We start from the raw sequence: 57671 nt of genomic DNA on the forward strand, positions 1-57671 counted from the left end.
CATCACCGGCGGGGCGATCCTCATCGACGGCCAGGACGTCAGCAGCACCAGCCCCAAGGATCGTGACATCGCCATGGTGTTCCAGTCCTACGCGCTGTACCCGACCATGAGCGTGCGCGAGAACATCGAGTTCGGCCTGAAGATCCGCAAGCTGCCCAAGGCCGAGATCGACGAGGAAGTGGCGCGGGTGGCGCGGCTGCTGCAGATCGAGCACCTGCTCGAACGCAAGCCGGCGCAGCTGTCCGGTGGCCAGCAACAGCGTGTGGCGATGGGCCGGGCGCTGGCGCGGCGGCCGAAGATCTACCTGTTCGACGAACCGCTGTCGAACCTCGACGCCAAGCTGCGCGTCGAGATGCGCACCGAAATGAAACTGATGCACCAGCGCCTGAAGACCACCACGGTGTACGTCACCCACGACCAGATCGAGGCCATGACCCTGGGCGACAAGGTGGCGGTGATGAAGGACGGCATCGTCCAGCAGTTCGGTACGCCGCGGGAGATCTACAACGACCCGGCCAACCAGTTCGTCGCCAGCTTCATCGGTTCGCCGCCGATGAACTTCATTCCCCTGCGCCTGCAACGTCGCGATGGCCGCCTGCTGGCGCTGCTCGACAGCGGCCAGGCGCGCTGCGAGCTGCCGTTGGGGATGAACGATGCGGGGCTGGAAGACCGTGACGTGATCCTGGGCATTCGCCCCGAGCAGATCGGCCTGGCCAGCGGTGAGAGCCAGAGCCAGGGCCTGCCCAGTGTGCGCGCCGAGGTGCAGGTGGTGGAGCCCACCGGGCCGGACACCCTGGTGTTCGTCAACCTCAACCAGACCAAGGTCTGCTGCCGCCTGGCGCCGGACCAGGCACCGCAGGTGGGCGAAAGCCTAACCCTGCAGTTCGATCCGGCCCGGGTGCTGCTGTTCGATGCGGCCACCGGTGAGCGCCTCGGCGTGCTGGGCCGTGCCGCCGGGGCCGAGCGCGGCGGCAACGTCACACAGTTGAGCCGCAAGTGATCCTCCGCGGCTGGCCGGGCTGCCAGCAGCCAGCCGTGGTTGCAACCAAAGGAAGTCGCAAGACCCAAAGCAATAACAATAAATCGAGGACCAGAACAATGAGCAACAGCAAAGCGCAATCGCGTCCACGCCTGAACTGGGCGCACAAGCTGTCGATGGTCGGGGCCATGGCCCTGGCCGGCAGCGCCCAGGCGGCCGACGCCTTCAGTGCCGATTCGCCCTGGATGACCGGTGACTGGGGTGGGACGCGCACCGAGCTGCTGGACAAAGGCTATGACTTCTCCCTGGAGTACGTTGGCGAAGCGGCGAGCAACCTCGATGGCGGCTACAACGACAACACCACGGCACGCTACAGCGACCAGTTCGCCTTCGGCCTGAAGGTCGACCTGCAGAAAGCCTTCGGCTGGCACGACGCCGAGTTCAAGCTGGCGATCACCGAGCGCAGCGGGCGCAACATTTCCAACGACCGCATCGGCGACCCGCGTGCCGGTACGCTCAGCTCCTCGCAGGAAGTCTGGGGCCGTGGCCAGACCTGGCGCCTGACCCAGATGTGGATCAAGCAGAAGTATTTCGACGGTGCCCTGGACCTCAAATTCGGTCGCTACGGACCGGGTGAAGACTTTGCCTCCTTCCCTTGCGACTTCCAGAACCTGACCCTGTGCGGCGCACAGACCGCCAACTACGTGAACACCTGGTACAACTGGCCAGTAAGCCAGTGGGGCGGTCGGGTCAAATACAACCTGACCCCTGAGGTCTATGCACAGGTCGGCGTGTTCGAGCAGAACCCCTCCAACCTGGAAATCGGCAACGGCTTCAAGCTCAGCGGCAGCGGCACCAAGGGTGCACTGATTCCGGTCGAGCTGGTGTGGACGCCCAAGGTCAATGCGCTGCCCGGTGAATACCGTGTCGGTTACTACTACAGCACGCCGAAGGCTGACGATGTCTACGAGGGCGCCGATGGCCGTCCGCAGCCGGTGTCGGGCGGCGACTTCAAGACCCATGGCAGCAAGCACGGCTTCTGGGTCGCAGGCCAGCAACAGCTGACCACCCACAACGGCGATGCGTCGCGGGGCCTGAGCGTGTTCGCCACGGTCACCATCCACGACAAGGACACCAACTACATCGACAACTTCCAGAACCTCGGCCTAGTCTACAAAGGCCCGTTCGACTCGCGGCCCAAGGATGACATCGGCATCGGCGTGGCGCGCATCCACGTCAACGATGACGCCCAGGATCGCCGCCGTCTGGTCAACCAGCTCAGCGGCATCAGCGACTACGACAACCCTGGCTTCCTGCCGGTGCAGGACACCGAGTACAACTCCGAGATCTACTACGGCTTCCATGTCACCAACTGGCTGACCGTGCGTCCCAACCTGCAGTACATCCGCCATCCTGGCGGTGTGGACAAGGTGGACGATGCGCTGGTCGCGGGCCTGAAGATCCAGTCCAAGTTCTAAACGCGTTCGTGTGTGCTTGCGGGCAGCCTGGCTGCCCGCTTTTTTTGTGCGGGTGACGGCCCATGGCCGGCGCTCGCGGTGAACCGATCGGGACAGGGCGATGGACGAACATCCTTTGCAGCGATTCTTCAGCGCACGCCGGCCGCGTGCGACGTTCGAGTGGGAGCGCTACCAGGCCCATGAGGTGCTGCTGATCGATCACCCGCGTTGCCAGGCGGCGTTCAGCCGCCAGGGCGCGCAATTGGTGCATTTCCAGCCCCGCGATCAGAAGCCCTGGTTGTGGTGCGCCACGCACTGGCCGGCGGTGGGGGCGATTCGTGGTGGCGTGCCAGTGTGCTGGCCGTGGCATGGGCGGCACCCGGAGGAGAGCGGCTGGCCGGCGCATGGCTGGGCCCGGCTGCTGAACTGGAAGCTGCTCGACAGCCAGACCGAGGAGCACGGCGTACGCCTGCACTGGCGCCTGCAACTGTGGGACTGGCAGGCGGATCTGCACGCCGAGCTGGGCGATACCCTGCGTCTGGACCTGAGCACCCGGCACCAGGACAGCGAGCCGTGTCATTTCAGCCAGGCCTTGCATGCCTATTGGCGCATCAGCGATGTCAACGAAGTGGCCCTGCAGGGCCTGGATGGCGCGCCCGGTTATGACCAGTTGCGTCGCCAGACCTGCCGGCAGAGCGGCGAACTGCGCGTTCAGGGTGCCTGCGAGCAGGTCTTCGAGCACGAAGGTCGCGTGCGCCTGCAGGACCCGGGCTGGCAGCGCGGGCTGAACATCGATGTCGACGACAGCCCCAAAACGGCCGTGTGGCACCCTGGCAAGCGGCCGTTGCTGGGCCTGGGCGGCAACGAGGTGCAAGGCTTCGTACGCGTCGAAGCGGCCGGCAGCCACGGTCTGCGGCAAGGTCTGCAACCGGGCGAACAGGCTCGCTTGAGCCTGCAGGCCAGCCTGGCCTGAGCCCGTTATAAGCGGACCGTACTTTGTCCGGCAGAAGCGGCTTCCGCCGCGAAAAGCTTTCCGGCTGAAGCCGGTCCCACCGGCCACTGCCCGGCACCGCGTGCCTCTGCGAAATTGTGTTCACCCGGCAGAAGCGGCTTCAGCCGCGAAAAGCTTCCCGGCTGAAGCCGGTCCCACCGGCCACTGCCCGGCACCGCGTGCCTCTACTAAATCGCGTTCAACCGGTAGGCGCGGCTTCAGCCGCGCACAGGTTTCCATCGGGTCAGGCCAGGGCGGCTGTTGCACCGCATTCAGGCGTGCTGCGCGAAAAGCGTGCGCCATCGAGGCCGCGACAAGGGGGCGAAAAGCCCGCGAAAATTCGCTAAATATATGAATTTATTAGGTAAATGAATTCTGGCATTGCCCTTGCTCTGACGATTCCAAACTTGGATACAAGATGGAATCTCAGTGTATGTCCCCAGCACCCGTCGCCTGCACCCTTGCTGACTGGCAAGGTTTCTACCGTAACGCTCAACAGCCCCGCGAGCTGCTCCATGCCCTGCTGGGCAGCCTGAGCCAGGACGATGCCGCCTGGATCACCCTGGCCAGCCCGGCGCTGCTGGAGGCCCAGCTCGATGCCTTGCAGGCACGCCTGGACGCGGCGGGTGGCAACCTGGACAGCCTGCCGCTGTACGGCGTGCCGTTCGCCATCAAGGACAACATCGACGCCGCCGGCTGGCCGACCACTGCGGCCTGCGAGGCCTTCGCCTACGTGGCCGAAGCCGATGCCACCGTGGTGCAGCGCCTGCGCGCCGCCGGTGCGGTGCTGATCGGCAAGACCAACCTCGACCAGTTCGCCACTGGCCTGGTCGGCACCCGTTCGCCGTTCGGTGCCGTGCCCAACAGCTTCAATCCCGACTACGTCAGCGGCGGCTCCAGCTCGGGTTCGGCCAGCGTCGTAGCGCGCGGCCTGGTGCCGTTTTCACTGGGCACCGACACCGCCGGCTCCGGGCGCGTGCCGGCCGGCTTCAACAACATCGTCGGCCTCAAGCCGACCAAGGGCTGGCTGCCCAACACCGGCCTGGTGCCGGCCTGCCGCTCGGTGGACTGCATCTCGGTGTTCGCCCTGAGCGTCGACGACGCCGAAGTGGTGGCCAAGCTCGCCGGCGGCTATGACGCCGCCGACCCCTACAGCCGCCAGAACCCGTACCGCGCGCCAGTGGCCATTGGCGCCGCACCGCGCCTGGCGGTGCCCGACCGCCTGGAGTTCTGCGCCGATGAGCAGACCCAGGCGGTCTTCGAACAGGCCCTCAAGGACCTGCAGGCCCTGGGTGCGCAGCTGGAAACCATCGACTTCAGCCCGTTCCGCACCCTGGCCGAGCAGCTTTACCAAGGCCCCTGGGTGGCCGAGCGTACCGTGGCGGTCGAGGGCGTCGACCCCGAGACCATGGACCCGGTGGTGCGTGGCATCGTCGAGGGCGGCAAGCGCTACAGCGCCTGCGATGCCTACAAGGCCGAATACCTGCGCGCCGAGCTGTCGCGCCAGATCAACGACAGCCTGGCCGGCTTCGATGCCCTGGTGGTGCCGACCTCGCCGACCATCCGGCGCATCAGTGAAATGGCCCAGGAACCGGTGCTGTTCAACAGCCAGTTCGGCACCTACACCAACTTCACCAACCTGGCCGACCTCTCGGCCCTGGCCGTACCGGCCGGCCTGCGTGGCGACGGCCTGCCGGCCGGCATCACCTTCCTCGCGCCGGCCTGGCACGACCTGGCCCTGGCCAGCCTGGGCAAGCGCTGGCAGCAATCCCTGGACCTGACCCTGGGCGCCACCGGGCGCCGCCTGCCGACTCCGGCACCTGTGGTGCAGGCGCCGGGCAGCGTGCGGGTGGCGGTGGTTGGTGCGCACCTGACCGGCATGCCGCTGAACTTCCAGCTCACCAGCCGCGATGCGGTGCTGGTGGAGCAGACCCTCACCGCCAGCGACTACCGCCTCTACGCACTGCCCGGCACCGTGCCGCCCAAGCCGGGCCTGGCGCGCAGCCAGGAGGGCAGCGCGATCATCGTCGAACTGTGGGACATCCCGCTGGCGCGCTTCGGCGAATTCGTCGCGGAAATCCCGCCACCGCTGGGCATCGGCAACCTGCAGCTGGCCGACGGCCGCTGGGTCAAGGGCTTCATCTGCGAGCCGCTGGCGATCCAGGGTGCCCGTGACATCACCGCTTTCGGCGGCTGGCGCGCGTTCATCGCCAGCCAATCGGCCAACGCCCCGCAACGCGCCTAAGGAGCCTGTCATGTTCGATACCGTTCTGATCGCCAACCGCGGTGAAATCGCCGTACGCGCCATTCGCACGCTCAAGCGCCTGGGCGTACGCAGCGTCGCGGTGTACTCCGACGCCGACCGCAATGCCCAGCATGTGCGCGATGCCGATGTGGCCATCGCCCTGGGCGGTGACAAGCCGGCCGACAGCTACCTGCGCACCGACAAGATCCTGGCTGCCGCTCGGGAAACCGGTGCCCTGGCGATCTATCCGGGCTATGGCTTCCTGTCCGAGAGCGCCGAGTTCGCGGAGGCCTGCGAACAGGCCGGTATCGCCTTCGTCGGCCCGACCCCAGGACAGATCCGTGAGTTCGGCCTCAAGCACCGTGCTCGTGAGCTGGCCGCCGAGGCGGGGGTGCCCATGGCCCCCGGCACTGGCCTGTTGCAGAGCCTGGAAGAAGCCGTCGAGGCGGCGGCCGCCATCGGCTACCCGGTCATGCTCAAGACCACCGCCGGTGGTGGCGGTATCGGCCTGACCCGCTGCGCCGACGAGCCATCGCTGCGCAGCGCCTATGAAAGCGTCAAGCGCATGGGCGAGCAGTTCTTCAGCGACGCCGGGGTGTTTCTCGAACGTTTCGTCGACCAGGCGCGCCATGTCGAAGTGCAGATCTTCGGCGACGGCCAGGGCCGTGTCGTGGCACTGGGCGAGCGCGACTGCTCGTTGCAGCGGCGCAACCAGAAAGTGGTCGAGGAAACTCCGGCGCCGAACCTGCCGCAGGCCACCCGCGAACGCCTGCATGCCGCAGCGGTGCAACTGGGCCAGTCGGTGAGCTACCGCAGCGCCGGCACCGTGGAGTTCATCTACGACGCCGCGCGTGACGATTTCTACTTCCTCGAAGTGAATACCCGCCTGCAGGTCGAGCACCCGGTCACCGAGATGGTCACCGGCCTGGACCTGATCGAATGCATGCTGCAGGTGGCAGCCGGTGTGACGCCGGACTGGCTGGCCCTGGAGCGCGCGCCGCGGGGCGCGGCCATCGAAGTACGCCTGTACGCCGAAGACCCGCTGAAGAACTTCCTGCCCAGCCCCGGTGTACTCACCGATGTGTATTTCCCTGACGACGTACGCGTGGATGGTTGGGTCAGCACCGGCAGCGAAGTGTCGGCCTTCTACGACCCGATGATCGCCAAGCTGATCGTGCATGGCCGCGACCGCGCCGAGGCCATCGAGCGTATGCGCGCTGCCCTGGCCGCCACGCGCCTGCACGGCATCACCAGCAACCTCGACTACCTGCGCCAGGTGGTGGCCGACGAGCGCTTCGCCCGTGGCCAGGTGTGGACCCGGCTGCTCGATGACTTCGCCTTCCAGGCCAGCGTCATCGAGGTGCTGGAGCCGGGCACCTATTCCAGCGTGCAGGACGCACCGGGCCGCCTCGGCTACTGGGACATCGGTGTGCCGCCGTCCGGGCCGATGGACGAATATGCTTTCCGCCTGGCCAACCGCATCGTCGGTAACCATGCCAGTGCCGCCGGCCTGGAGTTCACCCTGCAGGGCCCGAGCCTGCGCTTTCACTGTGATGCACTGATCGCCCTGACCGGTGCCGATTGCCCGGCCGAGCTGGATGGCCAGGCCATCGACTACTGGCAGCCGGTGGCGGTACGCGCCGGCCAGGTGCTGCGCCTGGGCCGTGCGCGCAGTGGCTGCCGTACCTACCTGGCGGTGCGCAATGGCCTGGACGTGCCGCTGTATCTGGGCAGCCGTTCGACCTTTGCCCTCGGCCAGTTCGGCGGGCATGCCGGGCGCATCCTGCGTACCTCCGACATGCTCGCGGTGTCGCAACCGGCGTTGCCGGCCTGCACCACACCCGCGCCAGTCAGCGTGCCGCAGGCGGTGCACCCAGAGCTGATCCCCCGCTACGGCACCACCTGGGACATCGGCGTGCTCTACGGCCCGCACGGAGCTCCGGATTTCTTCACCAGCGAAGCCATCGAGCAGTTCTTCGCTGCCGAATGGGAGGTGCATTACAACTCCAACCGCCTGGGTGTGCGGCTGTCCGGCCCCAAGCCGAGCTGGACCCGTGCCGACGGTGGTGAGGCCGGTCTGCATCCGTCCAACGTGCACGACTGCGAATACGCCATCGGTGCGATCAACTTCACCGGCGACTTTCCGGTCATCCTCACCAAGGACGGCCCGAGCCTGGGCGGTTTCGTCTGCCCGGTGACCATCGCCAAGGCCGAGCTGTGGAAGGTCGGCCAGGTCAAGCCGGGCGACCGCCTGCGCTTTCACCCGATCAGCTTCCAGCAGGCGCAGAGTCTGGAGCAGGCGCAGCTGGGCTGCATCGAAAGCCTGGCGCCGATCAGCGCGCTGCCGCTGCCGGCCCCGGCTCTGGCGCCTGCCGGCACCGCGTCGGCAACCATCCTGGCCGAGCTGCCGGCCGCAGGCAGCCGCCCACGGGTGGTCTATCGCCAGGCCGGCGATGCCTACATCCTTCTCGAATACGGCGACAACGTGCTCGACCTGGCCCTGCGCCTGCGCGTGCACCTGCTGATGGAGGCGCTGAAGGCCGAGCCGCTTCGCGGCCTCGAAGAATTGGCGCCGGGCGTGCGTTCCCTGCAACTGCGCTACGACAGCCGCGTGCTGCATCAGCAGGCGCTGGTCGAGCACCTGCTGGCGTTGGAGTCGCGCCTGGGCGATGTCGCCGGGCTGAAGATTCCCACGCGCATCATTCATCTGCCGATGGCCTTCGAAGACAGCGCCACCCTCGGCGCGGTGCAGCGTTACCGCGAGACGGTGCGCAGCGAAGCGCCATGGCTGCCGAACAACGTGGACTTCCTGCAGCGCATCAACGGCCTCGACGACCGCGAACAGGTACGCCAGATCCTCTTCGATGCCAGCTACCTGATCCTCGGCCTGGGTGACGTCTACCTCGATGCACCCTGCGCGGTGCCGGTGGACCCGCGTCATCGCCTGCTCAGCTCCAAGTACAACCCGGCGCGCACCTACACCGCCGAAGGTACGGTGGGCATCGGCGGCATGTACATGTGTATCTACGGCATGGACTCGCCCGGTGGTTACCAGCTGGTCGGTCGCACCCTGCCGATCTGGAACAAGTACGTGAAGAACCCGCAGTTCGCCAATGGCCAGCCCTGGCTGCTGCACTTCTTCGACCAGGTGCGCTTCTACCCGGTCAGCGAGGCCGAGCTGGACGCGTTCCGCGAGGCGTTCCGCGAAGGGCGTGCCGAAGTGCGCATCGAGCACTCCGAGTTCGATTTCGCCGCCTACCAGGCGTTTCTGGCTGACAACGCCGAAAGCATCGCGGCCTTTCAGGCGCGCCAGAAGGCGGCGTTCGACAGCGAAGTGCAGCTGTGGCAGGACGACGAGCCCGAGGCACCCAAGGCCGCTGCTGCGCAGGAAGACGCCGCCGACCTGGAAGGCCACCTGGTCAGCGCCGAGATGTGCGGCAGCGTGTGGAAGGTGCTGGTCGAGCCTGGCCAGCGCGTCGAGGCCGGGACGCCGCTGCTGGTGGTCGAGGCGATGAAGATGGAACTGTCGGTCGTCGCCCCGGTGGCCGGGGTGGTCAAGTCGGTGCGTTGCCAGCCCGGCAAGGCGGTGACGCCGGGCGATGCCCTGTTGCTGCTCGACCCGGAAGAGGCCGCCTGAGATGCAACTGCTCGGCCCGGCGCCGCGTGGCAAGGAGCGCCCTGAAAGCCTTGCCGAGCGCATCTATGCGCAGCTCAAGGATGACATCTTCGAGTTTCGCCTGTTGCCGGGCGACCGCTTCTCCGAAAGCGAGATCGCCGTGCGCATGTCGGCCAGCCGCACCCCGGTGCGTCTGGCGCTGTATCGCTTGGAGCGCGAAGGCTACCTGGAGGTGTATTTCCGCAGTGGCTGGCAGGTACGGCCGTTCGATTTCCAGCACTTCGAAGAGCTGTACGACGTGCGTGTGGTGCTGGAGATGGAAGCGGTCAAGCGCCTCTGCGAATGGCCCGACACCTGTTGGCCCGAGGCCCTGCAGCAACTGGTGCAGACCTGGCAGGTGGCGCCCGCGGCGCGCCTGCAGGACGGTGCCGAGGTGTCGCGGCTGGACGAACGCTTCCATTGCCAGCTGCTGGAGGCGGCGGGTAATCGCGAGATGGCCCGCCTGCACGCCGAGGTCAGTGAAAAGATCCGCATCATCCGGCGCCTGGATTTCACCCGCCAGCCGCGCATCGAACTCACCTACGAGGAGCATGCGCGAATTCTGGAGGCGATCCTGCGTCGGCGCTGTGAGCAAGCCCAGTCGTTATTGAAGGCCCACATAGAGGTCAGCAAGGCCGAAGTCCGCAAGGTCACCCTGCACATGCTGCACAACGCCCGGCAACGGGCGCTGGCCGGGCAGGGCTGAAGGGGAGGACTGTTTCGATGCTGCCGCCCAACCGTCACGCGTTAACAATCGAATCTGTCAATGGAGAGTTCCTATGCGCCGTCGTAGCCTGATCAAGGCCTTCACCCTGTCCGCTTCCATCGCCGCCATGGGCATGAGCTGGACCATCCAGGCCGCCGACACCATCAAGGTCGGTATCCTGCACTCGCTGTCCGGCACCATGGCCATCTCCGAGACCTCGCTCAAGGACATGGCGCTGATGACCATCGACGAAATCAACGCCAAGGGTGGCGTCAACGGCAAGCAGCTGGAGCCGGTGGTGGTCGACCCGGCTTCCAACTGGCCGCTGTTCGCGGAAAAGGGCCGGCAGCTGCTGACCCAGGACAAGGTCGCCGTGGTGTTCGGCTGCTGGACCTCGGTGTCGCGCAAGTCGGTGCTGCCGGTGTTCGAGGAACTCAATGGCCTGCTGTTCTACCCGGTGCAGTACGAAGGTGAAGAGATGTCGCCGAACGTGTTCTACACCGGCGCGGCGCCGAACCAGCAGGCGATTCCGGCGGTGGAATACCTGATGAGCGAGGACGGCGGCGCGGCCAAGCGCTTCTTCCTGCTGGGTACCGATTACGTGTACCCGCGCACCACCAACAAGATTCTGCGCGCCTTCCTGCACAGCAAAGGCGTGAAGGACAGCGACATCGAAGAGGTCTACACGCCGTTCGGCCACAGCGACTACCAGACCATCGTTGCCAACATCAAGAAGTTCTCCGCCGGCGGCAAGACCGCTGTGATCTCCACCGTCAACGGCGATTCCAACGTGCCGTTCTACAAGGAACTGGCCAACCAGGGCCTGAAAGCCACCGACGTACCGGTGGTGGCCTTCTCGGTGGGTGAGGAAGAACTGCGCGGCATCGACACCAAGCCGCTGGTCGGTCACCTGGCCGCCTGGAACTACTTCCAGTCGGTGGATAACCCGGTCAACAAGAAATTCGTGGCCGACTGGAAAGCCTACGCCAAGAAGAAAAACCTGCCGGGCGCCGACAAGGCAGTGACCAACGACCCGATGGAAGCCACCTACGTGGGCATCCACATGTGGGCCCAGGCGGTGGAGAAGGCCAAGTCCACCGATGTCGACAAGGTCCGCGAGGCCATGGCCGGGCAGACCTTCGCTGCGCCGTCGGGCTTCACCCTGACCATGGACAAGACCAACCACCACCTGCACAAGCCGGTGATGATCGGCGAGGTCGAGGACAACGGCCAGTTCAACGTGGTCTGGCAGACCAAGGAACCGATCCGCGCCCAGCCGTGGAGCCCGTACATCCCGGGTAACGACAAGAAGCCGGACCATCCGGTGAAGAGCAACTGAGGCCGTTTCCTTTTTTACCCTTATGGCTGTGGGAGCGAGCGTGCTCGCTTTCACGGCTCAGGTCATTGCCATGCCCAATTCCCTATTGCGTCTGCTCCTGATCCTGGCCTTGCTGCTGCCTGCGCTGGCGCGGGCCAGCGATGCCGGTGATTTCGTCGCCGGCAATTCCACGCAGCAGGCCGACCTGCTGGAAAACTGGGCCGCCAACCCGGTGGCCGAGCGCCTGCCCCTGCTCGAGGCCTTGCGCGATGGCCGTGTCGCGGTCGACGACAGCAAGCGGGCCTATATCGAAAGTGGCGAACGCTACGTCGCCGTGGAGGCCGATGCGTCGGCCGCTGCCACGGATGAGCCGCGCAAATTGCGCTTGAACAACCGCCTGCGCGGCCTGGTGGACACCGCGCTGGCCACTCATCAGCTTACTGCCGCCGATGCCAGCCTACGCCTGGCCGCCGCGCAGCTGCTGCAACGCACTGCGCGCCCGGCGCTGCTGGGCGTGATCAGCCATCAGGTCGCCAGCGAACAGGACAGCCAGGTGCGCGACGCTCTGCGGCTGGCGCAGGCCAACCTGCAGTTGACCGACGGCAGCCCGAGCGTGCGCCTGGCCGCCGTGCGCCTGCTCGGTGAAACCGGTGACCCGCTGGCCCGCACACGCCTGGAGACGCTGCTGGAGCCGGGCGTGGAGCCCGATGCCACGGTGCGCATCGCCGCGCAGACCAGCCTGGCGCAGGTCAAGCGCAAGCTGCTGATCGGCGACCTGCTCGGCCAGGCGTTCTCTGGCCTGTCGCTGGGTTCGATCCTGCTGCTCGCCGCCCTGGGCCTGGCCATCACCTTCGGTCTGCTGGGGGTCATCAACATGGCCCACGGCGAGATGCTCATGCTCGGCGCCTACACCACTTACGTGGTGCAGTTGATGTTCCAGCGCTATGCACCGGGTGCCCTGGAGTTCTACCCGCTGGCCGCGCTGCCGCTGGCTTTCCTGACCACCGCGCTGATAGGCATGGCCCTGGAGCGCACGGTGATCCGCCACCTGTATGGCCGGCCACTGGAAACCCTGCTGGCCACCTGGGGCATCAGCCTGATGCTGATCCAGGCGGTGCGCCTGATCTTCGGTGCGCAGAACGTCGAGGTCGCCAACCCCGGCTGGCTGTCCGGGGGCGTGCAGGTGCTGCCGAACCTGGTGCTGCCGTACAACCGCATCGTGATCATCGGCTTCGCGCTGTTCGTGGTGGCACTGACCTGGCTGCTGCTCAACCGCACGCGCTTGGGCCTGAACGTGCGCGCCGTGACCCAGAACCGCAACATGGCCGCCTGCTGCGGCGTGCCCACCGGGCGTGTCGACATGCTCGCCTTCGGCCTGGGCTCGGGCATCGCCGGCCTGGGCGGTGTGGCCCTCAGCCAGATCGGCAACGTCGGCCCGGACCTGGGCCAGGGCTACATCATCGACTCGTTCCTGGTGGTGGTGCTCGGCGGTGTCGGGCAACTGGCCGGCAGCGTCCTGGCGGCGTTCGGCCTGGGCGTGGCCAACAAGGTACTCGAACCACAGATCGGCGCGGTGCTGGGCAAGATCCTGATCCTGGCGCTGATCATTCTGTTTATCCAGAAACGCCCCCAAGGGCTCTTCGCACTCAAGGGTAGGGTGATCGACTGATGAACCAGCCATTGATGATGACCGCCGTACAAAAGGCCGGCCCGCGCCTGTCCGTGGCCGTGGGCGCGATGGTGCTGGCCGTGCTGCTGGCCATGCCGCTGCTCTCGCTGCTGCCTGCCGACAGCCCCTTGCAGGTGTCGGCCTACACCCTGACCCTGGTGGGCAAGATTCTCTGCTACGCCATCGTCGCCCTGGCGCTGGACCTGGTGTGGGGCTACGCCGGCCTGCTGTCGCTGGGCCATGGCCTGTTCTTCGCGCTGGGCGGCTACGCCATGGGCATGTACCTGATGCGCGAAGCCGCCGGTGACGGCCTGCCGGCGTTCATGACCTTCCTGTCGTGGACCGAGCTGCCGTGGTACTGGGCCGGCACCGAGCATTTCCTCTGGGCGCTGTGCCTGGTGGTGCTGGCGCCGGGACTGCTGGCCCTGGTGTTCGGTTTCTTCGCCTTCCGCTCGCGAATCAAGGGCGTGTATTTCTCGATCATGACCCAGGCCCTGACCTTCGCCGGCATGTTGCTGTTCTTCCGTAACGAGACCGGCTTCGGCGGTAACAACGGCTTCACCAACTTCCGCAGCATTCTGGGCTTCTCGATCAGCGCGCCAGGCACCCGGGCGGTGCTGTTCCTGGCCACGGTACTGCTGTTGGTGGCCAGCCTGTACCTGGGCTGGCGCCTGGCGCGCAGCAAGTTCGGCCGGGTGCTGACCGCGCTGCGTGATGCCGAGAACCGCCTGATGTTCTGCGGCTACGACCCGCGCGGCTTCAAGCTGTTCGTCTGGGTGCTCAGTGCGGTGCTGTGCGGCCTGGCCGGTGCGCTGTACGTGCCGCAGGTGGGCATCATCAACCCCAGCGAGATGTCGCCGACCAACTCCATCGAGGCCGCCGTGTGGGTCGCCCTGGGTGGTCGCGGCACGCTGATCGGCCCGTTGCTCGGCGCCGGGGTGGTCAACGGCATGAAGAGCTGGTTCACCGTGGCCTTTCCCGAGTACTGGCTGTTCTTCCTCGGCGCGCTGTTCATCGTCGTGACTCTGTACCTGCCCAAAGGCGTGATCGGTCTGCTGCACAGAAGGAGTGAACCATGAGAACCCAGCCCAGCCCGGCCTACATGCCCAACCCGGTGCTGCCGCCGAACGCCGACGCCGGCACCAGCCGTGAATCCCTGGGGCTTGGCGGGCGCGCCGGCAAGGGGCTGGACACCCGCCACGGGACCATCCTGACCCTGGAAGACATCAGCGTCAGCTTCGATGGCTTCAAGGCGCTCAACGACCTGAACCTGTACATCGGCGTCGGAGAGCTGCGCTGCATCATCGGCCCCAACGGTGCCGGCAAGACCACCCTGATGGACGTGATCACCGGCAAGACCCGGCCCACCGAAGGCGCGGCCTGGTTCGGTGAGACCCTGGACCTGACGCGCATGAGCGAGGTGCAGATCGCCCAGGCCGGCATCGGTCGCAAGTTCCAGAAGCCCACGGTGTTCGAAGCACTGAGCGTGTTCGAAAACCTCGAACTGGCGCTCAAGACCGACAAGTCGGTGTGGGCCAGCCTGCGCGCGCGGCTTGGCGGCGACCAGCAGGCGCGTATCGACGAGGTGCTGCAGACCATTCGCCTGGAGCCCTCGCGGAATCGGCCGGCCGGGCTGCTGTCGCACGGCCAGAAGCAGTTTCTGGAGATCGGCATGCTGCTGGTCCAGGAACCGCAACTGTTGCTGCTCGACGAGCCGGTGGCGGGCATGACCGATGCGGAAACCGAATTCACCGCCGAGCTGTTCAAGGGCCTGGCCGGCAAGCATTCGCTGATGGTGGTGGAGCACGACATGGGCTTCGTCGGCGCGATCGCCGACCACGTCACCGTGCTGCACCAGGGCAGCGTCCTGGCCGAGGGCTCGCTGGCCGACGTGCAGGCCGATGAGCGGGTGATCGAGGTTTATCTGGGGCGCTAGCGCCCGCTGCAAGCGACACGTTACAAGCTGCAAGCTCAGAGCGCGTGCGGGTCGGGCCGCTCGAGGCTTGAGGCTTCACTTCCGAGGGGTTCACATGCTTCACGTAAGCGATTTGCACCAGTACTACGGCGGCAGCCACATCCTGCGCGGGCTGTCGTTCCAGGCCCGGGTCGGCGAAGTGACCTGCCTGCTGGGCCGCAACGGCGTCGGCAAGACCACCCTGCTCAAGGTGCTCATGGGGCTGCTGCCGGCCCGCGAGGGCTCGGTGCAATGGGAAGGGCAGGGCATCAATGGCTTCAAGCCGCACCAGCGGGTCCAGGCAGGCATTGCCTACGTGCCCCAGGGCCGGGAGATCTTCGCTCGCCTGACCGTCGAAGAGAACCTGCTGATGGGCCTGTCGCGTTTTCCGGCGGCCGAGGCCCGCGAGGTGCCCGCATTCATCTACGAACTCTTCCCGGTGCTGCTGCAGATGAAGCACCGTCGTGGCGGCGACCTGTCTGGCGGCCAGCAACAGCAACTGGCGATCGGCCGTGCCCTGGCCAGCCGCCCGCGCCTGCTGATCCTCGACGAGCCCACCGAGGGCATCCAGCCGTCGGTGATCAAGGAAATTGGCGCGGTGATCAAGCGCCTGGCGGCGCAGGGCGACATGGCGATTCTGCTGGTCGAGCAGTTCTACGACTTCGCCGCCGAACTGGCCGACCAGTACCTGGTCATGTCGCGCGGCGAGATCGTCCAGCAGGGGCGTGGCAGCGACATGGAGGCCGACGGCGTGCGCGGCCTGGTGACCATCTGAAGCCGGGAAGCCTCTCTTGCTCAGTTAGACCGGGTAGGAGCGGCTTCAGCCGCGAAGCGAGCGCATGTTCACGCCAGATGCAGTGAATTTCCTCGCGCTTTCGCGGCTAAAGCCAATACTGATCAGTTAGACCGTTGGAGCTTGCTCGCGAATGGCAGGCTATCTGGACCGGGTACACCCGCCGCAGCATTAGTGCCCTTTAGTCACCTTTCCGCCTTTACGACGGGTTACTTTTGGTTTCCAGGTGCCCTGCGCGCCAAAAGTAACCAAAAGCCATTGCTCCTGGCTTGGGTCTGCCCTGCGGGCAGACTTCCCTCCTTCCGGCGCCATTCCAGGGGGCCGGCGCAATGGGCCGTCCCTGGCCCAGTGCGCCTAAGCCGGCTTCCCTGCCGGCTTACCCCCTTCCATGACACCTGCACTCGGCCTGCACCGAAGTCGCGTTTTGCGGCGTCTGAGAGGGCGATGCTTGAAAAGCAAAAGCGACGCCAGATCGGATTGCTTTGGTCTAAAAGATCAGTATTGCGGCTAAAGCCAATACTGTTCGCTTAAGCGCTGTGCGGCTTTGAACTGCCCCCCAAAAGTTGGAGAGTTTTAGCTCGCAGCCTGAACCCTGTATTCCACAGGGCTCAGGCCATTGAGCTTCAGCTTGATACGGTCATGGTTGTAGTAACGGATGTACTCATCCAGACCGGCTCTCAGGTCATCAATATTCTCGAACCGCTCCAAGTAGAAAAACTCTGACTTGAGCGTGCCAAAAAAGCTCTCCATCGCCGCGTTGTCCAGGCAGTTGCCCTTGCGCGACATGCTCTGTTTCACCCCGCACTGCTGCAAGGCGTGACGGTAGTGGGCCTGTTGGTATTGCCAGCCCTGATCCGAATGGATCAACAACCTGGGCTTGTCGCCCAAGCCGCTCAGCGCCTTCTCCAACATCTTGCCCACCAGGCTGTAGCTGGGGCGAGTGGCCATTTCGTAAGCCACGATCTCGCCGTTGTACAGGTCCATCACTGGCGACAGGTAGAGCTTTTGCTGAGCCACCTTGAACTCGGTCACGTCGGTGACCCACTTCTGATTCGGTCGTTGCGCCTGGAAGTTACGTTGCAGCGTGTTCGCGGCAATCTTGCCTTCCGTGCCCCGATAAGACCGGTATTTCTTGGTTCGTACCCGCGAACGTAATCCTTGTGCAGCCATCAACCGCTCCACGACTTTCTTGTTCACTGTCACACCCTGCTTCTTGATTGCCAACGTTATACGGCGGTAGCCGTAACGTCCTTTGTGCTGGTGATAGACCTCATTCACCAAGGCCTTGAGTTCGGCATCGCGATCCGGCTTTTTCTGGCAACCGAGTTGGTAGTAGTAAGTGCTGGACGCCAGGCCCAGCCACTGCAGCAGAGCGGCGAGCGGGAAGCGGATCTTAAGCCGCATCACGATCAGGGCTCGTTGACGCGCCTTCGTTTCTCCTCCTCTCGCAAGGCTTTCAACTCCTTTAGGATCGCGTTCTCCATACGCATGTACTCGAGCTCACGCAGCAACTGCTCGCGCGATTTCTGGCTGTCATCGGAGGTCGTGGGCTTGAGGGGCTTGATTCGCTTGGACACGGCTGTAGGCCTTCTGGATGGGACTGCACTCGGGGTAGAAAGACCCTCACTGTAGTACCGTCGCTCCCAGATGCCTATCTGGGAAGACTGCCCGAGGTTGAAATGTGCAGCGGTTTGGCGCAGGGAAAGCTGGTGCTCGCGCCGGTACTCCACGACCTGGCGCTTGAAGGCGGCGCTGTAGCGTCGGCCACACGAGCGAGGTCCCAGGCTGGAACGGGCTTGATAATGGGCCACCCAACGTCGAAGCAGGCTGACATCGATATCAAAGCGTCGAGCGACCGTGCGTAAACCGTCTGTGCCTTGCAGGTAGGCTTTGGCGGCGGTGAGCCTGAATGGCTCTGTGTACTTACTCATAACACCCCCAAGGGTTGGATTAATCTCCAACTTCTTGGGGGCAGTTCACTTTGTGGGAGCGAGCTTGCTCGCGAAAAGCGGGCAAAGTCGCTGAATTTGCTGTGAACGTGACGCCGCCTTCGCGAGCAAGCTCGCCCACGGTCTAACTGACCAGTATTACGGCTAAAGCCGCTCCCACCGGGCCACATGCCGCTTAATCGAAGAGTCTTGTGCCTAGCCCTGGTCGTCCAGCGGGTAGCGGCTGTCGTTGAGGCTTTCCTTGATCTTGCGCAGATGGGGCTGGAAGTCCACGCCGCGACGCAAGGTCATGCCGGTGGCCAGCACGTCCAGCACGGTGAGCTGGATGATCCGTGAGGTCATCGGCATGTAGATATCGGTGTCTTCGGGCAGTGGGATGTGCAGGCTGACCGAGGCGACCTTGGCCAGTGGCGAGTCGGCGGCGGTCAGGGCCAGCACCGAGGCGCCGTTCTCCCGCGCGATGCGCGCCACTTCCACCAGGTCGCGGGTACGCCCGGTGTAGGAAATGATCACGAACAATTCCCCGGTGTGCGCCACCGAGGCCAGCATGCGCTGCATCAGCACGTCGGCATGGGCGCTGACCGCCAGGTTGAAACGGAAGAACTTGTGCTGGGCGTCGAGGGCCACCGGTGCCGAGGCGCCCAGCCCGAAGAAGTGGATCTGCCGGGCCTGGATCAGCATGTCTACGGCGCGGCTGATCTGCCCTGGGTCGAGCTGCTGGCAGGCGCTGTCCAGCGAGGCGATGGCGCTGCCGAAGATCTTCTGGGTGTAGGCTTCCGGGTTGTCGTCCGGCTCTACCGCACGGCTGACATAGGCCGCACCGCTGGCCAGGCTCTGCGCCAGTTGCAGCTTGAGTTCCGGGTAACCACTGACACTGAACGACCGGCAGAAACGGTTGACGGTCGGCTCGCTGACCTTGGCCGCCTGGGCCAGGGCGGCGATGCTCAGGCGCGTGGCCATCTGCGGATTGAGCAGGATGACTTCCGCCACCTTGCGTTCGGCCTTGTTCAACTCCGGAAGACGGCTCTGGATCTGCTCCAGGAGGTTGCGTGTGCGGTCCATTACGGAATCCTTGTCGGGGGCTGATCACCCGTGGTTCGAGCGGCTCTTTAGCCTGTAGCAAAGGTGGCCTATCGTACTGAGAGGCCGGGTGAATCACCACTGATATAAGGCTAACGATAAGATGTTGTGGTTATTACTACATTTGGCCTTGAGGTATACCTTGAAAAAAGGTATTTGTAGTCAATCTTGATAAAAGAACCAACATTATGCCCCTGATTACGGTTGAACCGTGCACGCTGGCCCTGTTCGGCGCCCTTGGCGACCTGGCAGTGCGCAAGCTGTTCCCGGCGCTTTATCAGCTCGACCGAGCCGGCTTGCTGCACCAGGACACGCGCATCATCGCCCTGGCTCGCGAGCCGGGTGACGAGGCCAAGCACCTGGCCTACATCCAGCAATCCATGCGCCGTTTCATTCCCGACGCGGAGCTGGAAGCCGGTCATGTGTCGCGCTTTCTGGCGCGGCTGAGCTACCTGCACCTGGACTTCGTGCAGCCTGAAGGCTACCCGGCCCTGGCGGAAAAGGTCGGCGACGCGCAAACCCTGATCGCCTATTTCGCCACCCCGGCTGCGGTGTACGGCGCGATCTGCGAGAACCTCGCGGCGGTCGGCCTGGCCGAGCGTACCCGCGCCGTGCTGGAAAAGCCCATCGGCCACGACCTGGCCTCGTCGCGGCGGGTCAACGACGCGGTGGCGCAGTTCTTCCCCGAGAACCGCGTGTATCGTATCGACCACTACCTGGGCAAGGACACGGTACAGAACCTCATTGCCCTGCGCTTCGCCAACAGCCTGTTCGAAACCCAGTGGAACCAGAACCACATCTCCCACGTGGAAATCACCGTGGCCGAGAAGGTCGGTATCGAGGGCCGCTGGGGCTATTTCGATCAGGCCGGGCAGTTGCGCGACATGATCCAGAATCACCTGTTGCAGCTGCTCTGCCTGATCGCCATGGACCCACCCAGCGACCTGTCCGCCGACAGCATCCGCGACGAGAAGGTCAAGGTGCTCAAGGCCCTGGCGCCCTTTACCCCGGAGCGCCTGGCCACCCAGGTGGTGCGCGGCCAGTACACCGCCGGCTTCAGCGAAGGCAAGCCGGTGCCCGGCTACCTGGAGGAAGACAACTCCAACACCGAGAGCGATACCGAGACCTTCGTGGCGCTGCGCGCCGACATCCGCAACTGGCGCTGGTCCGGCACACCGTTCTACCTGCGCACCGGCAAGCGCATGCCACAGAAACTGTCGCAGATCGTCATTCATTTCAAAGAGCCGCCGCATTACATCTTCGCCCCGGAGCAGCGCCTGCAGATCAGCAACCGCCTGATCATCCGTCTGCAACCCGACGAAGGCATCTCGCTGCAAGTGATGACCAAGGATCAGGGCCTGGACAAGGGCATGCAACTGCGCAGCGGTCCCTTGCAACTGAACTTCTCCGACACCTACCGCAGCGCCCGGGTCCCGGATGCCTACGAGCGCTTGCTGCTGGAAGTGATGCGCGGCAACCAGAATCTGTTCGTGCGCAAGGATGAAATCGAATACGCCTGGCAGTGGTGCGACCAGTTGATCGCCGGCTGGAAGAAGGCCGGTGACGCGCCCAAGCCCTATGCGGCTGGGTCCTGGGGGCCGATGAGTTCCATCGCCCTGATCACTCGCGACGGGAGGGCCTGGTATGGCGACATGTAATCTGCAACTGCCCGAGGGCATCATCGCCCACGACTTCGACGACGCCGTACAACTGGCCGAGGCGCTGGCCGCCCACGTGGCCGAGCGCTTGCGCCAGGCCATTGCCAGCCAGGGCCGCGCGACGCTGGTGGTCTCCGGCGGGCGTAGCCCGGTGGCGTTCTTCGAGCGCCTGGCCAACCAGCCGCTGGACTGGGCCCAGGTGGTGGTGACCCTGGCCGACGAGCGTTGGGTGCCAAGTGAGCACCCGGACAGCAACGCCGCGCTGGTCAAGCGCCACCTTCTGCAAGGACCGGCTGCGGCGGCGCGTTTCGTCGACCTGTACAACCCTGCAGCGAGCCTGGAAGAGGCGGCCGAACAGACCGACCGGGTGCTCGCCGAGCTGCCACCGATCGATGTGCTGGTGCTGGGCATGGGCGACGACGGGCATACCGCGTCGTTGTTTCCGGCCAGCCCCAACCTGCGTGAAGCCCTGAACCTGGGCGACGCACGCCGCTGCCTGCCGATGCTGGCGCCCAGCGCGCCGCACCAGCGCCTGACCATGACCCGCTCGCTGCTGGCTTCGGCCAACCATACCATTGTGTCGATCGCCGGCCCGTCCAAGCTCGACACCCTGCGCACGGCGCTGAAGGGCGATGATGTCGCCGCTCTGCCGATTCGTGCCTTTCTCAACCCGACACTGGAAATCTACTGGTGCCCCTGAGCCAAGGAAATCTCGCCATGACCCAGAACGAAACTCTTCAGCCGCTCAACAGCATGGCGAACAAGACTGCCCGCATCGACGCGCTTTGCGCCCAGGCGAAGATCCTGCCGGTAATCACCATCGCCCGTCAGCAGGACGTCCTGCCGCTGGCCGACGCGCTGGCCGCTGGCGGCCTGACCGTGCTGGAGGTCACCCTGCGCTCGGCTTTCGGTCTGGATGCCATTCGCCTGCTGCGCGAGGCGCGCCCGGAACTGTGCACCGGCGCCGGCACCGTGCTGGACCGCCATACCCTGGCGCAGGCCGAAGCGGCGGGTGCGCAGTTCATCGTTACCCCCGGCAGCACCCACGAACTGCTGCAGGCTTCGGCTGAAAGCGACGTGCCGCTGTTGCCGGGTGTCGGCAGCGCTTCGGACATCATGATCGGCTATGCCTTGGGCTACCGACGCTTCAAGCTGTTCCCGGCCGAGGTCGCCGGTGGCGTGGCGGCGCTCAAGGCGCTGGGCGGGCCGTTCAACGAAGTGCGCTTCTGCCCCACCGGCGGGGTGAATGCGCAGAACCTGAAGAACTACATCGCCCAGCCCAACGTCATGTGCGTGGGCGGCAGCTGGATGATCGACAGCACCTGGGTCAAGAACGGTGACTGGGGGCGCATTCAGGAGGCTACGGCCGAGGCGCTGGCGTTGTTCGACTGACCGCATTTTGGGTGCAAAACGATCCGGTGCCCGCGAGGGCGCCGGATTTTTTTTGCCTGGTGTCCCGGTTGGTTTTTTTCAGTTTTGCTTGTAGGTTGCAACGCTGAGTCGGCGTGACCCGGGTCATCCCTCAGCATCACCCCAAAGCATTTAGCGCCCACGGCGGAGCCCTGGCAGCGCGTTCACCACGGAGCCGCAACATGCCCATGCACATCCACACCCCGCTGATCGAATCCCGTCCGCTGGGTGCCCTGTCCGGGGCGGCGGTGTGGCTCAAGCTCGATGCCTTGCAGCCCTGCGGCTCGTTCAAGTTGCGTGGCGTCGGCCATGCCTGCGAGGTGCGGTACGCCCAGGGGGCGCGGCATTTCGTCTCGTCGTCGGGCGGTAACGCCGGGCTGGCGGTGGCCTATGCCGGGCGCCAGCTGGGCGTACCGGTGACGGTGGTGGTGCCGCAGACCACCACCGAACGCGCCAAGGAGCTGTTGGCCCTGGAAGGCGCCGAGGTGATCGTCCACGGCAGCGCCTGGCACGAGGCCAATCAACTGGCTCTGACGCTGTTGCGCGACGACAGCGCCTTCATCCATCCCTTCGACGACCCGCTGCTCTGGGAGGGCCATGCCACGCTGGTCGACGAAGTGGCGCAGGCCGGGCTCAAGCCCGATGCCGTGGTGCTGGCGGTCGGCGGTGGCGGGCTGTTGTGTGGCGTGGTCCAGGGTTTGCAACGCAACGGCTGGCACGACGTACCGGTGCTCGCGGTGGAAACCGAAGGCGCCGCCTCGCTGCACGCCGCCAGCCTGGCCGGGCAGGCCGTGGAGATCGAGCGCATCACCTCGGTGGCCACGTCATTGGGGGCGAAGAAAGTCTGCGAGCAGGCCGCACGGCTGCTGCAGGAACATCCCGTACACAGCCTGGTGGTTTCCGATGGTGCGGCCCTGGACGCTTGTGAGCGTTTCCTGCTCGACCATCGCGTGCTGGTCGAACCCGCCTGCGGCGCGGCCTTGGCGGTGGCCTATGAAGGACCGGCGCTGGCGGCCTACGAGAACGTACTGATGGTGGTCTGCGGCGGGGCCACCGCGACCCTGGAGCAGATTCGCCAGTGGCGCGCCCAGCAGGGTTGAATGCGCCGCCTGGTGGTGCCGGGGGCTTTTGCAGGTTTCCCAGCTGTTTCGGCCCAGTGGCAATACCCTTCGATCAAGCGCCATGTGGCTCGGTAGGAGCGGCTTTAGCCGCGAAAGCGCGAGGAAATTCACTGCATCTGCTGTGAACATGCGGTCGATTCGCGGCTGAAGCCGCTCCTACCCGGCCTAACTGACCCTTATTGGCTTTAGCCGCGACAGCGCCAGGAAATTCACTGCATCTGTTGTTAACAGGCGGTCACTTCGCGGCTGAAACCGCTCCTACTCGGTCTAATCGAACCGGCGACGCGGTGCGCGCTCGCGCAAGGGATCAAGCAACGCGCCAAGGCCGTTGTGGTCGATCTCGTGCATCAGCGCCAGCAGGGCGCCCAGCTCGCCTTTGGGAAAGCCCTCGCGGGCGAACCAGTTGAGGTAATGGCCGGGCAGGTCGGCCAGCAGACGGCCTTTGTACTTGCCAAAGGGCATCTCACGGGTGACCAGCAGTTTCAGGGCTTCGGGATTCATGGCTCGTGGGTCGACAGAGGGAAAAGGGGCCGGGGGCATGGATCAGCGGGTGACGCGCTGGCGATGGCAGTCCTGCGGGGCCAGCAGCTTGCCGTGGCGCGAGCGTACCTGGAGACTGACAACGGGCTCGTGATGTTCGTTGTCCAGCAGCACCGAATGGGTTTCACCGGGTTCGAACAGGTGCTGCTCGCCCCATTGCCGCAAGCTGACCACGATGGGGAATACCGAGCGGCCCCGTTCAGTGAGCACGTATTCCTGGTAGGCGCTGCCATCCGAGGCCGGGCGAAGATCGAAGATGCCCAATTCAACCAGTGCTTTCAAGCGTGAGGCGAGGATGTTCCTGGCCAGGCCAAGGCTTTTCTGAAAATCGCTGAAGCGCCGAATGTCATCGAATGCGTCACGAATGATCAGCATGGACCAGCGGTCACCAATCGCTTCGAGCGCTCTCGCTACGGGACATTCGCTGGTTGCCAGCGCCAGTTGTCTTGCCATTTGCATCACCTTCCCACGGGCGGTGTCATTCAGGGCGCAAGGATATGCCAAAAATCTGGTTGCAGTTTGAAACTTGAATGGCTACAAGATGTTTGTTCGGTTTCAAAATGCAACCAGATTACTCGCCAAGGATGACTCATGACCGCCTGTACCGACACAGATGCTCAGCCACGATCCAGCCCCTGCGCTGCGCATGTCGATGCCCGTACGGCGCCGGTACTCTCGCGCCCGCTGATCCTGCTGCTGTCCATGACTTGCGCACTGGCGGTGGCGAATGTCTATTTCGCCCAGCCACTGCTCGAAAGCATGGCCAGTAGCCTGGCCGTACGTCCCGGCCTGATCGGCGTGGTGGTCACTGCCACCCAGTTCGGCTATGCACTGGGGTTGCTGTTCATCGTTCCGCTGGGTGATCTGCTCAACCGTAAGCGGCTGATCGTCAGCCTGATGCTGTTATCCGCTGCTGCCTTGCTGGTGGTGGCATCCGCACGGCAGTGGTCGGTGTTGCTGGCAGCGATGATTCTGGTCGGACTCATGGCGGTGGTGGTGCAGGTGGTGGTGGCCTATGCCGCTTCGCTGGCAAACGCCGCGCAGCGTGGGCAAGTCGTCGGCAGTGTGACCGGCGCGGTGGTCCTGGGCATTCTGCTGGCGCGCCTCGTTTCCGGGCTGGTGGCGGATCTGGCCGGCTGGCGAGCGGTGTATTACCTCTCGGCCGGGTTGATGCTGGGCATGGCCTTGCTGTTGTACAGAGCGCTCGCAGCGGTCGAGCCAGTGCGGCTTGATGCTTCTTACCCGGGCCTGCTGCTTTCGGTGTGGACGCTGTTGGTCACCGAGCCCGTGCTGCGTGTGCGGGGTGTTCTGGCTTTGCTGGGTTTTGCCGCATTCAGTGTGCTGTGGACCGCCATGGTGCTGCCCCTGAGTGCTCCGCCGTTGTCGCTTTCGCATACCCAGATCGGTTTGTTCGGCCTGGCCGGGCTGGCCGGTGCGCTGGCGGCTCGCCGCGCCGGACGCTGGGCTGACTGCGGCCATGCGCAGCGCACCACCGGCATTTCCCTGGCACTGCTGGTGCTTTCCTGGCTGCCGATGGCCTGGGCCGAAAGCTCTCTGCTGGCGTTGATCGTGGGGGTGGTGCTGCTCGATTTCGCCGTGCAGGCCCTGCACGTCACCAATCAGAGCCTGATCTTCGCCGCGCGTCCCGACGCGCAGAGCCGTCTGGTTGGCGCCTACATGTGCTTCTACTCCATCGGCAGCGCGCTCGGTGCTGCGGCGGCAACCCAGGTCTATGCGCTGTGGGGCTGGCCAGCGGTGTGCGCGCTGGGCGCTGCGATCAGCCTGCTGGCCGGGTTGTTGTGGATGGCAAACCGATTCACACCTGCTCATGACCTGACCGAAGGAAACCCACGTTGATGAAACTGCAGCATCTGCTTCTGGCGATTTTGATCACCGCGATCTGGGGGCTCAATTTTTCGGTCATCAAGTTGGGCCTGGTGTCCGTCGACCCGCTGATTCTGGCGGGTATCCGCTTCGCACTCTGTGCGCTGCCGGCCATCCTGTTCATTCCCCGGCCGAACGTGCCGTGGCGCTACATCATCGGCTATGGCCTGGTGTTCGGCATCGGCCTGTGGGGTGTGGTCAACCTCGGTATCAAGTCCGGGCTGTCGGCCGGCATCGCCTCGCTGGTGCTGCAGTTCAGCGCCTTTTTCACCCTTGTGCTGGGCGGCTGGGTATTCAAGGAGAAGCTCACGCGCTACCAACTGGGCGGTATCGCCATTGCCCTGTGCGGGCTGCTGAGCATCATCTTCATCGTGGATGGTTCGGTCACTCTGGCCGGTCTGGGCCTGGTGCTGGCGGGCGCCGTTGCCTGGAGTGTGGCCAACATCATCAACAAGAAGGCCCGGACCACCCAGGTTTTCGCCTTTCTGGTCTGGTCCAGCGCCTTTGCACCTGTGCCGCTGTTTCTGCTCGGCTATGCGGTCAATGGCGCCCAGGGCTACACGGCACTGGTCACCCAGCTCGACTGGCGTGCCGTGTCGTCGATTCTGTTCCAGGTCTACCCCAATACCTTGTTCGCCTACTGGGTCTGGAATTCGTTGCTCAAGCGGTATCCGGTTTCCACGGTCGCGCCGTTGTCGCTGTTGGTACCGATCTTCGGCATGCTCGGTTCGGTCCTGATCTTCAACGAAGCGCTGTCATTGACCAAGATCATGGCGGTGGTGCTGATCGTGGCCGGCCTGGTCGTGGGGTTGTATGGCGAGCGTATCGGCCATGCATGGCGGGCACAGGCTGCACGCTCGTCGCTGTAAGTCTTGCTGCGTGAAAGGGCCTGCCGCTTTCAAGGCAGGTTGATGATGATTGTTCTTCAATCAGGGAGGTGGCCGATGGCCAAGGCTTGCACTCTGCATGCTGGCAAAGTGTCCTTTCATGCAGAACGCAACTTCCTGGGAAGTTCAAAGTAATTTAAGTTGTTGAAATATAAGAATTTAATGTGATTTTTAAAGCTGGCATGAGCGCTGCAATATTCCAGGCAGTAACACTCGATTGGTATTAACTGCCTAGGAAGGATAGTGAAATGACTGACATCAACAAAGAGTCGATCAACCTGCTCAACGATCTTATCGAAGTCAGCAAGGACGGCCAGAAAGGTTTCGAGACCAGCGCTGAAGACCTCAAGAACCCCGAGATCAAGCGCTTCTTCCAGGCCCATGCCGCCGACTGCGCTATCGCCGTGCGTGAGCTGCAAGCCGAGGTTCGCGACCTGGGCGGCGACCCGGAAACCTCCTCCAGCCTCAGCGGTACCCTGCACCGTGCCTGGGTTGACCTGAAGTCGCTGGTGACCGGCAAGAGCGACGAGGCCATTCTCAACGAAGTAGAGCGCGGCGAAGACAATGCGCTGAAGAATTATCGCGAAGCCCTGGCCAAGGCTCAGGAAAAGGCACTGCCTGCCAATGTGGTCAGCCTGATCCAGAAGCAGCTGGAAGGCACCCAGCGCAATCACGATCAAGTGAAGGCACTGCGTGATCAGGTACGTCGCCAGGCCTGATCCCCTGCGGCTGTACCACTGCCTGGCGTGAGCCGCCAGGCGCTCGACGAACCGCCCACCCTCAGGTGTCGGCGGTTCGTTGCGTATTGAAGGCCATGAATTCCACCCGGTTGCGCCCCTTGTGCTTGGCCTCATAGAGCGCCTTGTCGGCGGTGTCGATCAGGCTGGCGGAATTGTCCAGGGGGCGAACCTGGGCGCTGCTCACGCCGATGCTCACGGTCAGCGCCTGCTGGCCGGGCTCGAAGGGCGGCAGGGCCATCACGGCACGACGAATGTTTTCCGCCAGGTTCAGGGCGCCCTGGCGGTCAGTCGCCGGCAGCAGCACCAGGAATTCCTCCCCGCCGTATCGGGCCGCGAAATCGGTGTGCCGATGAATGCTGTCGGCAATGCATTTCGCCACCAGGCGTAGCGCCTGATCGCCGCCCAGGTGTCCGTGGCGTTCGTTGAAACGCCGGAAATGATCGACATCCACCATCAATACGGCCAGCAGGTCACCCGAGCGCTGCGCGCGTGCCCACTCCGAGGCCAGCACCTTTTCCAGCTGGCGACGGTTGGGCAGCCCGGTCAGGCCGTCGGTGGCGGCTTGACCGGCCAGTTCGTTTTCCGCTCGCTGGCGAAGGCGCAGCTCGCGGATCAGTTGCAAGGTCAGCCAGAGCCACCCCAGGCACAGGATGCCGGTGGCGCCGCCGACCAACAGCGCATTGCGTCGCCAGGTGGCATAGACCCCGGATTCCGGTTGGGTGATGACCACGATCAATGGCAGCCCCTTGACCCGGCAGAAGCTGTACACATGGTTGTGGCCGTGTTCCGCCGCGTAACCGATGAAACTGCCTTCGGGGTGTTCCAGGATGCGCCGGTAGTTGGCGTCGCTGGAGAGGTCGGTGCCGGTCTGGTCGCGCTCGTCTTTGTCGGGTTCGCGGACCAGCAGGGTGGCATCGGTATTGATCAGGCTGATGCTGCTGTCGGCGCCCAGTGACTGGCTGCGGAACAATGGCCGGAAATAGGCCAGGCGCATGGCGGCACTGGCCACGCCGAGGAACTCGCCGTCCGCTGCGCTGAGGCGGCGGCTGAAGCTGATGCTCCAGTCCTTGAAGCCCCAGCGCGCCTTGAACGGTCGGCTGACGTACAGTTCCTGGGTGTTGCTGTCCTGGTGATAACGAAAGAAATTGCGGTCGGCGAAATTGTCCTGGCGCGGGGCGCCCGGCAGGGCCTCGGCCAGCACGGCCCCGTGTTTGTCGAGCAGGACCAGGTCACCCATGTAAGGAGCCGTGCTGGCGCGGTCGAACATCACCAGGCGACGCAGGTCGGTTGGCAAGGCCATGATGTCCGGGCGTCGCCAGGCTCTGATCATGCCCAGGAGCGAGGCGTCATACAGTTGCGCGGTACGCTGCACGTCGGCTTCGATCAGGCTGATGATATTGAACGCCGAACGCGAGGCGCTGAGCATGGCATCGGCGCGCTCGCGGGCCAGAAGCGAAGCGACGATCGTCAGGATGGCCAGCATCGACAGCAGGCTGCCGCCGATCAGTAGAACTTCGGAGCGCGTCCATCCGGCACTGGAGCGATGCTGGAGTGCGGGTGCGTTCATGACCACCACTCGATTGGATAGGTAACGGCGATTCCTGAGACCGCTAAGGTGGGTGCCGTCGGGCCTGGTATATCAGGTTTTCGGCAGCCTGCTGAAGATCAAGAGGGGCGGCCGGACCTTTGTTCGAGTGAGTTCGCGCCTTGTACTCGAAGGCCTCAGCGGCTCGGCAGGCTGATGCCGAAACGATTGACGCCGGCGTTGCTGCTGGCGAATACCGAGCCGCCGTGCATCAGCGCGATGGCCTTGACGATGGCCAGGCCCAAGCCGTGGTTGGCGCCGCTGTTGCTGCGCGAAGCGTCCACCCGGTAGAAGCGCTCGAAGAGCATGGGCAGATGCGTTTCGCCAATGGCGGGCCCAGGGTTGCTGACGCTGACATGGACCTGGGCGTCGACGGTGTCGATCTCGACACGGATGGTCTGTCCCGGCGAGGTGTGTTGCACGGCATTGTGCAGCAGGTTGATCAGCGCCCGGCGCAGCAGAGCCTTTTCCACCGGGGCGCTGGCATCGCCTTGCACTTCGACGCTGACCTGGGCGTCTTCGAGTATGAAATCCAGATAATCCAGGGTGGTCGCCACTTCGTCGGCCAGGGGCGTACAGGTCAGCTCCCTGGCCTTGCTGCCCTGGTCGGCACTGGCCAAGAACAGCATGTCGTTGACGATCGAGCGCAGCCGTTCCAGTTCTTCGAGGTTCGACTGCAGCACCTCGAAGTAGTCTTCGGCCGAGCGCCCGCGAGTCAGCACCACCTGGGTCTGGCCGATCAGGTTGGTCAGTGGCGAGCGCAGTTCGTGAGCGACATCGGCATTGAACGACTGCAGGCGCGAGTACGCCTGCTCGACCCGCGCCAGGGTGGCGTTGAAGGCCTGGACGAAGCGCGCCAGCTCCGGTGGCAGCGGCGACAGCTGCAAGCGCTGGGAAAGGTTGGGGGGCGACAGCTTGTCGGCTTCCTGGGAAAGGCTGGTCAAAGGTCGCAAGCCGATGCGTGCCACCCAGTAGCCCAGCAGCGAGGCGAGCAGCACGCCCAGTGCCGCCAGACCCACCAGGGCCACCAGCAGGGCGTGCTGGGTCTGGCGAAACGGGCGGGTGTCGATGGCGGTGAGAAAGCGCAGGGCAGGGCGCTGGTCGCGGGCCGCGAACTCGCTGACCAGCACCTTGTAGGGAAAGGGTTGGCCGGGCAGGGTCAGGTCGCGCATGCCCGGCGCGCCCTGAGCGAAGCGGCGAATCTCGGCGTCGGGGTGGCCGTACTCATAGGTCGGGTCGGGGCTGACCACCCAGAAGCGGATGCGTTTGTCTTCTTCGCTGAGCAGGTTGAGCTTGTTCTTCAGCTTGCTCCAGTGTTCGGCATCGCCGAAGCGCTTGATGGTCGACTCCAGCACGCTATAGCGCGCGTCGACCTCCGCCTCGGGCAGCAGGTCGAGGTGCTTGTCGACCTGCAGGTACAGGGCCCAGCCGATCAGCAGGAACACCCCGAAGGCGACCAGGGCGAACAGGCCGGCCAGGCGCAGGGCGATGGAGTCAGCCCGCACGGCGGTCCTCCAGCACATAGCCCATGCCGCGGATGGTATGCAGTAGCTTGTGCTCGCAAGGGCCGTCGAGCTTGGCACGCAGACGCTTGATGGCCACTTCGACGACGTTGGTGTCACTGTCGAAATTGATGTCCCAGACCAGCTCGGCGATCGAGGTCTTGGAGAGAATCTGCCCCTGGCGACGCGCCAGGACACTGAGCAGGGCGAATTCCTTGGCGGTCAGTTCCAGGCGCACACCGGCGCGGCTGGCCTTGCGGCTGAGCAGGTCGATGCGCAGGTCGGCGATGCTGATCTGTACCGGCTCCTGGGCGCTGCTGCGGCGGGTCAGGGCCTGCAGGCGGGCGACCAGTTCAAGAAAGGAAAAGGGTTTGCCCAGGTAGTCGTCGGCGCCTTCCTGCAAGCCGCGGATGCGATCGTCGACCTGCTCGCGGGCGGTGAGCATGATCACCGGGGTCTGCTTGCGCGCCCGCAGGGCACGCAGCACACCAAAGCCGTCCAGGCCGGGCAGCATCACGTCGAGGACGATCACCGCGTATTCGTTTTCCAGGCTCAGGTGCAGGCCTTCGATACCGTCGCCGGCCAGGTCGACGCTGTAGCCCTGTTCGCTCAGGCCGCGGTGCAGATAGTCGGCGGTCTTGCGTTCGTCTTCGATAATCAGCACGCGCATGCCGGGCCTCTCAGGAGTGCGCCGCCTGTGGCGCGGCGGGCGCGCTGCGGCGATGGAACAGGCGTTCGAGTTGCAGGTAGATCACCGGCGTAGTGAACAACGTCAGCACCTGGCTGAGCAACAGGCCACCGACCACGGCGATGCCCAGCGGCTGGCGCAGTTCGGCGCCGACCCCGAAGCCGAGCATCAGTGGCAGAGCGCCGAACAGCGCCGCCAGGGTGGTCATCATGATCGGCCGGAAGCGCGTCAGGCAGGCCTGGTAGATCGCTTCCTGGGGCGACAGGCCCTGGCCGCGCTGCGCCTCCAGGGCGAAGTCGACCAGCAGGATGCCGTTCTTCTTGACGATGCCGATCAGCAGCACCACGCCGATCAGCGCCATGATCGAGAAGTCCTGGCCCATCAGCCACAGCAACAGCAGGGCGCCGATACCGGCCGAGGGCAGGGTGGAGATGATCGTCAACGGGTGTACGAAGCTCTCGTAGAGCACGCCGAGGATGATGTACACCGCCACCAGCGCGGCAAGGATCAACCAGGGCTGGTTGGCCAGCGAACTCTGGAACGCCTGCGCTGCGCCCTGGAAGTTGCCGATGATCGAGGTGGGCATGGCGATTTCCGCCTTGGCCTCGTTGACCATGCGTACCGCGTCGCCCAGCGCGACGCCGGGCGCCAGGTTGAACGACAGGTTGGCGGCCGGGAACATGCCGTCGTGGCTGATCGAAAGCGGCCCCATGACCGGCGCGCTGACGCGGGCCACCGCCGACAGCGGCACCATGTCACCGCTCAGTGGCGAGCGCAGGTAGAAATAGCCGAGGCTTTCGGCGCGGCCACGTTGGCGTACGTCGAGTTCGAGAATGACCTTGTACTGGTTGGTGTCGGTCTGGAATTCGCTGATCTGCCGCTGGCCGAAGGCGTCGTAGAGCGCCTGGTCGACGTCGGCGGTGGTCAGCCCGAAACGCGCGGCGGCGCCTCGGTCGATGTCGATGTGGGTGACGCTGCCGCCCAGTTGCAGGTCGTTGGACAGGTCGCGGAACGCCGGGTTTTCCCGCAGCTTGTCGGTCAGGCGCTGGGTCCACAGGTTGAGCAGGTCACCGTCGTTGCTCTTGAGCACGTATTGGTACTGGCTGCGGCTTGGACCGGGGCTGAGGTTGATGTCCTGGCCGGCCCGCAGGTACATGACGATGCCGGGCACTTTGGCCAGCTTCGAACGGATGCGGTCGATGAACTGGCTGGCTGACACGTCGCGCTGCCCGCGCGGCTTGAGAGAAATCCAGAAGCGCCCGCTGGCCAGGGTCTGGTTGCTGCCCGAGGCGCCCACCGCATGGGAGAAGGCCTGCACCGCCGGGTCGGCGGCGACGATCTCGGCCAGGGCCTTGTGCTTGGCGACCATGTCCGGGTACGAGATATCGGCGGCGGCGTCGGTGGTGCCCAGCACCATGCCGGTGTCCTGGATCGGAAAGAAGCCCTTGGGGATCATCACGTAGCTGGCCACGGCCATGGCCACGGTGAGCAGGAACACGCCGAGGGTGATGCGTTGGTGCGCCAGGGCCTGGCGCAGGCCGCGTTCATAGAGACTCAGCAAGCGCTCGCCGAAGCCCGGTTTGGCGTGTTCGGCATGCTTGGGCGCGCGCATGAACAGCGCGGCCAGGGTCGGCGCCAGGGTCAGCGACACCAGCACGGAAATCATGATGGTGGCCGTGGCGGTGAGGGCGAACTCCTTGAACAGCCGACCGACCACGCCACCCATGAACAGCAGCGGAATGAACGCGGCCACCAGCGAGAAGCTGATCGATACCACCGTGAAGCCGATTTCTCCGGCGCCCTTGATCGCGGCCTCGCGCTGGCTCTGCCCGGCTTCCAGGTGCCGGTGGATGTTTTCCACCACGACAATCGCGTCGTCGACCACGAAGCCGACGGCGATGACGATGGCCACCAGGGTCAGGTTGTTGAGGCTGAAGCCGGCGATGTACATCATCGCGCAGCTGGCCACCAGCGAGACGCCCAGCACGCTGGTGACGATCAGCGTGGCCGAAAGCTGGCGCAGGAACAGCGCCATCACCGCCACCACCAGCAGTACGGCGATGCCCAGGGTCAGTTCCACTTCATGCAGCGAGGCACGGATGGTGCGCGTGCGGTCGTTGAGCACCGAGACTTCCACCGAGGCCGGCAGCATCGCGGTCAGGCGCGGCAGTTGGCCAAGCACGCGGTCCACGGTCTCAACGATGTTCGCTCCCGGCTGGCGGAACACCACCAGGCTCAGGCCGGGGCGTTGCCCGGACCAGGCCTGCACATAGGCGTTTTCCGAACCGTTGACGACCTTGGCCACGTCCTTGAGGTACACCGGCGCGCCGTTCTTGTAGGCGACGATCAGCTGCGCGTAGTCCTGGGCTTCGAACAACTGGTCGTTGGCCGACAGGGTCGAGACGCTGTCCTTGCCGTACAGCGCGCCCTTGGCCAGGTTGAGGCTGGTCTGCTGCAGGGCCTGGCGCACGTCGGAGAGGTTCAGGCCCAGCGCGGCGAGTTTTTCCGGGGCGGCCTGCACGCGGATCGCCGGGCGCTGCTGACCGGATACCGCGACCTGGCCGACCCCTTCGATCTGGCTGATCTGGCGCGACAGCAGGGTCTCGGCCAGGTCGCTCAGCTCGGTGCCGGGCATCAGGTCGGAGCTGACGCTGAGAATCAGCACCGGGCTGTCGGCCGGGTTGACCTTGCGCCAGGTCGGCAGGCTGGGCATGTCCGCCGGCAGACGCCCGGCGGCGGTGTTGATCGCCGCCTGGACTTCCTGGGCGGCGGTGTCGATGCTTTTGGTCAGCGAGAACTGCAGGGTCAGGTTGGTCGAGCCCAGGGCACTGCTGGAGGTCATCTGGGTCATGCCGGGAATGGCGCTGAACTGCACTTCCAGTGGCGTGGCCACCGACGAGGCCATGGTTTCCGGGCTGGCGCCGGGCAGCTGGGCACTGACCTGAATGGTCGGGAATTCGGCCTCCGGCAATGGCGCGACCGGCAGGCGCGGGAAGGCGATCAGTCCCAGCAGGACCAGGGCAAAGGTCAGCAGCAGGGTGGCGATAGGGTGGTCGATGCACCACGCCGACAGCGCACCCTGGCCTTTGTGCTGAGGGGCGCTCATGGCTGCACCGTGGCTTGCACCACGCCGCTGTTCTGGCTGGGTGCTGGCGAGGCGTCGACCCGGGTGCCGGCCTTGAGCCGCGACTGGCCGTCCTCGACCAGCTGGTCGCCGGCGCTGGCGCCGCTGATCAGGGTCATGTCGCTGTTCTGGTACAGCACCTTGACCGGAACCACCTCGGCCTTGCCGTCACGGATGCGGAACACATAGTGCTGCTCCAGCCCGCGCTGCACGACTTGCGGCGGCACCTTCAGGGCATCGCGCTCGATACCGGTCTGGATTTTCACGGTCACCAGCTGGCCGGGCCACAGTGCCTGGCGCGGGTTGTCGAAACGTGCCTTGGCGCGGATGGTGCCGCTGCCGGCCGACACCTGGTTGTCGATCAGGCTCAGTCGGCCGCTGCCCAGCAGCGTGCCGTTCATGTCATCGCCCAGCCAGGCCTGCACCGGCGCTTGCTCGGGCTGCGCCAGCAGACCCTGCAGGGTCGGCAGCATCTGCTGCGGCAGGGAGAATTCCACGGCGACCGGGTCGATCTGGGTCACCGAAAACAGCCCGTTGGCATCGCTGACGCGCAGGAAGTTGCCTTCATCGACGTTGCGGATACCGACCCGGCCGGTGACCGGCGAAAGGATGCGGGTGTAGGACAACTGCACCTGGGCCGCTTCCAGGGTGGCCTTGTTGGCCTGCACCGTGGCTTCGAGCTGCAGCACCTGGGCCTGTTGCTGGTCGAGGGTCTGCCGGGAAATGCCGTTGTCGCGGCTCAGGTCGCGATAGCGCTTGAGGTCCAGACGCGCGACGTCCAGCTGCGCCTGGCTCTGCGCCATCTGGGCCTTGGCCTGTTCAACGGCGGCGCGGATGGCGCGGTCGTCGAGGGTGGCGAGGAGGTCGCCGGCCTTGACCTGCTGGCCTTCCTTGACCTGCACCTTGGTGAGAATGCCGTCCACCTGCGGGCGAATCACCACGCTCTGCAGCGACTGCACGGTGCCGATACCCGTGACGAACAGGGGCACATCGGCGCTTTGCAGGCTGATGACCTTGACCGGCACCGGGGCCGGCGGCTGCTTGGGCGTGGCGGCCGGGCGGGTCAGCCACCAGGCGCTGGCGCCGATGGCAAGCAGGGCCGTGAGGGCCAGTACGGTGCGGGTCGATCTGTGCATGGGCAATGGGCGTCGGGATGGCGGTGGGCGGGTGGCAGGAAGCTGTCTTCTTATAGCCTGCCGACCGGGTCAGCAGACTGACGCCTGGCTGTCAGGATTGTCAGAAAAGTCGCGACAGGCATTCTGACGTTTTTCTTCACCCAGAAAGTTCGGCACAGGCCTGGGTTTCTTGAGTCGCTGTGCATCGACGCATGAAAGCCTGGCTTGAAGTTTATGTCGGACACTTTCGGTGTGAGCGGCGGTTTATGGCGCCTGCAAACAGGTTGCGTTTTTTCTTACAGAAACGGATTTCAGCTTGTAGGGAATGTTCTTTCCTTGTGTGCGTAATGGCCTGACAGCGGGTAAGTCGAGCCGAGCCTATAGTGCTCGCCGTCCTCTAGGGGCAATCCGGAATAACACAAGGAACGTTGTTAGCATGAAAAAACTGTCTCTGACCATGACCGTACTGGGCACCCTGGCAATGGGCCTGATGGGTACTGCCCAAGCCGCCAACAACGGCAAGCTGATCTTCAATGGCACCCTCACCAACATGACCTGCGACGTGGGCGCCGGCAGCGGCGTCAGCCCGGGCAGCAACCCTGGTGAAATCAACGTCGACCTGGGCAATGTTTCGTTCGCGGACATCGGCCTGTCGAGCGAAAGCAAGCTGCAGACCGCAACGCCCATTCAACTGCTGGTCAACTGCAGTGCCGGAGCGGCGCAATACAACACCGTGAAGATGCGCTTCGCCGCCCGTAACGGCAGCGGCCTGGACAACAACGACCAGAGCCTGCTGCGCACCACTGGCGCCGCCGATGGCGTGGGCATCGGCCTGATCAACGCCTCGAACGTCCTGATGGACCTGTCGGGCAGTGAAACCATCGACAAGCCGCTGATCAAAGACGGTGCTGGCGGTGCTACCGCCCAGCTGGATTTCGGTGCGGTCTATGTGCTCAACGGTACGGCGACCAACCCAGGCAACGCCGATGGCTTCATGCCGTTCGTGATGGATTACGAGTGATGCCGACGGCAGGGCGAAGCACTTCGCCCTGCCGCTTTCCAAGCCGAGGCGTTAGCCAGCATGTTCTTTTCCTTCATTCGTCATGCGCTGTGCGTGGTGTGCCTGCTCGGCATTTGCACGGCGCAGGCAGGCATCGTGATCAATACCACCCGTGTGATCTACCCGGCCGAAGACCGCGAGGTCAGCTTCGGGGTTTACAACAATGGCAGCGGGGAAATCCTCTTGCAGTCCTGGCTGGAACCCTATGGCCTTTCTGCCGAAGCGCCGCAGGGTGCGCTTGCGGACTTGCCATTCATCATGACCCCCGCACTGGCGCGCCTGGGCGCAGATGGCAAGCAACTGGTGCGCATCATCCATGCCGGGCGAGGGCTGCCCGCCGACCGCGAGTCGGTGTTCTGGATCAACGTTCAGGAAATTCCCCAGGTCGCGCGGGAAAACACCCTGCAGATCGCTGTGCGCCAGCGCATCAAGCTGTTCTTCCGCCCTCGGGAGCTGCCCGGTGATCCGGCGCGGGCGGCGGGCCAGTTGCAGTGGCGGCTGTTGCAGGGGGATCGCCTGGAAGTGTTCAACCCCGGGCCTTATCACGTGTCGATGCTGGGCATCGTGGTTCGCCAGGCAGAGCGGGAGCTGGCCAGGCATGAGAGCCGGATGATCGCGCCGCAGCAGCGCTGGCAGGTGTCGTTGAAGCCACGCAGCGGATCGGCTGCGCTGGACTTGAGCTTCATCGCCATCAACGACTTCGGCGGGCAGGAGCCCTATGCGGCCAGGTTGCAGGGCGATGCCCTGGCGCAGGCCGGCAAGGTCCCCTGAGGCGCGCCCAGCTCAATACCGAAGGGTGAGGACCCGTAGAAGCGGCTTCAGGCCCAGTAGGAGCGGCTTTAGCCGCGAAAGCGCGAGGAAATTCACTGCATCTGCTGTGAACAGGCGGTCGCTTCGCGGCTGAAGCCGCTCCTACCCGGTCCAATCGAATGGTATTGCGGCTAGGCCGCGCCCACAGACCGATCGAATTTTCATGCAGCGGGGCAAGGATGCCGCGAGGCACCCGCTACCCGAATAGAGTGAACACAGCTAATGGAATGGCTCACACAGAACAATAAGGGAACCAACGCCCGGCTGTTGCGTTGGCCGGGCAGACGCCTGGCCAGGTCGCTGGCCAGGCTGTCCGTCAAGCGCCGTTCGTTGCGCGTCGGAATGGGCCTGGGGCTGAGCGTTTCGTTCAGTGCCCTGGCCGACCCCGCGCAGGATCAGAGCCCTGCGCGGGCGCCACGCTTCAACACCGCTTTTATCCAGGGCAGCAGCCAGCCACCGGACCTGGAGGAATTCCTGCGTTCCAGTACGGTGTTACCGGGCACCTACCGGGTCGACATTCTGGTCAATCGGGCGCTGAGCGGGCGCCGCGACGTCGACTTCCTGCGCAACCCGCGCAGCGGGCAGGTCGAGCCCTGCCTGAGCCTGGAAGTGCTCCGCGAGCTTGGCCTGGATGTACAAAAGTTGCCGGCTGACGACGCATCGGGCCAGGCCTGTTATGACCTGGCGGGGCAGGTCGAGTTTGCCCGGGTCGACTACCAGCCCGGCTCGTTGCGGCTGAACATCAGCGTGCCGCAGGCGCTGATGGCACGCAGTGCGCGGGGCTACGTGTCACCGCAACTGTGGGATGAAGGCGCGGCCGCCGGCTTCGTCAATTACAGCTACAACGCCACACGCCGCCGCGCTCGCGGGCAGACCGGCGAGCAGCACTACCTGGGCTTGCGCAACGGCGTGAACCTCGGGGCGTGGCGCCTGCGCAACGAGTCGTCACTGACTCAGGGCGACGCGCAGCCGTACCGCTTTCGCAGCAATCGCACCTTCGCGCAGCGCGATATCACCGCGCTTAAGGGCCAGCTCACCCTCGGCGAAACCTTCAGTGACGGGCAGATCTTCGACAGCGTGCGCTTTCGCGGCGCGGCACTGGTCTCCGACGATGCCATGCTGCCGGACAGCGAACGCTTGTACGCCCCGGTGGTGCGTGGTGTTGCACAGAGCAACGCCACGGTGGAAGTGCGCCAGAACGGCTTCCTGCTGTTCAGCGGCAACGTCTCGCCCGGCCCGTTCGAGATCACCGACATCTACCCCAGTGGTTCCAATGGTGACCTGGAGGTCACGGTGATCGAGGCCGATGGCCAGCAACGGCGTTTCATCCAGGCCTATGCCTCGCTGCCGGTCATGGTGCCGGCCGGCACCTGGCGCTACAGCCTCAATGCCGGGCAGGTCGACGACTATGCCGGGACGGCGGCGCCGAATTACCTGGCGGGTGCGTGGATCTACGGGCTGGGGGAGGCGCTTACCGGTTATGGCGGCGTGCAGTGGGCCGAGGACTACCAGGCGGCCAACCTCGGCGCCGGGTTCGGCACCGCGCTGGGCGCGCTGTCTGCCGACCTGACTCGTTCCAGCAGCCGTCTGCAGGGTCGCCAGCGCAGCGGCCAGAGCCTGCGCCTGCGCTACGCCAATACCCTGGACATCACCCGCACCACCCTCGCGGTTGCGGGCTATCGCTATTCCACCGAGCAGTACCGCAGCCTGGGCCAGCATGTCGAGGAGCTGGACAGTCGCACCGCCGTCATCCCGACCGGCCGTGCCCGTGACCGGCTGGAACTCAACCTGACCCAGGCATTGCCTGATATCGCCGCCAGCCTGAGCCTGACCGCTTCGGAGCAACGCTACTGGAACCTGCCAGGCAAGACCCGGCAGCTGTACCTGGCCTGGAATTCGTCCTGGCGCACGCTGAGCTACAGCCTGTCGCTGGAGCGCAACCAGTCGTGGAGCCGGTTGGGTGAAGCACTGACCGATAACCGTGTCGCGCTGAGTGTGACCCTGCCGCTGGGCGACACCGCCCGTGCCTCACGTCTGTCGCTGAACGCGGTGCGTGACAGCCGTGGGGAATCCAACTTGCAGGCCGGCCTGAATGGCCAGGTGCTGGATGACCGGGACAGCTTTTATTCGGTCCAGGGCGGTCACGACAGTCGCTCGGGCAGTTTCGGTTCGGGCAAGCTCAGTACCCTGGCCCGTTTCGGGCGCTTCGAGGCAGGCTACAGCCAGGGCCGCGATTACCAGAGCCTGGCGCTGGGAGCCGCCGGCTCGGTGGTGGTGCACGGCGGTGGTATCAACTTCGGCCAGACCCTGGGCGAGACCTTTGCGCTGGTCGAGGTCCCCGGCGTGCGCGGTGCCAGCCTGGCGTCATCCCGGCAAGTGGAGACCGCCGCCAATGGCTACGCGGTATTGCCTTATGCCCAGCCTTATCGCACCAACTGGGTCAGCCTCGACACCCGGCAACTGGGCGCCGATGTCGAGCTGGATAACGCCATTGCCCAACTGGTGCCGCGTCGCGGTGCCATGCCGGTGGTGCGTTTCCAGGCCTCGGTCGGGCGGCGGGTGCAGTTCGAGCTGCTGCGCGCGGATGGTTCGCCATTGCCCCTAGGTGCCAGCGTGGAGGACGGGCAGGGCAAGGTGTTGGCCAGCGTCGACCCGACCAGCCAGGCCCTGGTGTTGGTCGAGCAGGACAGTGGCCGCCTGACGCTGCGCTGGTCGGAGCAGCGTTGCAGCGCACCCTTCCAGCTACCTCCACGTGAGGCGGGGCGGGCCTATGACCGGCTCAAGGTGGTGTGCCAATGACGGCCCGCCGACACTGGCCGTGGCTGCTGCTGGTGATGGTCTGCGAGGTGCAGGCCGCGCTTTCGCTGGGTGGTACGCGGCTGATTCTGGTCGGCCGCGAGGCAAGCCTCGAGCTGCACAATGCGGCGAATCGCGAAGCCTTGGTACAGGCCTGGCTGACGCCTGCCACTGACGATCAGGCCCCCGGCGGCGCCGACCCGCAGCCGGCCTTGCCATTCGTGGTGACTCCGGCCTTGGTCCGCCTGCCGGCCCATGGTCGGCAACTGTTGCGCGTGCTGTACCACGGCCAAGGCATGCCGACAGGGCGTGAGTCGTTATTGCACTTGTACGTGCTCGAGGTTCCTCGACGGGGGGAGGCCGCGCAGCAGCTGAGCATTGCCGTGCGCCAGCGCATCAACCTGTTCTATCGCCCGCCCGGCTTGCCGGGCGATCCGGCCGCGGCGGTCACCGGGCTGCGCTGGTCGTGGCGCCAGGCCGGGGACGGTCCCAGGCGCCTGCGAGTGGATAACCCGACGGCCTTCCACGTGGTCTTGCTCGACCTGAAGGCTGGCAGCCAATTGCTGCAGTCTCATCGGTTGCTGGCGCCAGGCCAGACCGCCGAATGGACTGCCAGTGGGCCGGCGACGCGTCGCCTATCGTTCAGGTCGCTCACCGACTACGGCGGCCAGCGCAGCTATTGCGTACGTTTGACCGAACAGGTGCCTGCCATGCCGCGCCTGTCGAATTCTCCCTCTTTCATGGACGACTGCTGATGATCGGTTTCCTGTTTTCCCGCAGGCCGCTGCGTGCCGTGCTGCTGATGTTGTTGTTCAATCCCGCCCATGCCCTGGCCATGCTCTGCACGCTGCAAGGCACCAGCGACACCCAGGTGCGCGGCGACCTGGGCAGTCGCGTGGCCATTCCGGAGACCCTGGCCGATGGCGAGGTGGTGTGGCGCTCCGAGCGCTACAGCCTGATGGTCGAATGTGCCCGGGAAGGGCAGCAGGCCGTGGCGCAGGACGTGTTTCTGCACCTCAACCCAGACCGCCTGGAGATCGGCCAGGGCATCCGCATGGGGGTGAACCTGGACGGGGGTGATCATTTCTCTGGGCGTATCGCCACCGGCCAGCAGATACCGGTTTGCCATGAGGGCGATTCGAACATCGGCGCCTGCCCACGGGTGCGTTTCAACCTGGGCTTTTCGCTGTTCATCCAGAAGTTCGGCGCGGTGCCGCCTTCAGGCGTGCCCGTGGATGTCCCCGACTATCGGGTCTTCGAACTCAATGGCGAGAGCAGCGCGCCGGCCGGTAGGCCTGGCAGCCTGAGCTACGTGCTGGATAACCTCACGGGCCTGCGCTTCGTGGCCTGCGACGCCCAATTGCAGGTCTTTCCGGAAGTCCTGGAGTTCGGTGCCCTGCCGATTCGCCAGGTGGTGGTCGGCAAGGTCTTCGAGCGCCGCCCGTTCACCTTGCAGACACAGCGCAGTTGCGATTCACCGTTCAGCCTGGACGCGCGGTTTCGCCCAGTAACGGGTCAGGTGGTGGATAACCTGCTGGTTCCGGCGAACAACGCTTCGTTGGGCATTCGTCTGGTGCGCGCCGCCGACGCCCTGCCTCTGGGCTACAACCAGCTGTTTCATCTGGCTGATCTGCTGGGAGAAGTGCCAAGCCAGACCACCGAGTTCAACGCCGAACTGGTCTGGCAGAGCACCCGGCCGATCGCGGGGCCCTTTGCGGCGGAAGTGATGATCGACCTGTTCTACAAGTGATTCACGCCGCCAGCGGAATGAACAGATAGGAGGGTGCTGCCGGGTCAGCGAGACGCGCGCCGGCCTGGCGCAGGGTGTCGAGCACCTCTTCGCCGGTGACATGGAACTGCCACTGCGCGTGGGTGGTTTCATGGGGCGCCTGTTCGACCGCTTCGCGAAAGGCGGCCATGTCTGGCAGATAGGCGACGAAGCCGTTGCCTTTGAGTGCCGTGGTGTTGATGCCCAGGTATTGGCAGATTGCTTGCTTGCGGGCGATGTCATCACGATCGGCCTGTCGCGAGGCTTCGATCAGCGCTTGCAGCTGCGGGTCGGCCAGTTGATTGCCGACGATCAGTTCCGGCCCCTGCTCCCAGGCGTGCGGGGGACAGTCTTTGGCCTCTGGCCGCAGCGGAATGTGTGGGTTGATCTCCATCGGGTAGATGCGGCACACCAAAGGACGGCGCTCGTAGATGCGGCACAGCTTCTGCGCGTCAAGATTCCGGCAAGGCCCGACGTTATAGGCGGCGAAGGTGATCGCCACGTGCGCCTGTGCCGTACCGCTGCCGACCTTGATCGAGCGCCGGGTGGCATGCAGCCATTGCTCCTGCGGCAGGCCGTAGCCGTTATCCAGGAAAGCCTCGGTCAGCACGATCAAGGCGCCGCCGTCTGCCGCCCACTGGGCCGCTTCGTCGAGGGTCAGGGGGACATGATGGTCCGTGCAGCAGTTGCCACAGCCCACGCAGGAGAACCGGGTATTCATCGCTTCAGGGTCATCCGCCGATCAATGATGCAGCGGAACCGTTTCCGCCAGCGTTGTGTTTTGCCCCTGACGGACGCAAGGAGCATGCCAGACGTTTTCAGCGTCGCTCGATGCTGTCCCACTCGGTAACGCTGGCCTGGCCGCTTTGCCGGTGGAAGAGGCACAGCTCCGTGCCCCGGCGGTTGTTCATGTGCTTCTGCGGGTAGCGCCCTTCGAGCAGCAGGGCGTCATACCCCACCGTATCGGCAAAGCGCGCGCTGTTGCCGATGGTCTTCACATCCTTGAGCTGGCTGGCTTTCAGGCATGCCGCCTGGGCGGTCTTGTCGAGCTGCTTCCAGGACTGTGGGGTGGACGCTTGGGCCTGAGTGATACCCAGGGCCAGGCTGGCAAGCAGGAGCAAGGCGGGTTTCATGAATGCATCTCCGGGCAAGCATGGACAGTTGCCCGCCAGGCTACACAAGGCCACGGGCGTAAGACCAGTGGCAGGTGCCTGGCGGTGTCCGGCTAACGGGCGTTGATGGTACGGGCAGCCTCGACCAGACAGCGGGTCAGTTCCGGCGAGGAGAACTTGGTCAGTACCGCATCGGCACCCGCGCTGCTGGCCTTCTCGCTGTTCATCGCGCTGTCCAGCGAGGTGTGCAGCAGGATGTAGAGATCCTGGAAGTCCGGCGTTTCACGCAGGGTACGGGTCAGGGCGTAGCCGTCCATTTCGGACATCTCGATGTCCGAGACCAGCAGGTTGATTTCTTCCGGGGTGCCCTTGAGTTCCATCAGCACGTCCAGCGCCTCCCGGGCGCTGCGCGCGGTGCGGCATTCCATGTCGACCTGGCGCAAGGTCAGGATCGACTGCTGCAGGGCCACCTGGCTGTCGTCCACCACCAGGATCTGGGTGGTGCGCAGCAGTTCCAGTTCGTCGTTGCTCAGCGTCTCTGGCTTGACCTCGATCTGCGCCGGGGCGATACCGTGGATGATCTTCTCGATGTCCAGTACCTGCACCAGCGTGCCATCGACCTGGGTCACGCCGGTGATGAACGAACGGTTGCTGGAACCATAGGGCGGCGGACGAATGTCGGTGGTCAGGCAGTGCACGATCTTGCTCACCGCCTGGACATGCAGGCCCTGCTTGCTGCGGCTTACATCGGTGACGATCAGGCAGCCGGCATCCGGGTCGGCCAGCGGGCGCTCGCCGATGGCGCGGCTCAGGTCGATGACCGACAGCGAAGCGCCACGCAGGGTCGCCACGCCTTTTACGTGCGGGTGCGATTCCGGCAGGTGGGTGAGGGGAGGGCAGGGAATGATTTCGCTGACCTTAAGCAGATTGATCGCCATCAGCTTGCCGCTGCGCAGGGTGAACAGCAACAGCGATAGGGAGTCTGCCCGGGCGTTCGTGGTGGACATAGGAACCTTCTGGCAAATGAAAAGCGTCGACCGCGTATCCAGCCTGATGACACCAATGAACGATTATCTTCAGGGTTGTGCCAAGGATAGCTCCGAGTGGGAGCCCGGGCTGGGAGCCGCTTCACGGTTTCATGCATTGCCGTGCCAGGCACGGGGTCGACGGTACGCGAAGCGCAATAGTGGCAGTTGGACTTTATTGACGTCAAACCTTCGGATGCCGCTCTGTGGCAAATGGTCGCATCCTTCTATATATAGAAGCGCGTGCGACAATCCGGCGCAGGCTTCTGGAGCGTAGCGGGCATGCGACATAAGCGCGCAGTTCGCAGCGTTCGCCAAGGCGTGTGTCAGGACCTGGCGTCGTTTGCACGACGTGAAAACCAGCGTGCGACAAATAGACGCATCCTTCTATATATAAGGAAGGCGTTCAATAACCGGCAGCAGGATGCCTCGCCACCCCGATCCGACCGCCCGGGTGGCCAAAGGCTCCGTATGGCGGTGCGGCCCTTGAGCCCGACGCGCCAGGCCCCGATCATCCCGGCCGGCGAATCACCGCCCCCCATTCGAAAGGTAAGTGAATGAGCGACAACACGTTGTACCTGCGGCGCGAGAAGCGCTTTCTGGTCTTGCTGGGAATCATCTGCCTGTCGTTGATCGGCGGCGCCCTGTACATGCAGATCGTGCTGGGCGAGGCACCGTGCCCGCTGTGCATCCTGCAACGCTATGCCCTGTTGTTCATCGCCTTGTTCGCCTTCATCGGCGCGGCGATGCCGGGGCGGCGCAGCACCACGCTGTTCGAAGGGCTGGTGGTGCTCAGCGCCATCGGCGGTATCTTGGCGGCGGGGCGGCATGTCTGGGTACTGGCCAATCCGGCAGTCAGCTGCGGCATCGACGAGTTGCAGCCGATCGTCGACGGCCTGCCCCTGGCTTCGATGTTTCCCCTAGGATTCCAGGTCAGCGGCTTCTGCTCCACCCCTTACCCGCCGGTTCTGGGACTGTCGCTGGCGCAGTGGGCTCTGGTAGCATTCGTGCTCACCGCTATGCTGGTTCCCCTGGGGATCATTCGTAACCGGCGTAAGCCCCAAGGTTTGCAAGGGCTTTAGCCGCAAAGTGCCTCGTCGTGACGAGGCACTTTTTCGTGATCTGGACAACAAAAATTTGCAATTGTTTCCAAATCTGAGATTAACTGTTACAAAATAAGGCATAGTCAATAAAAACTTACATATCTACAATCGCCGCAGTTTTCGTCTAGCCTGACTGGACGATGAGCTGATTTTCGAGGCCCTGGAGTGCCGCTCTGTACCCTGAACAGGCCGCGCAACGCTGGCCTCTGGCGCTTGGAACGGCCGCATTCGTCCTGCTGGCAGGCGATTTCCAGTCGTTCAGGATATGAATCCAAGCAAAAACCGGATTTGTCGTTTCGCTACCGCGTTCTGGCAGGCCCTTGTTCAATTCAAAAAAACATGCCGGCACTGGCAGGGTGAAGTGTTGGCGGTCGAAACCCAACAGCACCGCGAAAGCTGCTTTTAGAGGTCGTGAGATGAGTAAAAATAGGTACCCCAGGTTTTTTGGCTACTTGGCCCTGTTCAGCATGCTTCTGCTCAGTGGTTGTGATGGCTTTCCGCTGCTCGATCCAAAAGGGCAGGTGGGTATCGAGCAACGCAACCTGATCGTTATCGCCACCCTGCTGATGCTGATCGTGGTGATCCCGGTCATTTTCATGACCATCATCTTCGCGTGGAAATATCGCGCGTCCAACACGGCTGCCAAATACACGCCTGACTGGTCGCACTCCACCAAGATCGAAGTCGCGGTGTGGGGCGTCCCGATCATCCTGCTGATCTTCCTGGGCTACTTCACCTACGTTTCGACCCACCGCCTGGATCCTTACCGTCCGCTGGATTCCGACGTCAAGCCGGTCACCATCCAGGCGGTATCCCTGGATTGGAAATGGCTGTTCATCTATCCGGAGCAGGGCATTGCCACGGTCAACAAGATCGTCTTCCCGGCCAATACCCCGATCAATTTCCAGGTCACTTCCGACAGCGTGATGAACTCGTTCTTCATCCCGGGTCTGGGCGGCCAGATTTACGCGATGGCGGGCATGCACACCAAGATGCACCTGATCGCCAACGAGAATCACGAGTTCAACGGTATCTCCGCCAACTACAGTGGTGCGGGCTTCACCGGCATGAAGTTCAAGGCTATCGCGACCAGCCAGGCTGATTACGAGGCCTGGATCGCCGAGGTCAAGAACTCACCTAAACACCTTGACTCGGCTGAATACGCTGCGTTGCTCAAACCTAGCGAGCGTCACCCCGTAGAGCTCTATTCCTCGGTCACCCCTGATCTGTTCCAGATCATCATCGACAAGTACGAGGGCATGAACCACGGGCCGAGCAAGCAGAGCATCCGTGAGAAGCAAGTCACCGGTACCGATGGCGCGCAAAACAGCAAGAATTCAGCTGCTGGGGCAGAGGAGTAAACAATGTTAGGCAAATTAAGTCTGGAAGCGATTCCGTTCCACGAGCCGATAGTCATGGTGACCCTTGCCATGATCGCTCTGGGCGGTCTGGCCGTGGTCGGCGCGATCACCTACTTCAAGAAGTGGAGCTACCTGTACACCGAGTGGTTGACGACCGTCGACCACAAGAAAATCGGTGTGATGTACATCATCGTGGCCATGGTCATGCTGCTGCGCGGCTTCGCCGACGCCATCATGATGCGTACCCAGCTGGCCATGGCGCAGAACGGCGCCGAAGGCTTCCTGCCGCCAGAGCACTATGACCAGATCTTCACCGCTCACGGTGTGATCATGATCATCTTCATGGCGATGCCTTTCTTCACAGGCCTGATGAACATCGTCCTGCCGCTGCAGATCGGTGCGCGTGACGTTGCCTTCCCATTCCTGAACTCCCTGAGCTTCTGGCTGCTGGTCGCCGGCATGCTGCTGATCAACATCTCCCTGGGTGTTGGTGAGTTCGCCAAGACCGGTTGGGTAGCCTATCCGCCGCTGTCGGGCCTGCAATACAGTCCTGGCGTGGGTGTCGACTACTACATCTGGGCCTTGCAGCTGTCAGGTCTAGGTACGACATTGACGGGCGTGAACTTCCTGGTCACCGTGCTGAAGATGCGTACACCTGGCATGAAACTGATGGACATGCCGATCTTCACTTGGACCTGCACCTTCGCCAACGTCCTGATCGTGGCTTCGTTCCCGATCCTGACCGCCTGCCTGGCGCTGCTGACCCTCGACCGCTACCTGGACTTCCACATTTTCACGAACGAACTGGGCGGCAACCCAATGATGTACGTGAACCTGTTCTGGGCCTGGGGTCACCCTGAGGTATACATCCTGGTACTGCCGGCGTTCGGCGTGTTCTCGGAAGTGGTTTCGACTTTCTCCGGCAAGCGTCTGTTCGGCCACAAGTCGATGATCTTCGCGTCCGGTGGTATCTGCGTACTGGGCTTCGTGGTCTGGCTGCACCACTTCTTCACCATGGGTGCAGGCGCGAGCGTCAACGCCTTCTTCGGTCTGGCGACCATGCTGATTGCCATTCCGACGGGTGTGAAGCTGTTCAACTGGCTGTTCACCATCTACCAGGGCCGTCTGCGCTTCACCGCGCCGATCATGTGGACCCTGGGCTTCATGGTCACCTTCTCGATCGGTGGTATGACCGGCGTACTGCTGGCCATCCCGGGCGCTGACTTCGTGCTGCACAACAGCCTGTTCGTGATCGCTCACTTCCACAACGTGATCATCGGTGGTGCGGTATTCGGCTACATCGCCGGCTTCGCCTTCTGGTTCCCGAAAGCGTTCGGCTTCAAGCTGCACGAAGGCTGGGGCAAGGCTGCGTTCTGGTTCTGGATCACCGGCTTCTTCGTGGCCTTCATGCCGCTGTACGCGCTGGGCTTCCTGGGTATGACCCGTCGTCTGAACGCGACCGACATGCCTGAGTGGAACATCTACCTGAACGTTGCTCTGGTCGGTGCCTTCCTGATCGCTGGCGGTATCGCTTCGCAACTGATCCAGCTGTTCGTCAGTATCCGTGACCGTAACAAGAACCGCGACCTGACTGGCGACCCATGGAATGGCCATACCCTGGAATGGTCGACCTCTTCGCCACCGCCGTTCTACAACTTCGCTGAACTGCCGAAAGCCGACGATATCGACGCTTTCACCGAGGCCAAGCGCAACGGTACCGCGTACAAGGTGCCTGCCAAGTACTCGGAAATTCACATGCCGAACAACACTGCAACCGGTATGTGGATGGGTCTGCTGCTGACCGTCTTCGGCTTCGCCTTCATCTGGCACATCTGGTGGCTGGTAGGTGCGAGCCTGGTAGCAACCATCGCGGTCTTCGTCGCTCACGCTGCACGTGACGACCAGGGCTACATGGTGCCGGTCGATCAGATCGCACGTATCGAAGGTGAGCATCACAAGGTCCTGGTGGCCGAAGGTGCCTACACCCCTGCCAAGTCTTCGATGGAACAGGCCTAACATGTCGAATATTGCTATCAACTCCGGAGCCCATGGTCACGACCACGGGCACGACGATCACCACCACGACAGTGGTGAGATGAAGGTCTACGGCTTCTGGCTGTACCTGATGACCGACTGCGTGCTGTTCGCCTCGTTCTTCGCGGTGTTCGCCGTGATGGCGAACAGCGTGGCGGGTGGTCCGTCCGGTAAGGACATCTTCGAACTGCCGTTCGTGGCCGTCGAAACCGCGTTCCTGCTGATCAGTTCGATCACTTATGGCTTTGCCATGCTGGCCCTGTACAAGGGCAAGAAGAGCCAGGTCCTGGGCTGGTTGGCCGTTACCTGGCTGTGTGGTGCCGGCTTTATCGCGATGGAAGTCTATGAGTTCCATCACCTGATCGTTCATGGTCATGGTCCGGACAAGAGCGGCTTCCTGTCGGCGTTCTTCTCGCTGGTCGGCCTGCACGGTGCCCACGTGACCAGTGGTCTGATCTGGATGGCCATCATGATGTATCAGGTCAACAAGAAGGGCCTGACCAACACCAACAAGACCCGCCTGAGCTGCCTGAGCCTGTTCTGGCACTTCCTGGACGTGGTCTGGATTGGCGTGTTCACCATTGTTTACCTGCTGGGGGTGCTGTAAATGGCTAATCCACATAACACCCACGACGATCATGCTGGCCACGGCTCCGTGAAGGACTACATCATCGGCTTCGTGCTGTCGGTGATCCTGACCGCCATTCCGTTCGCCATCGTGATGTCGCCAGTGCTGCCTAAGGACACCACCATCTGGGTCATCATGGCCTTCGCGGTCATCCAGATCCTGGTGCACCTGCGTTACTTCCTGCACCTGGACTTCTCGAAAGGCCAGCGTAACAACGTGATGGCATTCGTCTTCACGTCGCTGGTGATCGTGTTCCTGGTAGGCCTGTCGGTGTGGATCATCTTCAGCATCCACCGCGAAATGATGGCGCAGTGAGGAAATACCCAATGTCACTGAAGCACTTTATCCAAATCACCAAGCCGGGGATCATTTTCGGTAACGTGCTTTCGGTGGCGGGTGGCTTTTTCCTGGCTTCCAAGGGTGATATCGATCTGGTCGTGTTCCTCGCGGCAGTGATCGGTACCTCCCTGGTCGTGGCATCGGGTTGCGTGTTCAACAACTGTATCGACCGCGACATCGACCAGCGCATGGAGCGTACCCGCGGCCGCGCACTGGTTCAGGGGCTGGTGTCCCTGAAGCTGGCGCTGCTGTACGGCGCCGTGCTGGGCGTAGCGGGCGTATGGTTGCTCTACACCTACGCCAACCCGCTGTCGGCATTCCTGGTACTGATCGGTTTCGTGGTGTACGTCGGCCTCTACAGCCTGTACTTCAAGCGCAAGTCGGTGCATGGCACGCTGATCGGTAGCCTTTCCGGGGCCATGCCACCGGTGGTGGGCTACTGCGCAGTGAGCAACAGCTTCGACTTCGCTGCGTTGACCCTGCTGGTGATGTTCAGCCTGTGGCAGATGCCGCACTCGTACGCCATCGCGATCTTCCGCTTCAACGACTACCGTGCGGCCAAGATTCCGGTTTTGCCGGTCAAGCGTGGCATCCTGGTGACCAAGCGCCATATCCTGCTGTACATCCTGGCGTTCCTGGTCGCGACCCTGATGCTGACGTTCGGCGGCTACGCCGGCCTGAACTACCTGGCCGTCGCGGCGGGCCTGGGCATGTACTGGCTGTACATGGCCTGGAAAGGCTACAAGGCCGTGGACGACACGGTCTGGGCACGTAAGTTGTTCGTGTTCTCCATCGTTACCATCACCGCTCTGAGCGTGATGATGTCGGTGGACTTTCAGGTGACCAAGGAGTTATTGGTGACTTACGCCTTCTGAGGCCCACCTGAGCGGTAACCCAAGCCCTGTTCTGCGGAACGGGGCTTTTTTTTGCCTGTCTGTTAGGCGGGTTGGGAAAATTCCATGCGCCTGGCAGGGCCTTTCCGGCCGCGCAGTGGAAAAAAACGATCGATTGCACCATCATGTGTCCACTTTGTTAAAAGTTGCTAACCATTCAACGACAATGTCAGGTCCTCACCCGGCGTCAGACCTTATTAAACGATGAGCGACCAAATGATTTCCTCTGCACGGCCGACGGTGCAAAACGCGCCGCTGGTCTCGATCATTGCCCCCTGCTATAACGCCGAGAAGTACCTCGAAGCGGCCCTTGAAAGCATTTTTGCCCAGGACTACGAGAATTTCGAAGTCATCATCGTCGATGACGGCTCGACCGATAACAGCATTCCCATGCTGCAGGCCCTGCAGGCCAAATACCCCTTCCAGCTCCATACCCAAGCCAATCAGGGCGTCAGCGCTGCGCTCAATCATGGCCTGCGCTACGCCAAGGGCACCTACGTCTCCACCCCGGATCTGGACGACATCATGCTGCCTTCCTCGGTGCGCATTCGTGCCGAGTACCTTGACCAGCATCCCGAGGTGGGCTGCGTCGGGGCGTTGATCATCTACATGGACAGCGATGGCAACAACATCAAGTACCAGAGCCGTGATTATGTCGAGCGCCTGCACTTCGACGAGGCCCTGCGGGGCGCGGTCGTGGTCGGCGCCCCAGTGGCTCTCTACCGCATGGAGGCCCTGCAGGCTGCGGGTGGCTATGACCCGGACATCAAGGTGCAGGATTTCCAGATCACCCTGCGCATCGCACGCCAGGGTTATCGCCTGGATGTGCTGCCGGTGTGCGTGACCCGCTACCGTCGGCATGCCAACAACCTGTCACGCAAATATCGCGTGCTGCTGGACGCCGACCTGAAGACCATCGAACCGTACCGGGATCATCCCGATTACCAGAGCGGGCGAACGTTCGTCATTCACAAGGCACTCAAGTATGCCGTGGTCACCGACAAGGCTCATGCCTGGGAACTGTTGCGCTCCATCCCTTGGCGATACATGAATCGCACCACCTGGCGACGTTTCAAGCGCCTGATCCTGCACCGCTGAGTGCCCCGTTCAAGAACACCCTGGAGTGCCATGAAATTCCTTGAACTGCTGAAAGAACGCAAAACCAGAAAGCAGCTGCGGCGCATGGACAAGCTGGACCGTTCGGCCGAGAAGATCCGCCTGCGCTACCCACGCTATACGGTGGGGGTGGGCACCTATGGCATTCCCGAAGTGCTGGAGTTCGGTGACGACACCGTACTGCGCGTGGGGTCTTACACCTCCATCGCCGATGGCGTGCGCATCCTGCTTGGCGGTGAGCACCGTACCGACTGGCTGACCACCTATCCGTTCCCGGCGATGATCGACAAGCTCGAAGACATCAAGAACTACGCGCCCAGCAAGGGCGATGTGGTGATCGGCAGCGATTGCTGGATCTGCGCCGACGCGCTGATCCTTTCCGGCGTGACCATTGGCCATGGCGCCATCGTCGCCGCCGGTGCGGTGGTCACCCGTGACGTACCGCCCTACGCGGTGGTGGGCGGCAACCCTTGCAAGTTCATCCGCTGGCGTTTCGAGGAAGCGGTGCGCGAGGAACTGCTGCAAGCGGCCTGGTGGGACTGGCCGGTGGACGAGGTCAAGTCAGTGGCGCGTACCCTGTGCAGTTCGGATCTCGATACCCTGCTGGACTACATTCGTCGGCGCAAGGCGGCGCAGAAGGTTCCGGTGGGTTGAAGCTGGCGCTGCCGGTGGCAAGCGTTTTCAGACTCCGGCGCAAAAGTTCTGGCAGAATACGGCATTGGCCTGACTCGTCCAGGCAGTCTGCGAAATGAATGAGGGCGTTATGAGTCAAGAAAGCATCAACTGGGAAAAACTGGGTTTCGACTACATCAAGACCGACAAGCGCTTTCTCGCCCACTGGCGCAACGGCGCCTGGGAAGCCGGCACCCTGACCGAAGACAACGTCCTGCACATCAGCGAAGGCTCCACCGCGCTGCATTACGGCCAGCAGTGCTTCGAAGGCCTGAAGGCCTATCGCTGCAAGGACGGCTCGATCAACCTGTTCCGCCCAGACCAGAACGCCCAGCGCATGCAGCGCAGCTGCTCGCGCCTGTTGATGCCTCACGTACCGACCGAGATGTTCATCGAGGCCTGCAAACAGGTCGTCAAGGCCAACGAGCATTTCATTCCGCCCTACGGGTCCGGCGGCGCCCTGTACCTGCGCCCGTTCGTGATCGGCGTGGGTGACAACATCGGCGTGCGCACTGCCCCCGAATTCATCTTCTCGGTGTTCGCCATCCCGGTTGGCGCCTACTTCAAGGGCGGCCTGAAGCCGAACAATTTCGTGATCTCCAGCTACGACCGCGCCGCGCCGAACGGTACCGGCGCCGCCAAGGTCGGTGGCAACTATGCCGCCAGCCTGATGCCGGGCTCCGACGCCAAGAAGAACAACTTCGCCGACTGCATCTACCTCGACCCACAGACCCACTCGAAGATCGAAGAAGTGGGCTCGGCCAACTTCTTCGCCATCACCGAAGACGGCAAATTCGTCACTCCGCGTTCGCCTTCGGTCCTGCCAGGCATCACCCGCCTGTCGCTGATGGAGCTGGCCAGCAGCCGTCTGGGCCTGACCGTCGAGGAAGGCGACGTATTCATCGACAAGATCGCCGAGTTCAAGGAAGCCGGTGCCTGCGGCACCGCCGCAGTCATCACCCCGATCGGCGGTATCTCCTACAAGGACAAGCTGCACGTGTTCTACAGCGAGACCGAAGTCGGCCCGGTGACCCAGCGCCTGTACAAGGAACTGACCGGCGTGCAGTCGGGTGATGTCGAAGCGCCTGCCGGCTGGATCGTCAAGGTCTGAGCCGTTCGCCGCACACGAAAAAGGGAAGCCCAGGCTTCCCTTTTTTCATGGCGCCGCGTCGCCGTCCTTGGGCGGACCCAGCACGATGGCCAAGTGGCGCAGGTCGTCCACTTCCAGGCTGAAGCTCTTGCCGGAGGGACTCTGCACCAGCTTGCCCAAGGCGTAGAGGGTGAAGAACTTCACCTCGCCAGCATGGCTGAGCAATTCTTCGATGTAGCGACTGGAGCGGTAGGCCTGCATCTGTGCGGGCGAAACGTACAGCGTCACCCGCTTGCCTTCGAGGCGGTCGAAGAACTGGAACTTGAAGCCCTTGCCGTAGCGTTTGTCATCCAGCAGTCCACCGCCGTACAGCACCCGTTGGTTCTCGCCCGGTTGCGCGTACTTGATGTGCCGGAAATAGCTGCGCAGGGCCACCTCGCCCTGGCCGGCGACGCGCAGGGTCAGTTGCTTGAAGTCGTCTTCCGGCAATTCGGCGCGCGCCTGGCGGTAGAAATCCACCAGGCGCTCTAGGTTGCTGGTGCGCGTCTCGCTGTAGCGCGGGGCAGCAGGCTCCTTGAGCGCGTCGACAGGGGCTGCTTCGCGGGGCGCGGCGGCATGGCCTGCCGGTGCCGTCAGCGCCGGTTCCTTGACCGCCTGGCGCAGGGTAGGGTCGAACACGTCGATGTTGTCGTCCAGCTTGCGCCGCGCCTGTCGCAGGCGCTGCTGCGGGTCGCTGGAGGCTTCGTCCGGTTCGTCGACGGCCTCGTCTTCCTCGACCCACTCACAATCGGGCTGGTGCTGGTAATGCGGGTTGGCACGAAAATGTGCCGCCACGAAGGTGGGATTGTCCTGAGGCTTCACGTCGTAACGCACGCCCGTCACCTTCACGCCCTGGGCGCGACAGGCTTCGCTGGAGCACAGAAACTCGAAGCGCTGGCGCGGCGGTTCCTGGGAGAAGTATTCACGGCGCGCGGCGGTGATCGACAGTTCTTGCTGCAGCTCCACGCACCAGGCGCGGGTGATGGTCTTGCCGGGTTTCATGCCTTACGTCTTCCTGATCCGTCGGGAACCCCGACAGATTGAAAGCTTTGTCCGGCCGCGACAAGAAGTTTCAGGCCCCCGGCCCGTCCTTCCGCTCACGGCCGAACGCTGTGCGTCGCTCAGCCCTTGATCACGCCGCAGGCCATACGGTCACCGCCGCCGCCCAGCGGTGCCGGGTGGTCAGAGTGGTTGTCGCCGCCGACATGCACCATCAGCGCACGGCCTTCGATTTCGGCGACCTTCTTGATACGCGGGGCCAGTACCGGATACTCGGCCTTGCCGTCGGCGGTCACGTAGATCGCCGGCAGGTCGCCCAGATGGCCGGCGTCGTCATAGGGGCCGAGGTGCTTGCCGGTCTTCTTCGGGTCGTAATGGCCGCCGGCGGCCAATGCGGCGACGGTCTTGCCGTCCTTGGTGCCGGAGTCGCAGCTGGGGTTTTCATGCACGTGGAAGCCGTGAATGCCCGCTGGCAGGCCGCTCAGCTTGGGGGTGAACAACAGGCCGTACTGGGTCTCTTCCACATGCACACTGCCGATGGCCTTGGGCGCGCCGTCGGCGCTGACCAGGTTCATCGGCACGTCCAGTGACGCGGCGTGGGCAGAGAGAGAAAACGCGCCGAGAAGGCCAAGGCAGAGGATCTTTTTCATAGGCGTTCAACACATCCTGTTTTCAGCGAAGAGGCGTGGCGCCCGGCCTGGGAGTGAGGCCCGCCGGGCTGCCGTCCTGCCTTCCGGTGCGGCCACGAAGGCCGTAGCAAGCGTGGGAGGCATCGGTTTGGGCAATGCCTCCGGCGCTTGGTTCAACCCGCCTGCCGTCGCATCCTGGCGTGCGGACACGGCAAAGCGCACGGGCGTTGGCTAGGCTGAAAGGGTCACCTGAGCGATCCCGCCTTGAACGATCAATTGGTTCGAAGATGAGAGATCCTTATGCCTTCGGGTTCTACAGCGCTTGCCTGGCCCTCGTCGTGCTGGTTACCGCCGCCTTGCTCAGCGCCCGTAGCGGGCAGGCCTACGCGGTGCTCGACTCGGCCTCGGCGGTGATCGAAGCCCTGGCCGCCAGCGGCATCGCCGGCATTGCCTTTGCCGCCTACGGTGCGTGGAAGCGCGACGTGCGCCAGCACAAGACCCTCACCGTCATCTGGGAGGCCAGCGTAGCTTTTCGCGAAATCGAGATCGGCTTCAACGAATGGTTCTTCGGCCCCGCCACCGAACAACTCTACGAACCCGACCCCGGCCGCCTTAATGCGCAACTGGCCACCAGCCCCCTCGGCCAGGCCCTGCGCGCGTTCAAGAAGCAATGCATCCTGCTCGACAAGGTGGTGCTCAAGGAAAGCTGGCGTTGGGTCAACCACGCCACCGAACTCGACGTCCTGGCCCGCGCCCTGACCGCCGAATTCTTCGGCACCATGGCCAAAGGCAAAGTGCGCCCAGGCATCGTCGACTTTCTCTACCCCCACGAAGGCCAGACCCGTCGCAAGACCCAGGCGGAATGGGAGGCGCTGATGGACACCATCGAGCGGGAGCTGGCGGAACTTGAGGAGCGGTTTGGCTGAATATCTTGCTCATGAGCCGCTATAGTGTCGCGCGAAGCAAACCCATGACTTTTTAGTGAGAACGATGAAAAAAGGACTTTTAATGCTGGCCGCCCTGTCGCTTAGCGCCTGCGGCACCCTCGACACTGTTGTTCGAGACGACGAATACAGCCGCCGTGAACTGAGTGAGCGCGGCAGTCACTGCGATGAAATCACCCGAGTGTATAGCGGGGTCGTCTATGACTTCTGCCAACTACACGCCGATCCCGATAAGAGCGCGCATCGAACCGGTCCATTGTTACCCGGCATGATCCTGGACATGGCTTTTTCGGGAATCCTGGATACCGTCGTTCTGCCCTATACCGTCTACCGGCAGGTTGCGGATGGCAATATCGTCATTCCGCATTCGACCTGGAAACCCTCGGATCGCTTGTAACAGGGTGGCGACGATATTGTTCGGCACTGTCGGGGAAGTTACGGGGTAATAAAGCTGCTTGTTCGGCAGTGAAGTGCCCGGTGAGTCCGGAGTCTTGGTCGCAGTATTTCTGAGCTGGCTATGCGGCGGTGAAGGATGTACGTCGAGGCGATCTTGCCCAGGCTGTTTTCTGAGCTGCCTATGCGGCAGTGAAGGATCTGGAACGGGGCCTGCTTGTTCTCCTGGCTTTCTGAGCTGCCTATACGGCAGTGAAGCCGGGCCGCCCGGCCATTGTGTTCTGCGCGTCTTTCTGAGCTGCCTATACGGCAGTGAAGAACCGAGGGCAACGACGAGGCCATGTGTCTGCTTTCTGAGCTGCCTATACGGCACTGAAGGACGAAATCATGCGCCTACCGGGGCCAGTGAATTTCTGAGCTGCCTATACGGCACTGAAGCTGTGTCAGGGCACATGCCGTTGAAGACGTGATTTCTGAGCTGCCTATACGGCACTGAAGTAGACACTTTGATCGCTATGTCTCCGTTTTTAAAGAGCAAATACACCGGGCTGATGGGTTAACCCTCTTTTTTGCCCCTCATCTAACCCGTTGATTTTTATGGAGGCTAAATGAGGCACAGAAAAAAGGGTTTCACGAACGGGTTTCTGCTAGCGCTCCCGATGGCCGGAAGTTGCCTGGTCACGGTTGTTTTATCGCCCGTAAGTAGGCCCTTCGAACAACGCCTTGACGAATTCGTCCACCGGTTCAGGGAGCAAGTCTTGGGGATGATCGCCGCCGAACGTGGCGAGTCCGCTGCGACCTTTGATGATCGCTGAGCTCAGGGCATCGCCGGTGGCGACTTGAATGACCTCGATCTTGACCTCGACGCGGTCGGGGAGCATCGACCATTCGGTTGCGCGGTCTTCCCAGTGCAAGATGCTGGGAAAGATCAGCAGGTCCTGATCGGCCTGCTGCGCGGCGGCCAGGGCCTGGTCGAAGTCGTCGGTCTGGATGCCGATGCGGGCGGCGCGTACCTGACGCGCCAGAGAGGCCTGAATGATCTGTGCGGTGTTGCGGCCTGAGCCGTTATAAGTGTGATCGCCATACGCGCCGTCGGTGGGCGTGGAGACATAGAACTTCTGTGTGCGTAGCACAGGGGCTAGCGCTTGCTGTTGGGGTGTCCACTGGTGTGAGTCGGCGCAACCGGCAAGAGCCATCGCGGCAGCGAGTAGTAGAGGAAAGCGCATCGACAGGTCCTTGTCAGAGGTTATGGCTTTGTAATATCAACCAAAGCACAAGCGCTGTCGATGGCATGCAAGGGCGAGCGCCGGCTCTCCTCAGGCACTCAGGTGCTCATACAAAATCGTCGCCCCCACCAGCATCAGCACCACACCGCCGATGATCTCGGCGCGCTTGCCGACCAGGGTGCCAAGCACGCGGCCGAGCATTACGCCGAGGGTGACCATCACCAGGGTGGCCAGGCCGATGGCGGCGGCGGCGATGAAGATGTTGACGTCGACGAAGGCCAGGCCCACACCCACGGCCAGTGCGTCGATGCTGGTGGCGACGGCGGTGACGGCCAGGATCAGGAAGGAGTGCTGGCTGGATTTTTCTTCTGCTTCTTCGTCATCGCTCTTCAGGCCGTTGTGGATCATGTGCAGGCCCAGGCACACCAGCAGGGTGAAGGCGATCCAGTGGTCCCAATCGGCGACCCACAAGGAGGCGGCGTGGCCGATGGCCCAGCCGATCATGGGGGTGATAGCTTCGATGATGCCGAAGATCAGGCCGGTGCGCAGGGCTTCGATCAGGCGGGGCTTGTGCAGTGCGGAGC

50 protein-coding genes and 1 CRISPR repeat array (2 of these 51 only partly in view) are annotated in these 57671 nt (G+C 63.7%); of the genes, 34 read left to right on the top strand and 16 right to left on the bottom strand.

Going from position 1 to position 57671, the window contains the following annotated elements:
• From RRX38_RS21320 to urtE, 11 genes are all read left to right on the top strand, one after another.
• A protein-coding gene (locus RRX38_RS21320; RefSeq protein WP_315960565.1) for a sn-glycerol-3-phosphate ABC transporter ATP-binding protein UgpC crosses the window boundary here: on the top strand, window positions 1-1000 show its 3' portion. It extends 167 nt beyond the left edge of the window; 1000 of the gene's 1167 nt are visible here — the last part of the coding sequence; the start codon falls outside the window, past its left edge; it ends in the stop codon at window positions 998-1000.
• Between the two features lie 155 nt (window positions 1001-1155).
• Entirely contained in the window at window positions 1156-2457 is a 1302-nt protein-coding gene (locus RRX38_RS21325; protein ID WP_315962719.1) for a carbohydrate porin, read from the top strand.
• Between the two features lie 100 nt (window positions 2458-2557).
• Window positions 2558-3409 carry a D-hexose-6-phosphate mutarotase gene (locus RRX38_RS21330; RefSeq protein ID WP_315960566.1) on the top strand — a complete coding sequence of 284 codons (852 nt, stop codon included), beginning with the start codon at window positions 2558-2560 and terminating at the stop codon, window positions 3407-3409.
• Window positions 3410-3860: 451 nt separating this feature from the next.
• Window positions 3861-5672: an allophanate hydrolase gene (gene atzF, locus RRX38_RS21335; protein WP_315960567.1), complete on the top strand. Its 1812-nt coding sequence runs from the start codon at window positions 3861-3863 to the stop codon at window positions 5670-5672.
• A 10-nt stretch (window positions 5673-5682) separates the two neighbouring features.
• Entirely contained in the window at window positions 5683-9309 is a 3627-nt protein-coding gene (gene uca, locus RRX38_RS21340; RefSeq protein ID WP_315960568.1) for an urea carboxylase, read from the top strand.
• A gap of 1 nt (window position 9310) precedes the next feature.
• Complete coding sequence (locus RRX38_RS21345) at window positions 9311-10033, top strand: GntR family transcriptional regulator (protein WP_295471264.1); 723 nt, start codon at window positions 9311-9313, stop codon at window positions 10031-10033.
• 73 nt (window positions 10034-10106) lie between these two features.
• The gene (gene urtA / locus RRX38_RS21350; protein ID WP_295471262.1) at window positions 10107-11372 is read left to right on the top strand and encodes an urea ABC transporter substrate-binding protein; all 1266 of its coding nucleotides are present in this window, start codon (window positions 10107-10109) and stop codon (window positions 11370-11372) included.
• A gap of 70 nt (window positions 11373-11442) precedes the next feature.
• A complete protein-coding gene (gene urtB, locus RRX38_RS21355; protein ID WP_315960569.1) occupies window positions 11443-13020 on the top strand; it encodes an urea ABC transporter permease subunit UrtB in 1578 nt (525 codons plus the stop codon).
• Window positions 13020-14099: an urea ABC transporter permease subunit UrtC gene (gene urtC, locus RRX38_RS21360; protein WP_295471259.1), complete on the top strand. Its 1080-nt coding sequence runs from the start codon at window positions 13020-13022 to the stop codon at window positions 14097-14099. The genes urtB and urtC overlap by 1 nt, the downstream gene beginning before the upstream one ends.
• Complete coding sequence (urtD, locus tag RRX38_RS21365; RefSeq protein ID WP_315960570.1) at window positions 14096-14956, top strand: urea ABC transporter ATP-binding protein UrtD; 861 nt, start codon at window positions 14096-14098, stop codon at window positions 14954-14956. The genes urtC and urtD overlap by 4 nt, the downstream gene beginning before the upstream one ends.
• Window positions 14957-15050: 94 nt before the next feature.
• Window positions 15051-15749 carry an urea ABC transporter ATP-binding subunit UrtE gene (urtE, locus tag RRX38_RS21370; protein WP_315960571.1) on the top strand — a complete coding sequence of 233 codons (699 nt, stop codon included), beginning with the start codon at window positions 15051-15053 and terminating at the stop codon, window positions 15747-15749.
• A 591-nt stretch (window positions 15750-16340) separates the two neighbouring features.
• Here the strand turns inward: urtE and RRX38_RS21375 are convergent.
• Window positions 16341-17698, bottom strand: a protein-coding gene (locus RRX38_RS21375; RefSeq protein WP_315959591.1) for an IS3 family transposase whose coding sequence is annotated in 2 segments (ribosomal slippage) — window positions 16341-17222 and window positions 17225-17698 — 1356 coding nt in all. Because the reading frame shifts where the segments join, the coding sequence is not laid out codon by codon here.
• A 213-nt stretch (window positions 17699-17911) separates the two neighbouring features.
• Window positions 17912-18778: a MurR/RpiR family transcriptional regulator gene (locus RRX38_RS21380; RefSeq protein WP_295471254.1), complete on the bottom strand. Its 867-nt coding sequence runs from the start codon at window positions 18776-18778 to the stop codon at window positions 17912-17914.
• Window positions 18779-18984: 206 nt separating this feature from the next.
• Here RRX38_RS21380 and zwf point away from each other — a divergent pair, with 206 nt between their 5' ends.
• The 4 genes from zwf (at window position 18985) to RRX38_RS21400 (ending at window position 22964) form a co-directional block, all read left to right on the top strand.
• Window positions 18985-20454 carry a glucose-6-phosphate dehydrogenase gene (gene zwf, locus RRX38_RS21385; RefSeq protein WP_315960572.1) on the top strand — a complete coding sequence of 490 codons (1470 nt, stop codon included), beginning with the start codon at window positions 18985-18987 and terminating at the stop codon, window positions 20452-20454.
• Window positions 20441-21154 (top strand): 6-phosphogluconolactonase, encoded by a 714-nt coding sequence (pgl, locus tag RRX38_RS21390; protein ID WP_315960573.1) that lies wholly within the window; start codon window positions 20441-20443, stop codon window positions 21152-21154. Before zwf ends, pgl begins: the two co-directional genes overlap by 14 nt.
• Before the next feature lie 17 nt (window positions 21155-21171).
• Complete coding sequence (locus RRX38_RS21395) at window positions 21172-21846, top strand: bifunctional 4-hydroxy-2-oxoglutarate aldolase/2-dehydro-3-deoxy-phosphogluconate aldolase (RefSeq protein ID WP_295471248.1); 675 nt, start codon at window positions 21172-21174, stop codon at window positions 21844-21846.
• Window positions 21847-22046: 200 nt separating this feature from the next.
• On the top strand, window positions 22047-22964 hold the full coding sequence (locus RRX38_RS21400; protein ID WP_315960574.1) for a pyridoxal-phosphate dependent enzyme: 918 nt from the start codon (window positions 22047-22049) through the stop codon (window positions 22962-22964).
• Between the two features lie 288 nt (window positions 22965-23252).
• Here the strand turns inward: RRX38_RS21400 and RRX38_RS21405 are convergent, their stop codons facing one another.
• Window positions 23253-23486, bottom strand: a complete 234-nt coding sequence (locus tag RRX38_RS21405) for a DUF3820 family protein (protein ID WP_315960575.1) — start codon at window positions 23484-23486, stop codon at window positions 23253-23255.
• A 42-nt stretch (window positions 23487-23528) separates the two neighbouring features.
• Entirely contained in the window at window positions 23529-23978 is a 450-nt protein-coding gene (locus RRX38_RS21410) for a helix-turn-helix domain-containing protein (protein ID WP_315960576.1), read from the bottom strand.
• A gap of 138 nt (window positions 23979-24116) precedes the next feature.
• On the opposite strand from RRX38_RS21410, the gene RRX38_RS21415 reads away from it, so the two are divergent.
• From RRX38_RS21415 to RRX38_RS21425, 3 genes are all read left to right on the top strand, one after another.
• Window positions 24117-25382: an MFS transporter gene (locus tag RRX38_RS21415; RefSeq protein ID WP_315960577.1), complete on the top strand. Its 1266-nt coding sequence runs from the start codon at window positions 24117-24119 to the stop codon at window positions 25380-25382.
• On the top strand, window positions 25382-26278 hold the full coding sequence (locus tag RRX38_RS21420) for an EamA family transporter (protein ID WP_315960578.1): 897 nt from the start codon (window positions 25382-25384) through the stop codon (window positions 26276-26278). Before RRX38_RS21415 ends, RRX38_RS21420 begins: the two co-directional genes overlap by 1 nt.
• Window positions 26279-26544: 266 nt before the next feature.
• Entirely contained in the window at window positions 26545-27015 is a 471-nt protein-coding gene (locus RRX38_RS21425; protein ID WP_315960579.1) for a PA2169 family four-helix-bundle protein, read from the top strand.
• Window positions 27016-27076: 61 nt separating this feature from the next.
• Here the strand turns inward: RRX38_RS21425 and RRX38_RS21430 are convergent, their stop codons facing one another.
• From RRX38_RS21430 to RRX38_RS21450, 5 genes are all read right to left on the bottom strand, one after another.
• Window positions 27077-28603 carry a sensor domain-containing diguanylate cyclase gene (locus tag RRX38_RS21430; protein ID WP_315960580.1) on the bottom strand — a complete coding sequence of 509 codons (1527 nt, stop codon included), beginning with the start codon at window positions 28601-28603 and terminating at the stop codon, window positions 27077-27079.
• 155 nt (window positions 28604-28758) lie between these two features.
• Window positions 28759-30126, bottom strand: coding sequence for a heavy metal sensor histidine kinase (locus tag RRX38_RS21435; protein WP_315960581.1), 1368 nt, complete (start codon window positions 30124-30126; stop codon window positions 28759-28761).
• Complete coding sequence (locus tag RRX38_RS21440) at window positions 30116-30793, bottom strand: heavy metal response regulator transcription factor (protein WP_295471234.1); 678 nt, start codon at window positions 30791-30793, stop codon at window positions 30116-30118. The genes RRX38_RS21435 and RRX38_RS21440 overlap by 11 nt, the downstream gene beginning before the upstream one ends.
• 10 nt (window positions 30794-30803) lie before the next feature.
• Window positions 30804-33917 carry a multidrug efflux RND transporter permease subunit gene (locus RRX38_RS21445; protein ID WP_295471233.1) on the bottom strand — a complete coding sequence of 1038 codons (3114 nt, stop codon included), beginning with the start codon at window positions 33915-33917 and terminating at the stop codon, window positions 30804-30806.
• Entirely contained in the window at window positions 33914-35071 is a 1158-nt protein-coding gene (locus RRX38_RS21450; protein ID WP_315960582.1) for an efflux RND transporter periplasmic adaptor subunit, read from the bottom strand. The genes RRX38_RS21445 and RRX38_RS21450 overlap by 4 nt, the downstream gene beginning before the upstream one ends.
• Window positions 35072-35486: 415 nt before the next feature.
• Here RRX38_RS21450 and RRX38_RS21455 point away from each other — a divergent pair, with 415 nt between their 5' ends.
• From RRX38_RS21455 to RRX38_RS21475, 5 genes are all read left to right on the top strand, one after another.
• Window positions 35487-36071 carry a fimbrial protein gene (locus RRX38_RS21455; RefSeq protein ID WP_315960583.1) on the top strand — a complete coding sequence of 195 codons (585 nt, stop codon included), beginning with the start codon at window positions 35487-35489 and terminating at the stop codon, window positions 36069-36071.
• Between the two features lie 60 nt (window positions 36072-36131).
• Entirely contained in the window at window positions 36132-36881 is a 750-nt protein-coding gene (locus RRX38_RS21460; protein WP_315960584.1) for a molecular chaperone, read from the top strand.
• 261 nt (window positions 36882-37142) lie between these two features.
• Window positions 37143-39719, top strand: coding sequence for a fimbria/pilus outer membrane usher protein (locus RRX38_RS21465; RefSeq protein WP_410524843.1), 2577 nt, complete (start codon window positions 37143-37145; stop codon window positions 39717-39719).
• Window positions 39716-40471, top strand: a complete 756-nt coding sequence (locus tag RRX38_RS21470) for a molecular chaperone (protein WP_315960585.1) — start codon at window positions 39716-39718, stop codon at window positions 40469-40471. The genes RRX38_RS21465 and RRX38_RS21470 overlap by 4 nt, the downstream gene beginning before the upstream one ends.
• A 2-nt stretch (window positions 40472-40473) precedes the next feature.
• Complete coding sequence (locus RRX38_RS21475; RefSeq protein ID WP_315962721.1) at window positions 40474-41466, top strand: fimbrial protein; 993 nt, start codon at window positions 40474-40476, stop codon at window positions 41464-41466.
• A gap of 1 nt (window position 41467) precedes the next feature.
• Here RRX38_RS21475 and RRX38_RS21480 read toward each other — a convergent pair whose 3' ends face one another.
• From RRX38_RS21480 to RRX38_RS21490, 3 genes are all read right to left on the bottom strand, one after another.
• A complete protein-coding gene (locus tag RRX38_RS21480; protein WP_315960587.1) occupies window positions 41468-42205 on the bottom strand; it encodes a YkgJ family cysteine cluster protein in 738 nt (245 codons plus the stop codon).
• Window positions 42206-42302: 97 nt separating this feature from the next.
• The gene (locus RRX38_RS21485; protein ID WP_315960588.1) at window positions 42303-42617 is read right to left on the bottom strand and encodes a hypothetical protein; all 315 of its coding nucleotides are present in this window, start codon (window positions 42615-42617) and stop codon (window positions 42303-42305) included.
• Window positions 42618-42709: 92 nt separating this feature from the next.
• Window positions 42710-43603, bottom strand: a complete 894-nt coding sequence (locus RRX38_RS21490; protein WP_315960589.1) for a chemotaxis protein — start codon at window positions 43601-43603, stop codon at window positions 42710-42712.
• Between the two features lie 575 nt (window positions 43604-44178).
• Here RRX38_RS21490 and RRX38_RS21495 point away from each other — a divergent pair.
• From RRX38_RS21495 to RRX38_RS21535, 9 genes are all read left to right on the top strand, one after another.
• Window positions 44179-44703 carry a disulfide bond formation protein B gene (locus RRX38_RS21495; RefSeq protein ID WP_315960590.1) on the top strand — a complete coding sequence of 175 codons (525 nt, stop codon included), beginning with the start codon at window positions 44179-44181 and terminating at the stop codon, window positions 44701-44703.
• Window positions 44704-45140: 437 nt separating this feature from the next.
• Window positions 45141-46085, top strand: a complete 945-nt coding sequence (gene cyoA / locus RRX38_RS21500; protein ID WP_295471222.1) for a ubiquinol oxidase subunit II — start codon at window positions 45141-45143, stop codon at window positions 46083-46085.
• 3 nt (window positions 46086-46088) lie between these two features.
• On the top strand, window positions 46089-48101 hold the full coding sequence (cyoB, locus tag RRX38_RS21505) for a cytochrome o ubiquinol oxidase subunit I (protein ID WP_315960591.1): 2013 nt from the start codon (window positions 46089-46091) through the stop codon (window positions 48099-48101).
• Window position 48102: 1 nt separating this feature from the next.
• The gene (gene cyoC, locus RRX38_RS21510) at window positions 48103-48726 is read left to right on the top strand and encodes a cytochrome o ubiquinol oxidase subunit III (protein WP_295471216.1); all 624 of its coding nucleotides are present in this window, start codon (window positions 48103-48105) and stop codon (window positions 48724-48726) included.
• Window positions 48727-49062 (top strand): cytochrome o ubiquinol oxidase subunit IV, encoded by a 336-nt coding sequence (cyoD, locus tag RRX38_RS21515; protein WP_295471215.1) that lies wholly within the window; start codon window positions 48727-48729, stop codon window positions 49060-49062.
• Window positions 49063-49073: 11 nt separating this feature from the next.
• On the top strand, window positions 49074-49961 hold the full coding sequence (gene cyoE, locus RRX38_RS21520; protein WP_295471213.1) for a heme o synthase: 888 nt from the start codon (window positions 49074-49076) through the stop codon (window positions 49959-49961).
• A gap of 234 nt (window positions 49962-50195) precedes the next feature.
• On the top strand, window positions 50196-51077 hold the full coding sequence (locus tag RRX38_RS21525) for a glycosyltransferase family 2 protein (RefSeq protein WP_295471212.1): 882 nt from the start codon (window positions 50196-50198) through the stop codon (window positions 51075-51077).
• 30 nt (window positions 51078-51107) lie between these two features.
• Window positions 51108-51749 (top strand): CatB-related O-acetyltransferase, encoded by a 642-nt coding sequence (locus RRX38_RS21530; RefSeq protein WP_315960592.1) that lies wholly within the window; start codon window positions 51108-51110, stop codon window positions 51747-51749.
• 94 nt (window positions 51750-51843) lie between these two features.
• Window positions 51844-52878: a branched-chain amino acid aminotransferase gene (locus RRX38_RS21535; protein ID WP_315960593.1), complete on the top strand. Its 1035-nt coding sequence runs from the start codon at window positions 51844-51846 to the stop codon at window positions 52876-52878.
• A 45-nt stretch (window positions 52879-52923) separates the two neighbouring features.
• Here the strand turns inward: RRX38_RS21535 and RRX38_RS21540 are convergent, their stop codons facing one another.
• Together RRX38_RS21540 and sodC are read right to left on the bottom strand one after the other, a co-directional pair.
• On the bottom strand, window positions 52924-53898 hold the full coding sequence (locus RRX38_RS21540; protein WP_295471206.1) for an ATPase: 975 nt from the start codon (window positions 53896-53898) through the stop codon (window positions 52924-52926).
• 119 nt (window positions 53899-54017) lie between these two features.
• The gene (gene sodC / locus RRX38_RS21545) at window positions 54018-54545 is read right to left on the bottom strand and encodes a superoxide dismutase [Cu-Zn] SodC (RefSeq protein ID WP_315960594.1); all 528 of its coding nucleotides are present in this window, start codon (window positions 54543-54545) and stop codon (window positions 54018-54020) included.
• A gap of 266 nt (window positions 54546-54811) precedes the next feature.
• Here sodC and RRX38_RS21550 point away from each other — a divergent pair, with 266 nt between their 5' ends.
• Window positions 54812-55450 (top strand): hypothetical protein, encoded by a 639-nt coding sequence (locus tag RRX38_RS21550; protein WP_315960595.1) that lies wholly within the window; start codon window positions 54812-54814, stop codon window positions 55448-55450.
• Window positions 55451-55532: 82 nt separating this feature from the next.
• Entirely contained in the window at window positions 55533-55865 is a 333-nt protein-coding gene (locus RRX38_RS21555; RefSeq protein WP_315960596.1) for a YceK/YidQ family lipoprotein, read from the top strand.
• 106 nt (window positions 55866-55971) lie between these two features.
• Window positions 55972-56359: direct repeats of the CRISPR family, unit length 28 nt; unit sequence TTTCTGAGCTGCCTATACGGCACTGAAG.
• A 191-nt stretch (window positions 56360-56550) separates the two neighbouring features.
• On the opposite strand, the gene RRX38_RS21560 is transcribed toward RRX38_RS21555, so the two are convergent.
• Together RRX38_RS21560 and mntP are read right to left on the bottom strand one after the other, a co-directional pair.
• The gene (locus RRX38_RS21560) at window positions 56551-57087 is read right to left on the bottom strand and encodes a DUF4823 domain-containing protein (RefSeq protein ID WP_315960598.1); all 537 of its coding nucleotides are present in this window, start codon (window positions 57085-57087) and stop codon (window positions 56551-56553) included.
• Between the two features lie 90 nt (window positions 57088-57177).
• Window positions 57178-57671 carry the 3' portion of a manganese efflux pump MntP gene (mntP, locus tag RRX38_RS21565; protein WP_315960599.1) on the bottom strand. 73 nt of this gene lie beyond the right edge of the window, so the window shows 494 of its 567 coding nt (coding positions 74-567); its start codon lies off the right edge, out of view; it ends in the stop codon at window positions 57178-57180.

This window comes from Pseudomonas sp. DTU_2021_1001937_2_SI_NGA_ILE_001 (genome assembly GCF_032463525.1).
GTDB lineage: Bacteria > Pseudomonadota > Gammaproteobacteria > Pseudomonadales > Pseudomonadaceae > Aquipseudomonas.

Coding starts and splice junctions, on each gene's coding strand:
- RRX38_RS21325 (WP_315962719.1), top strand. CDS start 1,156: ATGGTCGGGGCCATGGCCCTGGCCGGCAGCGCCCAGGCGGCCGACGCC.
- RRX38_RS21330 (WP_315960566.1), top strand. CDS start 2,558: ATGGACGAACATCCTTTGCAGCGATTCTTCAGCGCACGCCGGCCGCGT.
- atzF (WP_315960567.1), top strand. CDS start 3,861: ATGTCCCCAGCACCCGTCGCCTGCACCCTTGCTGACTGGCAAGGTTTC.
- uca (WP_315960568.1), top strand. CDS start 5,683: ATGTTCGATACCGTTCTGATCGCCAACCGCGGTGAAATCGCCGTACGC.
- RRX38_RS21345 (WP_295471264.1), top strand. CDS start 9,311: ATGCAACTGCTCGGCCCGGCGCCGCGTGGCAAGGAGCGCCCTGAAAGC.
- urtA (WP_295471262.1), top strand. CDS start 10,107: ATGCGCCGTCGTAGCCTGATCAAGGCCTTCACCCTGTCCGCTTCCATC.
- urtB (WP_315960569.1), top strand. CDS start 11,443: ATGCCCAATTCCCTATTGCGTCTGCTCCTGATCCTGGCCTTGCTGCTG.
- urtC (WP_295471259.1), top strand. CDS start 13,020: ATGAACCAGCCATTGATGATGACCGCCGTACAAAAGGCCGGCCCGCGC.
- urtD (WP_315960570.1), top strand. CDS start 14,096: ATGAGAACCCAGCCCAGCCCGGCCTACATGCCCAACCCGGTGCTGCCG.
- urtE (WP_315960571.1), top strand. CDS start 15,051: ATGCTTCACGTAAGCGATTTGCACCAGTACTACGGCGGCAGCCACATC.
- RRX38_RS21380 (WP_295471254.1), bottom strand. CDS start 18,778: ATGGACCGCACACGCAACCTCCTGGAGCAGATCCAGAGCCGTCTTCCG.
- zwf (WP_315960572.1), top strand. CDS start 18,985: ATGCCCCTGATTACGGTTGAACCGTGCACGCTGGCCCTGTTCGGCGCC.
- pgl (WP_315960573.1), top strand. CDS start 20,441: ATGGCGACATGTAATCTGCAACTGCCCGAGGGCATCATCGCCCACGAC.
- RRX38_RS21395 (WP_295471248.1), top strand. CDS start 21,172: ATGACCCAGAACGAAACTCTTCAGCCGCTCAACAGCATGGCGAACAAG.
- RRX38_RS21400 (WP_315960574.1), top strand. CDS start 22,047: ATGCCCATGCACATCCACACCCCGCTGATCGAATCCCGTCCGCTGGGT.
- RRX38_RS21405 (WP_315960575.1), bottom strand. CDS start 23,486: ATGAATCCCGAAGCCCTGAAACTGCTGGTCACCCGTGAGATGCCCTTT.
- RRX38_RS21410 (WP_315960576.1), bottom strand. CDS start 23,978: ATGGCAAGACAACTGGCGCTGGCAACCAGCGAATGTCCCGTAGCGAGA.
- RRX38_RS21415 (WP_315960577.1), top strand. CDS start 24,117: ATGACCGCCTGTACCGACACAGATGCTCAGCCACGATCCAGCCCCTGC.
- RRX38_RS21420 (WP_315960578.1), top strand. CDS start 25,382: ATGAAACTGCAGCATCTGCTTCTGGCGATTTTGATCACCGCGATCTGG.
- RRX38_RS21425 (WP_315960579.1), top strand. CDS start 26,545: ATGACTGACATCAACAAAGAGTCGATCAACCTGCTCAACGATCTTATC.
- RRX38_RS21430 (WP_315960580.1), bottom strand. CDS start 28,603: ATGAACGCACCCGCACTCCAGCATCGCTCCAGTGCCGGATGGACGCGC.
- RRX38_RS21440 (WP_295471234.1), bottom strand. CDS start 30,793: ATGCGCGTGCTGATTATCGAAGACGAACGCAAGACCGCCGACTATCTG.
- RRX38_RS21445 (WP_295471233.1), bottom strand. CDS start 33,917: ATGAGCGCCCCTCAGCACAAAGGCCAGGGTGCGCTGTCGGCGTGGTGC.
- RRX38_RS21450 (WP_315960582.1), bottom strand. CDS start 35,071: ATGCACAGATCGACCCGCACCGTACTGGCCCTCACGGCCCTGCTTGCC.
- RRX38_RS21455 (WP_315960583.1), top strand. CDS start 35,487: ATGAAAAAACTGTCTCTGACCATGACCGTACTGGGCACCCTGGCAATG.
- RRX38_RS21460 (WP_315960584.1), top strand. CDS start 36,132: ATGTTCTTTTCCTTCATTCGTCATGCGCTGTGCGTGGTGTGCCTGCTC.
- RRX38_RS21465 (WP_410524843.1), top strand. CDS start 37,143: ATGGAATGGCTCACACAGAACAATAAGGGAACCAACGCCCGGCTGTTG.
- RRX38_RS21470 (WP_315960585.1), top strand. CDS start 39,716: ATGACGGCCCGCCGACACTGGCCGTGGCTGCTGCTGGTGATGGTCTGC.
- RRX38_RS21480 (WP_315960587.1), bottom strand. CDS start 42,205: ATGAATACCCGGTTCTCCTGCGTGGGCTGTGGCAACTGCTGCACGGAC.
- RRX38_RS21485 (WP_315960588.1), bottom strand. CDS start 42,617: ATGAAACCCGCCTTGCTCCTGCTTGCCAGCCTGGCCCTGGGTATCACT.
- RRX38_RS21490 (WP_315960589.1), bottom strand. CDS start 43,603: ATGTCCACCACGAACGCCCGGGCAGACTCCCTATCGCTGTTGCTGTTC.
- RRX38_RS21495 (WP_315960590.1), top strand. CDS start 44,179: ATGAGCGACAACACGTTGTACCTGCGGCGCGAGAAGCGCTTTCTGGTC.
- cyoA (WP_295471222.1), top strand. CDS start 45,141: ATGAGTAAAAATAGGTACCCCAGGTTTTTTGGCTACTTGGCCCTGTTC.
- cyoB (WP_315960591.1), top strand. CDS start 46,089: ATGTTAGGCAAATTAAGTCTGGAAGCGATTCCGTTCCACGAGCCGATA.
- cyoC (WP_295471216.1), top strand. CDS start 48,103: ATGTCGAATATTGCTATCAACTCCGGAGCCCATGGTCACGACCACGGG.
- cyoD (WP_295471215.1), top strand. CDS start 48,727: ATGGCTAATCCACATAACACCCACGACGATCATGCTGGCCACGGCTCC.
- cyoE (WP_295471213.1), top strand. CDS start 49,074: ATGTCACTGAAGCACTTTATCCAAATCACCAAGCCGGGGATCATTTTC.
- RRX38_RS21525 (WP_295471212.1), top strand. CDS start 50,196: ATGATTTCCTCTGCACGGCCGACGGTGCAAAACGCGCCGCTGGTCTCG.
- RRX38_RS21530 (WP_315960592.1), top strand. CDS start 51,108: ATGAAATTCCTTGAACTGCTGAAAGAACGCAAAACCAGAAAGCAGCTG.
- RRX38_RS21535 (WP_315960593.1), top strand. CDS start 51,844: ATGAATGAGGGCGTTATGAGTCAAGAAAGCATCAACTGGGAAAAACTG.
- RRX38_RS21540 (WP_295471206.1), bottom strand. CDS start 53,898: ATGAAACCCGGCAAGACCATCACCCGCGCCTGGTGCGTGGAGCTGCAG.
- sodC (WP_315960594.1), bottom strand. CDS start 54,545: ATGAAAAAGATCCTCTGCCTTGGCCTTCTCGGCGCGTTTTCTCTCTCT.
- RRX38_RS21550 (WP_315960595.1), top strand. CDS start 54,812: ATGAGAGATCCTTATGCCTTCGGGTTCTACAGCGCTTGCCTGGCCCTC.
- RRX38_RS21555 (WP_315960596.1), top strand. CDS start 55,533: ATGCTGGCCGCCCTGTCGCTTAGCGCCTGCGGCACCCTCGACACTGTT.
- RRX38_RS21560 (WP_315960598.1), bottom strand. CDS start 57,087: ATGCGCTTTCCTCTACTACTCGCTGCCGCGATGGCTCTTGCCGGTTGC.